A 57,671-nucleotide genomic window follows, 5' to 3' on the forward strand; every position below is an offset into this window, starting at 1 on the left:
GGCATTGTGCTGAGCGGCCTCTTCGACCAGCTCGGCTGGTCCGTTCCCTGGGACCGGAACAGGCTGCACCCCATGGGGGTTTAGTTTTCAGGCCTGCTGCTGGCGCAAATCCACCACGATCCCGGTGGCGGCATTCTCACGCATGGCCTTGATCCCGTCGCGGAGCAGGCTCAGGGACTTGAATGTTGGCGAAACCGCAATGACATTGCCCTCGGCGTCGGTGAGCCGCAACCGGTACGAATCGTTGCCCGCACGGTGTATTTCAAATCTTCCCGCCATGGACGGGGACCTCCCTGGTATGCGTCGTTGCATCAGCGTGTGGACCGGTCTGCTTCGGTCTTCGCTTCGACTGTAACGTCCGTCACCGGGCACGCATAGCTACCGCCGGGTAGATTACTTCGCGTCTCAGAGGCAGGCACTGAAGGCCAACAATGGTGCCGTGCACGCCTGCTACTTGGCGAGGTCGTAGGTGTCGACGACGGCCAGGCTGACCGGGAACTCGACAGGTATCGTGCCGAACAACAGCTCCTTCGCGGCCTTGGCTGATTCCTCGATCGCTGCGATGCAGGCATCAACACCCTCGGACGGCGCATGCACCATCACTTCGTCATGGAGGAAAAAGGCGAGCTCGGCGTGCACACCCCCGCCGCTCCCGCCGGTGCCTGCCGTCCGCAGGGCGCGCAGCCGCCGTCGTAATTCTGCAAGCCAGCACGCCGCCCAGTCCGCTGCCGAGCCCTGGACCACGAAGTTCCGGGTGAAGCGCCCACGGGACCGGGCGATCGACTCTGCCCGCCGCTGCTCCTCCGCAGTGGCCGAGCGCTGGCTCAGGAACCAGTGCCCGGACGGCGGGGGGCTGCTGCGGCCCAGCCTGGTGGTCACCGTCCCGCCGGCTTCGCCCGCCCGCGCGGCCCGCTCCACAAAGTCGACGGCACGCGGATAGGTGCGCGCCAGCTGCGGCATCAGGCGGCCTGCCTCGCCGGAGGTGGCCCCGTACATGGCGCCCAGCAGGGCCATCTTTGCTTTGGCCCGGTCCCCGCCAAACCCCTTTGCGGCGATGCCGGCATAAAGGTCCTGGTCCCGCGCAGCCTCAGCCATCGAAGAGTCCTGCGCGAGGGCCACCAAAACGCGCGGCTCCAGCTGCGAGGCGTCGGCAACGATGAGCTTGTGGCCCGGGTCGGCGTGCACCGCGCCGCGGACCTGGCGCGGTATCTGCAGCGCCCCACCGCCACGGGACGCCCAGCGCCCGGACACCACGCCCCCCACCACGTATTCGGGACGGAACCGGCCGCCGTCCACCCAGGCGTCCAGCCAGGACCAGCCGTTCGCGGTGTGAAGGCGGGACAGCTTCTTGTACTCCAGCAGCGGTTCGATGGCCGGGTGGGTGGACTCACGTAGCTCCCATTTGCGCGTGCTCTTCACCTCGATCCCGTTCCGGTGCAGGGCGCGCATCAGGTCCTGCGGCGAGTCCGGGTTCAGCCCGGGTGAGTTGAGCAGGGTACGCAGGTCCGCGGCCAACGCCTCCAGTTTGTGCGGGCGCTGGCCGGCGGGCGGGCGGGGACCCAGATGGCCGGCCAGGATCTGTTCGTGCAGGTCCTCGCGCCATGGGACGCCAACATGCTGCATCTCGGCGGCCACGATGGCGGCTGCGGATTCCGCCGCGAGCAGCAACTGGAGGCGGTTCCGGCGGTTTTCCTCCGTCCCCACATCAGCCAGCGCCGTTTGTTGGGCCGCGTATTCGGCGCGGACCTCCTCGAGCGTCCAGCCGGGTGCCGGCCCCACACCGGGGTCATCGAACAGTGCGCCCTGGTCGGCCGGCGGACGCGGCGGCAGCAGCGCCTTCGGCGGAAGTACGGGATCCTCCACCGGTACCCTGTCGGTGTTCCGGGCATAGTCAGTGTGGGCGCTGAACTGGGAGAAGGCCAGGATGTTGCCGCACAGAGTGACGTCATAACAGCGCTCCACCTCCACCCCGGATGCGAGCAGCGCCGGGTACCAGTCCTGAGTCCGGTGCCAGATCCAGCGGGGCGGCTGGCCGCCGGGGCGCCGGGCTTCGAGTTCGCTGACGACGGCGGCAAGGTCGCTGAGTGCTACTGTGCGGGGTTCGGGGTTGGAAGGCTGGGCCTGGCCGGCCTGCGTCAGTTCCTGGAGTGCTGCGCCGCGGGGGTGGGCGGCGAGCAGCAGGTACATGCTCCCATTGTGCCCTGTCTGTTGTGTCGCGTCGGCTTGTGCGTTGTCGTCTTGTGCCTTGCCGTCGAAGCCGGGAAGGTTCGGGATGCCCGCTGTCCGGTTTGTCCACATACGCGATGTGCTCCCTTACCTGTTTGTTTGGCCGGCGGCAGAGTGGCTGCATGAGCAGGCACCAGCTGAATGCATCCCCATCCGCGCCGGGGCAGGCCGCCGGCTCCGCTTGGCGGCCAACGGACGCGGCGCCACCATCGCGCGGTGGTCCGTTGCCGGACAGCACGGCAGTGTCCGGTGCCGCCTGGCTGCCGGAGGGCTCAAAACTATCCGGGGCAGCCCCGGATGGTTCACTGCCGGTTGGTTCAGTGCCTGCCGGTTCGGGCGGGGTGCTGCTGGTCACCTCCTCCGCCGTCCTCCGCGCCGAAGTGGAGCGCATTGTGGCAGCCGCCGGCGCGCACCTGCGCGTTGTTCCGGATGCAGTGGAGGCTGGACGCTACTGGGAAGCGGCGTCCGCCGTCCTGGTAGGCAGTGACGTGCGCGAGCTGCCGCCGCGGCGGCGCACCCCCGCCGTCATGGTGGGACTGGACGGCGAGGGCGACAGCCTCTGGCACCTCGCGGCTGCCCTGGGGGCCGAACGTGTTGCCGTGCTGCCGGATGCCGCGGCCTGGCTGGCAGACCATCTGAGCAGCTCGCGCTCGCCGGGCCCGGGCGGAGTGGTCCTCGGCATCACGGGCGGTTGCGGCGGAGCCGGGGCCACTACCGCCGCCATCTGGATAGCACGGGCGGCAGCAGGACTGGGGGCACGGGTCCTGCTGGTTGACGGCGACCCATGGGGAGGAGGCCTGGAGCTGGCGCTCGCGGCCGAGGAAAACCCCGGGCTCCGGTGGCCGGACCTCGCTGAGGCCAGGGGAAGCATCGACCCCCTGCAACTCTCGGATTCTTTGCCCGTTGCGGGAGGTTTTTCCTTCCTGTCCTGGCCTGCCACGCGCGAACAGCCCCTTCCCGTCGCTGCCGCTGCCGCAGCGGGTGTGCTTGATGCTGCCCGCCGCGGCTACGAGCTGGTGGTTGTGGATCTGGGAAGGGGTGCGGAGCCGCTCCGCACGCTGGCATGGGACTGCGACCGGATCATGATGGTGGTGCCGGCGCAGCTGAAGGCAGCAGTAGCTGCGGTGCGCCTGCTGCAGGAGCTTCCGCCAGTGGAGGCCGCCCTGCTGGTGCGGGGGCGGCCCGGGGCGGCGCTGGACAGCTCGCTGATTGCCGATGCTGTAGGGCTGCCGACCCAGGGCCGCATACCTGAACTGCGCGCCGTCGCGGGAGCAATGGAAGCGGGCCGCCTGCTGGACCTCGCCAAGCGCCGGGACATTCGCCGCTTCGCTGCCTCCGTGCTTGATTGGCTGGGAGATGACCTGCTGGCTGGAGATCTGGCATGAGGCGGCCGCCAGGCACTCCGCCCGCCCAGACCCGGGAAAGGGACAGTACAGCGGACGCCGGAGGCTTGGGCGCACGGCGCAGCGCCCGCATCCTGGAAGCGAACCAGGCGGGCCCGCAGGCGCAACGCAGGGAAACCGACGGCATGGGCAGGACTGTTGATGCCGGGCTGCTGGAATCAGTCCGCGAGTCGATGATGGCAGAGGCGGGAGCCGTGACGCCTTCCCGCGTGGCCGCGGCCGTCCAGGCCAGCGGCAGGCTGCTGGGTACCGCTGGAGCGCTTGCCGCCGTGGAGCGGATCAGCGCCGAGATCAATGGACTGGGGCCGCTGCAGGAGCTCACGCGCGATCCTGCCGTAACAGACGTTTTCGTTAATGCTCCCGACTCCGTCTGGGTGGACCGGGGCCGCGGCATCGAACGCGTTCCCGTCCTGTTCGACAGCGAGGCCCAGCTGCGGGCACTGGCCTGCAGGCTTGTCGCTGCTGGCGGGCGCCGCCTGGATGACGGTTCACCCTGTGTCGATGTCAGGCTTGCCGGCGGCTACCGTGTCCATGCCGTGTTGCCGCCGGTTTCCACGTCCGGGACGCTGCTGAGCGTCCGGATCCGCAGGGAAAGGGTCTTCAGCATGGAAGAGCTGCGCTCCGGGGGCATGTTCGGTCCGGCAGTACAGGCGGTGCTCGAGAGAATACTGGACAGGAGGTTGAGCTTCCTGGTCAGCGGTGCCACGGGTTCCGGGAAGACCACACTGCTGTCCACATTGCTGGGCCTGTGTTCGGCGGAGGAACGGCTGGTCCTGATCGAGGATGCCTCCGAACTCAATCCAGTGCACCCCCACGTGGTCGCCCTGGAATCACGCCACGGAAACCTTGAAGGCGGCGGCGCGGTGGACTTGGGGGAACTCGTCCGCCAGGCACTGCGCATGCGCCCGGACAGGCTCGTGGTGGGTGAGTGCCGGGGCGCGGAAGTACGCGAGCTCCTCACCGCGATGAACACCGGGCACAGCGGTGGCGGCGGCACCATCCACGCCAACACGGCGGCGGCAGTGCCCGCCAGGCTCAACGCCCTCGGTGCCCTGGCCGGACTGGGACCCGAGGCCGTGCGGCTTCAGGCTGCCAGCGCCCTCGACGTTATCATTCACGTCGGCAGGACCCGGAGGGGCAGGGAAGTCCTGTGCGTCGGACTCATTGGGGGCGGCCCGGAGGGACTGACCGTGGTGCCGGCCGTCGAAGAATCAGGCGTGCCGGGTCCCGCATGGCCGGCCCTGGCAGCCCGTTTGGGAATGGATCCCGGGGACCTCCTGTGACGCTCCTGCTTACTGCGGTCCTGTCCATCGCGGTGCTCTTACTGTTCAAACCGCCCCTGGACGCTGCTCACAGATTGCGTGCAGCAGCCGGCAAAAACCCGGAAGCACCCGAATCCGGCAAGAACCGGATACTGGCCCGGAGCAGCCCGGCTGGCAGAGGCCCGGCAGGGATGCGGGGACTGCGCCTGACCCTGGTGGTGCAGCAGTTGGCGGCGCTGCTCAGGGGCGGACGGACACCGGGCCGGCTGTGGGACGAGTTGTGGACCGTCTACGGCATCCCGGGTGAAGGAGGGCCGCGGCTTCACGAGGCACTCCCTGGCGGTCCCGCGTTATCAGAAGGATCAACCGCCGTCCTGGCGTCCGCGCGTGCAGCTGCGGCCACCGGAGCCCCGGTTTCGGAGGCCATCCGACGCGCGGTTTGCACGTCGTTCCCGCCCAAAGACAGGGAAGCCAGGACGTGGTCCGAGCTCGCCGCATGCTTTGACATCGCCGAAGCCAGCGGGTGCCCGCTCGCGGACGTGCTGACCAGGTTCGCGGCCCAGCTCGAAGCGGAGGATGACGCAGACGCGGCCCGGCAGACCGCCCTCGCCGGCCCCAAAGCCACAGTCCGGCTCCTGACCTGGCTTCCACTCATGGGTCTTGGCCTCGGCGCTGCCTTGGGGGTTGATCCGCTGGCCACCCTGTTGGGAACACCCCTGGGGCTCGCCGCGTTGCTGGGCGGCGTGGTGCTCACCGCTGCGGGAAGGGCATGGTCCGCCCGGCTTGTTTCGGCGGCAGCAGGGACGGGAGCGCAATGACGCCCGCTTGGGCACCGGTCCTGGCATTGTTCCTGCTGCTTGCCGGGAGTGCCTGGCTTGCCTGTTCGGGCCATGACCGGTCACGCCACCGGCTGCGCCAACTGGTTGCTGCCGGCTCAGGCGAAAAGCAGGACGCCCCCGATGCGGGGCCGGCAGGGAGCCACAGCGGCGGTCTGAAGGATACGGCCATGATGCTCGAACTCGTGGCGGCGATGCTTGATGCCGGAGCCGGAATCGGGCGTTCCCTCGAACTGGTGGCTGCCTCGGCTGCGCCCGGTTACCGGGAGTCACTGCGGCCGGTGGTCTCGGCGCTGGCCATTGGCGCCGACTGGGAAACAGCCTGGCGCAGTTCCGCCATCCGCCTCCCCGAAATCCTGGAGCTCCGGGATGCCCTTGGCTTCGCCGCTCTCACCGGGGCGCCCTCATCCGCGATCCTCTACGCCCAGGCCGCCAGGCTTCGCCGGGAACGGTTCCGGGCCGCGGAAAAGCGCGCCGCTTCGCTCGGTGTGAAGCTGGTGGTTCCGCTGGGCCTGTGCTCACTCCCTGCCTTTATCTGCCTGGGCGTCGTCCCAGTGCTGCTGGCCCTGGTGCCATCCGGATAACCAGCGCCCGGCCTTCGCTCCGTTGAACGCCGATCCCTTCCTCCACAGAGGGTGGAAGGCCCACCTTTTCCACTTAGCGCATCCGCTCCCTTACCGGCTCCAGCGAGGCCGGGAAGAGTCAAGGCAGCCGGGAAAAACCTCCGGCGAACTACCGAAAGGAATCCAATGTCCATCCACCACCGCCGTAACTACTCCGCCGGAGCGTCCGCGCTCGCCGCTTACGGGCGGAAGCCCGCTGACCGGGTCGGCAGCCCGCGCAGCACGCCCTACGCCTCCGCCGCTCCTTTTATCCCGAATGCATCTGTCGCACAGCCCGGCAACGTCGTGGAGCTTTATCCCGCTGCGGGTGGGGCCCGGCGCAAGGCCCGGCGCAGCGGAAGGCTGCTGGGCTCGGAAGCCGGCATGGCAACGGCGGAATACGCGATCGCTACCCTGGCCGCAGTCGGATTCGCCGGGCTGCTCGTGTTCATCCTTCGCAGCGATGAAGTGCGCGGCTTCCTGCTCAACCTGATCCGCACCGCGCTGGCGCTGCCGTGACGCGTTCGCCGGTTGGGCTGCCGTCCCGGCGACCGCATGACGCCGTAACCGGCAGCATGGTCTGCAGCAGAGGGGAGAAGGGAAGCCTGGGTGGAGCTGCGAACACCCGGGGCGCGGTAACGGCCGAGTTTGCCGTGGCACTGCCTGCCGTCCTGGCGTTGCTCGCCATGCTGCTGGCGGGAGCCGCGGCCGGCATGACGCAACTGCGCATCGAAGAGGGAGCCCGGGCCGGTGCCAGGGCGCTGGCCCGGGGCGATGACCCGGCGGCGGTGGAACGCACGGTCAGGACGCTTGCCGGCAGCTCGGCGGCTGCCTCGATTACTGCCGACGGCGAGTGGGTCACCATCACAGTCACAGACCGGGTGCCCGGACCATTGGGATCCTCCATCCCCTGGACCTTAACGGCGCGTGCTTCAACGCGCAGCGAAACAGCGGGCACCGGAACCGCCGTGGGAGCTGGTGCCGCCAGGGGCTTGACGGAAGGCGAGGTCTCCAGATGACGGGGCAGGCCGGACTGCGCCACTCCACCCAGCGACGCTACCCTCTCACCCAGCGACGCCAGCCTGTCGGCCGGCGCCGCCTTGTCGCCGGGAGGTGCCGGCCGGGAACAACTGATGGCCGCGAACGGGGTTCGGGGACGGTCCTGGCCGCAGGGCTGGCGCTTGTGGTGATGACGGCCATGGCCGTCATGCTGCTGCTGGCCCAGTCAGCGGTGCTGGCCAGCAGGGCGGCAGCAGCCGCGGACCTCGCGGCCCTTGCCGCTGCCGACGCTCTCCGCGGCATCACCACGGGCGAGCCCTGTACGGTGGCCGCCGAGGTGGCAGCCCGCCACGCAGCCACAGTCCTCAGCTGCTCCCAGGGCACGGGACAGACGGTTGAGGTGCGGACCGAACTCGGCGAACGCTCGCTGCTGGGCGCCGCAACCGGACATGCCCGGGCAGGACCTCCACCGTAGAGGCGGCGGTATCAGCGGCAGTCAGCTCCTGGCCTCCACATCCAAGCGGATGGGCTCGGAGGCGTCCTTAAGCAGGACGTCCAGCAGGGTCACCGCGGCGGCCTTGTCCAGCGGGTTGTTCTTGTTTCCGCACTTGGGGGACTGCACGCAGGACGGGCAGCCGGAGTCGCACTCGCAGGCCTTGATGGCGTCCCGTGTAGCTGCCAGCCAAACCATGGCCTTGTCGAAACCCCGTTCGGCAAACCCGGCCCCGCCGGGGTGCCCGTCATACACGAAGATGGTGGGCAGCCCGGTGTCCGCGTGCAGTGCCGTGGAGACCCCGCCGATGTCCCAGCGGTCGCTGGAGGCAACCAGCGGCAGGAGCCCGATCGCGGCGTGCTCCGCGGCGTGCAGTGCACCCGGGAACTGCGCTTCGATGAGTCCCGCCCCCGTCAAGGAGCGGTTGTCCACCACGAACCACACTGCCTTGGTGAAGAGCTCGCGCGCGCCCAGTTCAAGCGGCTCCTCGCCCAAAACCTCATTGGAAATCAAGGCCTTGCGCTGGAAGGAGACAACCTGCGTGGTGACCTTCACATCGCCGAAGTGGACGGTCACATCGCCCCACTGCATGGTCCGTGCCGTGTCCAGGACCTCGATCTGCGTCACGTCCCGTGCTGTCGTGTAGTAGTCGGGGTTTGCGCGCCGCACCATGACGCAGTGGTCGTCTTCGTTCAGGTCCTCCACCACGTAGGTGTCGCCCTGGTGGACGTACACCGCTCCCGTGTGTGCCTGGTAGTGGGTCTGGGGCGAGTCCATGGTTCCCAACAGGGAGCCGGTCTCGGCGTCGACAATGCTGACGGGACCTCCGCCGTCGGCCCGCAGGTTGACCATGCCCGCGGCGCTCTGCGAATGGGTCCAGAACCAGCCCGCGGGCCGCCGCCGCAGGTAGCCCTGCGTCACCAGGCGTTCCAGGAGCATTTCGGCGGTCCCGCCAAAGAGGTCCAGCTCGGCGGGCCCAAGCGGAAGTTCCGCTGCCGCCGCGCAGAGGTGCGGTCCGAGCACGTAGGGGTTGGACGGGTCAAAAACTGTGGCCTCCACCGAGATGTCGAAAATTGCCTCGGGGTGGTTCACGAGGTAGGTGTCCAGCGGATCATCACTGGCCACAAAAGCGGCGATGGCATCCTGGCCGGCCCGGCCGGCCCGGCCGATCTGCTGGAACAGGGAGGCCCGCGTTCCGGGCCAGCCGGCCACCAGGACCGCGTCGAGGCCGGAGATGTCGATCCCGAGCTCCAGGGCGGATGTGCTGGAAACGCCCAGCAGCTGGCCGGAACGCAGGGATTTCTCCACCGCCCGGCGTTCCTCCGGCAGGTACCCGGAGCGGTACGCGGCCACCCGCTGCGGGAGGCTGGGATCCACCTCGTCAAGGAGCCGCTTGGTGATGGCGGAGATGGTCTCGGCGCCGCGGCGGGACTTAATGAAGGCAATAGTGCGGATCCTGGCGGACACGAGGTTGGCCAGCAGGTCCGAGGTCTCCGCCACGGCCGTCCGACGTTGTTTGGCCCCGTTCTCGCCCCGGACGTCGGTCAGTGCCGGTTCCCACAGGGCTACGGTCGTGGCCCCGTGGGGCGAACAGTCGTGGGACACCGCCTTCACTGGGGCACCGATAAGGCGTGAGAAGGAGGCATCAGGCTCGGAGGCGGTGGCGGAAGCCGCAATGAAGACCGGTTCCGGGAACGAGGTTCCCGCGCCGTAGTACGCGCAGATCCGGCGCAGCCGCCGCATCAGGTTGGCCACATGCGAGCCGAACACGCCACGGTAGCTGTGCGCCTCGTCCACGATCACGTAGCGCAGCCGGCGGAAGAACCCGGCCCACCAGGCGTGGTTGGGAAGGATGCCGAAGTGCAGCATGTCCGGGTTGGCCAGGATGAAGTTGGCGTGGTCCCGGATCCACCGGCGGGCGGCGGGATCGGTATCGCCGTCGTAGGTTTCCGCCCGGACCGTGGGCAGTTTCAGGGCACGGATGGCGTTCAGCTGGTCGGCGGCCAGTGCTTTGGTGGGGGAGAGGTACAGGGTGACGGCGCCGTCGTCGTGGATCTTTCCCGGGTCCGCGAGCACGCGCAGCTCGGAGCGGTGGATCGCGTCCAGCGCCGGCAGCTGGTAGGCCAGCGACTTTCCGGAGGCGGTTCCGGTGGCCACCACAACATGCCCGCCGGAGTGTGCTGCGCTGGCCGCGTCCACCTGGTGCCGGTATGGCTCACGGATCCCCAGCGATGCGTAGGCCTCGGCGATGTCCGGATGCACCCATTCCGGCCAGGGTGCATGGATTGCTTCCCGCGCCGGTATGGTGCGGACATGACGGAGCTGTTCCGGTTCCGGGCCGCGGCCCAGCAAAGGGATCAGGGAGTCATGGGGGTTCACCCCACCATTCTTTCATCCGGTGCCACGTCCCGGGCCCGCGGTTCGCCAATGGGATAACCGTGAAGCACGTACTTCCCCGGCGGCTCAGCTCAGCGAAAGATCCGATCCGTCATGCGAGGCAGAGAGCATCAGGACCCGGGCGACGACGGACCAGCCGAGATGCGAATACAGCTTCTGCCCGTCCACGGACGCCAGCAGGAGGCCGGTCCGGATGCCACGGCCGGAAGCCTGGGCCGCCAGTGCGCGCATGATCAGGCTCCCCAGGCCCCTGCGCTGGAATGCCGGCTGGGTGATGATCTTGTCGAAGACGGCTGTATCGCCCACCACGAAGGCCCGGCCGCTGGCCGCAACAGCGTCCCCCGACCGAACTTCCGCGTAATACACGCCGTCCTGCTCGAAGGTGGAAAGGCTCATATCGTCGTCCGAAAGCCAGGGGTCCTCCGCGTCCTGGGTTTCCATGTCGACGATCATCATCGCCTGCGAATCAGAGGTGACATTCAGGCCTTGCCGCCCTGCCATAGCCGCATACCGGTAGGGGTCGTTGGTGAGGATGGTCAGGACCCGGGCAGGGGCCTCCGCTGTCCTGCCCGCCAGGGCCGCGAATTCGTCATCAGTGGGTTCGGAGGCAAAGACTTCCCACTCCCCGCTGGTGTCAGCCCGGAGCGCAGACGGAAAGCGGCCTTCGGTGGAGGTCCGGTAGCCGCGGCATCCCGCCCAGCCCGCAACCCACACTTCAAGCAGGCCAGTGATGTCTTCAACCAGGGTTTCCGGACTCATGGCAAGAGATTATTCCAGCCGGATCGCCAGCAACAGGGGGTGGCGAAGTGCTTATGCAATTGTGATCAGTACCAAGCGCCGGCAAAGCAGGGGCGGAAGCCGTCCGGTACCCCAGCCGGTACCCTTAAATGCGTGGCTTTGAACAAGATTGTGCTCTTTTACGGCTTTACCCCCATCGCTGATCCGGATGCCGTCCGGCTCTGGCAGCGCGCCCTCTGCGAGAAGCTGGGCCTCACCGGCCGCATCATCATCTCCGCGGACGGAATCAACGCCACAGTGGGCGGGGAAATCGGCGCCGTTAAGCAGTATGTGAAGACCACCCGCGAGTACCCCGGGTTCCGCGGGATCGACGTCAAATGGTCCGACGGCGGTGCCGCGGACTTCCCCCGGCTCAGCGTAAAGGTCCGGGACGAAATCGTCTCCTTCGGCGCACCCGGAGAACTTAAGGTTGACGCCAACGGCGTGGTGGGCGGCGGAAAGCACCTCAAACCAGAGGAACTCCACGAGCTCGTGGACGCCAGGAAGCGGGACGGCGAGGATGTGGTCTTCTTCGACGGCCGCAATGCGTTCGAAGCGCAGATCGGCCGGTTCAAGGACGCGGTGGTCCCGGATGTCGCCACCACCCACGATTTCATCAAGGAACTGGACTCCGGCAAGTACGACTCCCTGAAAGACAAGCCCGTGGTCACGTACTGCACCGGAGGCATCCGCTGTGAGGTGCTTTCCAGCCTGATGGTGAACCGCGGCTTTAAAGAGGTGTACCAGCTGGACGGCGGCATCGTCCGGTATGGCGAAACCTTCAAGGACCAGGGGCTTTGGGAAGGCTCGCTCTACGTCTTCGACAAGCGTATGCACCTGGAGTTCAGCGAGGACGCCAAGACCATCGGCGAGTGCGCCCGCTGCTCCGCGCCTAGCAGCAAATTCGAGAACTGCTCCAATCCCAGCTGCCGTACATTAACGCTGTACTGCAGCGGGTGCGCCGCGAGCCCGGAGACGCTGCGCTGCCCCGAAGGCTGCGCGGCGGCCTGAGTACGGGCCGCCGTAACGAGTCCCGGCGGCCATCAGAGCCGCTGCACGCGGAACGCATAGTTGGCAGGGGTCCTGGCCTCCACCCTTACTGTCAGTACGCTGTCCGTGGACAGGTAGATGACGTTCTCACGGTTGATTCCGCAGCGCAGGCCCAGGTCCACCAGGGTGAGGGTTTCGCTGCGCACCGTGAAGGTCACCCGGCGCTGGCTCCTGCAGGCGATGGCCAGAACATAGGTTCCGGTCGGCAGGACCGGTGAGGAGACGGTCCGCACCTCCGCGGACGCCAGGAGCCCGGCATCGGCCTGGACCACCGGCCCGGTGTTGTCCGGGAGCGCACGCGACACCCAGTCAGGGAGTTCCGCGTCGCTGACCGGATCCTGCTGCAAAGGGTCGCGGGTGAAGGCCGGCGCCGGAACAACGGTTGCTGTGACCTGCCCGCTGCCGGCCCGGACGTCGTCGTACGTGTATTCACAGCCGGCCAGTGCACCTGCCGCAAGCACAAGTCCAAGGGCGACGGCGGCCGCCGGCTTGGGTGCCAGCGGCGCCCGTGCTGTCCCTTGGAGATGGGGCGCGGAGATTCTCCACACGCTGGGCATAGTCCGACTTTATGCCTGCAGCGGGTGGCGGGCCAGAGCCGGAACGGGGCGTTATTGGGCCGGCACCAGCTGGTAGGCGTAGAGCAGCGGAGCGTCCACGCTGGAGCTGCTGATTTCGACGCGTCCGGCGGCGGGCAGGCTGATTTTGGTGGTCTCCTGCCGGCCGTTGCAGGCTGCCCCGGCTTCCGCCACGGCCTTGCCGTCCAGCGTCACCGCGAAGAAGGCCTTCCCCGTCCCGTCACATACCGCCGTCAGCGTGTAGCTGCCGGCCGGCACCCTCGCGGCCTCCTGCACAATACGGTTCCGGTTCAGGATCTTGCCGGAGTCCTGGAGCACAACACCCGCCGGTGAAGAGGGCAAAGCGGTGGCCCGCCACTTCGGCACATCCGCGTTCTCCACGGAGGTCACGGGCGAACAGCCCGCTACGGCAAGGCCGAGTGCCGCGGCAACCATTGCCGTGCGGGCGCACGGAAGGACGGAAAGGCGGGAAGGCATGGCACCACCGTACCCCGCACGCACGCCGGACTAAACTTGACCGGTGCCTAGATCCCCTTACGAGTTCACCGCCGGCAACACCCCAGACGCGCCCCGCAGCGACCTTCCCGCGCTGCTGGCCGCGCTCGCCACGGACCTGCGCCGCCTGGGCTTCACGCTCGACGGCGTCGCCCAACTGCTGGGCCCCACGGCCTCCGCGGCGCTGAACCGGGACCAGATCATCCCCGCGCTGCTCGCCGCCGACCGGGCAGTGCAGGAGGACGACAGTGTGGCGCCGCTTGCCGCCGTCGTCCGCCTGTGGCTCCTCGCCGAGCCGCAGCAGCGGGAGACGCTCGACGCCGCACTGCCGGGCACCGGCGCGGAGGGCCTCCTGGAACTTGGGCTGGTGCAGCCCGTTCCCGGCTCGGGCCTGCTCACAGCCAGGGCGGACCTGCGGCCGTACGGCTGGGACAAAAATGAGGACGGCAGCGGCGGCGCCGAGCTCTGGGTGGCCAGTGACCTGGCGGCCCACCAGCAAGCGGGGGTGCTGCGGCACGACCACGTCCTGGGCATCGGGCAGGCATCCACCACCTTGGTGCAGACCACCATTCGCCGCCACACCGAGCGTGCCCTGGACCTGGGCACCGGCTGCGGCATCCAGGCCTTCCACCTGCTGCACCACTGCCAGCACGTGACCGCCACCGACATCTCCGCGCGCGCCCTGGCCTACGCCCGGTTCAACATCCTGCTCAATGCAGAGGCGCTCTCAGTTGACCCGGACCGCCTCGAAGACAGGGTGAGCCTGCGCCTGGGTTCCCTGCTGGAGCCCGTGGCCGGTGAGGAATTCGGGCTGGTGGTGTCCAACCCGCCGTTCGTCATCACCCCGCGCAGTGCCGGTGAGGATGCGGCGGACCAGTTCACCTACCGCGACGGCGGCCTGCCGGGCGACGGGATCGTCGCCGCCCTGGTGGCGGAACTGCCCGGCATCCTGGCACCCGGCGGGTCGGCCCAGATGCTCGGGAACTGGGAGGTTCCTGCCGGTACCGGCTGGGACGAACGGCCAAAGTCATGGGTGCGCCCGGGCACTGACGCCTGGTTCATCCAGCGCGAGCAGGTCAGCCCGGAACAATATGCTGAAACCTGGCTGCAGGACGCCTCGGAATCCCGGGACCGGCAGCACTACCGGGACGCCTACGCCGCCTACCTTGCGGACTTTGCGTCCCGCGACGTGGAAGGTATCGGTTTCGGTATGGTGTGGCTGCGGCGCCCTGCTGCCGGCGGGCAGGCCGCCATCAGCCGCTTCGAGGAAATCACCTACCCCATCGAGCAGCCCATCGGGCCCCACCTGGGTGCCGCCGTCGAACGCAGCGACTGGCTGGCCGCGCACGATCTTGCCGGCACACACCTGCTTGTGGCCGACGACGTCGCAGAGGAGCGCCACCAGCGCCCCGGCGCTGAACACCCCGGCGTCATCCTGCTCCGGCAGGGTGCCGGGCTGCGCCGCACCAGCCTGATGAGCACCGAGCTGGCCGGCTTCGTGTCCGCGTGCGACGGCGACCTTACCGCCGGGCAGATCGCCGGCGCTTTGGAGGCCCTCCTGGGTGGCGACGCCGGGTCCTTCCAGGGCGCGCTGCTCGCCGACGTAGCCAACCTGGTCCGCGACGGCTTCCTCATTCCGGCAGCGGTTCCGGCCTGACGGCAAGCCCCCTCAAGCCCTCAACGGAACCCCGTCTTTTCCACATGAATGCGCACGATTCCCCAAAATATGGTGAACTAGGCGAACATGGGCTCATCTGCCCCAGCAACCTTTTTCTGTAGGAGCACCGTGCCAAGCAAGGCCAAAACCGGCAAGAAACTCGTGATTGTGGAGTCTCCGGCCAAGAGCAAGACCATCGCCAAGTACCTCGGCGAGGGCTTCATCGTTGAGGCCTCCATTGGTCACATCCGCGACCTGCCGCAGCCGTCCGAACTCCCCGCGGAGCTGAAGAAGACCTCGGTGGGCAAGTTCGCCGTCGACATTGAGCACGACTTCAAGCCGTACTACGTCGTGTCCCCCGACAAGAAGAAAAAGGTGACCGAGCTCAAGGCCGCGCTCAAGGACGCCGACGAACTCTATCTCGCAACCGATGGGGACCGCGAGGGCGAAGCCATCGCGTGGCACCTGCTGGAAGTGCTCAAGCCCAAGGTCCCGGTGTACCGGATGACATTCGGCGAAATCACCAAGGAAGCCATCCAGCGCGCCATGGGCAACCTGCGCGACGTGGACCAGGACCTCGTGGACGCCCAGGAAACCCGCCGCGTCCTGGACCGCCTCTACGGCTACGAAATTTCCCCGGTGCTGTGGCGCAAGGTGGCACGGGGCCTGTCCGCCGGGCGCGTGCAGTCCGTGGTCACCCGCATGGTGGTGGACCGCGAACGCGAACGCATGGCCTTCAGGGCGGCCTCGTACTGGGACCTGACCGGCCAGTTCGGCGCCGAATCGGGCTCGTTCAAGGCCAAGCTCGCCGCCGTTGACGGCGCCAAGGTGGCCACCGGCCGTGACTTCAACGACAACGGCCAGCTCACCTCGAAAAACGTCGCCCACCTCAATGAGGAGCTGGCTACGTCCCTGGCGGCCGGGCTGCAGGATGCGGACTTCCGCGTCCGCTCGGTGGATACCAAGCCGTACACCCGCCGCCCGGCGGCGCCCTTCACCACCTCCACGCTGCAGCAGGAGGCGGGCCGCAAGCTGCGTTTCTCCTCCAAGAGCACTATGCAAGTGGCCCAGCGGCTGTATGAAAACGGCTACATCACCTATATGCGTACGGATTCCTCCGCTCTGAGCGACGAGGCCGTCACCGCCGCCCGCCGGCAGGCCTCGGAACTGTACGGCCCGGAATACATTCCGCAGACCCCGCGCGTGTACTCGAACAAGGCCGCCAACGCCCAGGAAGCGCACGAGGCCATCCGCCCCGCCGGTGACTCCTTCCGGACGCCGGCGCAGGTCGCCAAGCAGCTTTCCGGGGACGAGTTCCGCCTCTACGAACTCATCTGGAAGCGCACCGTGGCTTCCCAGATGGGCGACGCCAAGGGTTCGACGGCGACCATCCGCCTGGGTGCCATCGCTGCGGACGGGCGGGACGCTGAGTTCTCGGCATCCGGCACCGTGATCACGTTCCCCGGGTTCCTCGCCGCCTATGAGGAAGGCAAGGACGAGACCCGCGGCGATGACGACTCCGACGAAGCGCGCCGCCTGCCCAACGTGGCCAAAGACGATTCCCTCACCGCTGCGGACATCCAGGCCGTGGGCCACGAGACCTCGCCGCCGCCGCGCTACACGGAAGCGTCCCTGACCGCGGAACTGGAGAAGAAGGGCATCGGCCGCCCATCCACCTACGCCTCCACCATTTCCACCATCCAGGACCGCGGCTACGTCCGGAAGCAGGGCTCCGCGCTGGTGCCCAGCTGGATCGCCTTTTCGGTCATCCGGCTCCTGGAGCAGCACTTCTCCGACTACGTGGATTACGAGTTCACCGCCGACATGGAAGGCGACCTGGACAAGATCGCCAACGGCCAGGAAGCCGGCGCCTCCTGGCTGCGGCACTTCTACTTCGGCCAGGACTCCGACCCCGGCCTGCTGAGCATCGTCAACAACCTGGGCGAGATCGATGCCCGGGAGATCAACTCAATCCCCATCACAGACGACATCACCCTCCGGGTAGGCAAGTTCGGCCCGTACCTGGAAAGCTCAGCCGCAGTGGTGGACCCGAAGACCGGCGAGATCGTGGAATCTGCGCGCGCCAATGTGCCCGAGGACCTGGCACCGGACGAGCTGACTGCCGCCAAGGCCATCGAACTGATGGAGACGGCGGCCCCCGAGGAACGCGTGCTGGGCACCGATCCCCATACGGGGCACACCGTCGTGGCCAAGAACGGCCGCTACGGCGCCTACGTCACCGAGATCATCCCCGAGATGACCGAGGAACAGATTGCGGCCCAGCCGGTGGAGTACTACAAGAACGGCAAGCCCAAACCGCCGAAGAAGCCGGTCAAGGCCAAGCCGCGAACGGGTTCGCTCTTCAAGTCCATGACGGTCGAGTCCGTGACCCTGGACGAGGCACTGCAGCTCATGAGCCTGCCCCGCGCTCTGGGCGAGGACGCCGAGGGCAACCTCATCACGGTCCAGAACGGCCGGTTCGGCCCCTACCTCAAGAAGGGGACCGACTCCCGCTCCATCGGCTCCGAAGAGGAAATCTTCACCATCACCCTGGAGCAGGCCCTGGAGATCTACTCCCAGCCGAAGCAGCGCGGCGCCCGTGCCGCGGTGCCGCCGCTGGCCGAGTTCGGCCCGGACCCGGTATCCGAGAAGAACATCGTGGTGAAGGAAGGCCGGTTCGGGCCCTACATCACCGACGGCATCACCAACATCACGGTTCCCCGCGCCACCTCCCTGGAGGAGCTCACGCGTGAGCAGGCCGTGGAGCTGCTGGCCGAAAAACGCGCCAAGGGCCCGGTCAAGCGGACCGCCACCCGCAAGCCGCCGGCCAAGAAGAAGGCAACGGCCCGGAAATAGGGTCCTGGCCGGCGCGTTTGCGCCGGCCACCGGATCGTGATCGGGTAGTCAGTATGACTGAACAGCCTGCGCACACGGATCTCCAGCCGCTCAACGACCTTGAGGAGAAGCTCGCCACCGGCGGACAGCCTGACGCAAACCCCGTGGACGTCATCCTGTCGTTCCTGAACAGCGAGGTCTACATCATCAGCTCGGACACGGTGGAGGGCGTGGACTCCCAGGTGGAACCACTGGTTCTTGCCAACGCCGACGGCGACCCCGTCCTCGCCGTTTTCTCGCACCCGAGCAGGGTGGACCAGCAGTACCTGGAAGCTGCCCCCAACGTGCTGGGCACCCAGGGCGCTGCCATTATCGCCAACCTTGGCGATGAACTTGGCATGGTGATCAACCCCGGAGCCGCCTACGGTTTCGAGATCAACCCCGAAGGCGTGGCCAACATCAGGCGCGACTTCAAGCGCGCTGACGAGCAATAATGTCCCCATGCGTCTAGGCGTCCTCGATATCGGTTCCAATACTGTCCATCTGCTCCTGGTAGATGCCCATCCCGGTGCGCAGCCGGTCCCGTTCGCTTCCCACAAGCGGCCCGTGTCCCTGGTCCAGTACCTTGAGCCGGACGGCAGCATCAGCGACGAGGGCCAGCATGAGCTGACCGAGTTCGTGCTGGAAGCATGGGAATTCGCTGCCCGGCACAAGGCCGAGGACCTGCTGGCCTTCTGTACGTCCGCCATCCGCGAGGCCACCAACGGCCCCGCAGTGCTGGCCCGGGTCAAGCACGAAACCACGGTGACCCTCCAGGAACTGACCGGCAGTGAAGAAGCGTCCATGACGTTCTTCGCGGTGCGGCGCTGGCATGGCTGGGGTGCCGGTCCCATCCTGAACCTGGACATCGGCGGCGGCTCCTTCGAAATGGCGTTTGGCCAGGACGAGCTGCCCGAAGTGGCCACCTCAGTGCCCCTTGGCGCGAGCCGCCTCACCAGGGACTGGCTCGCCGAGGATCCGCCGTCAGCCAGGAGCGTCAAGGAACTCCGCCGGTACATCAGGGCCACGCTTAAGCCTGCCGTCCGCGAATTCGACGGTCTGGGCCGGGCGAACGTGGTGGCCGGGACCTCGAAGACGTTCCGTTCGCTGGCCCGGATCGCCGGTGCTGCCCCGAGCGCCGAGGGCCCCTACGTGAAACGTGAACTGCATGCCTCGGACCTGGGCATCTGGACCCAGCGGATCTCGGCCATGAGCTCAGAGGACCGGCTGCATCTTCCCGGCGTATCCGAGGCACGGGCCCATCAGCTCCTTGCAGGCGCTCTGGTGGCCGAAGCCGCCCTGGAGATGTTCAAGTTCAAGAAGCTCCGCATCTGCCCGTGGGCCCTGCGGGAAGGCCTCATCCTCCGGCGCCTGGACCAGCTGGTGTTTGCGGGCCCGCTGGAGCCCGCGCCCCACGTGGCCGCGCCCCAATCGGTGGAAGCACCGGTCTAGCCGCCCCACCGGTCGGGCTGTTGAAAGCTGGGCTGCCAAGGTCGGAACCACTTCAGCCTTAAATGCGGAAGCACCGGGGCCGGCAACAGGAAAATGGGGGAAAACCTGTTGCCGCGCCGCCGGTGCCCTGGCAGGCATCCCCATGCCTGCCGCATCACTCGCACCCTCAATGAGGTAATAACTACGCTAGGACCCCAAGTTGTGTGCTGCCTGCGCTGAACATGGGAGTTGCCTGTGAATGCCTCCGAACTGCAATGATGGAGGCATGAGCAACCGAATCGCATTCCTTGGCTGTGGATCCATGAACGAAGCCATTCTGGGCGGCCTGCTGGAGGCAGGCACGGATCCCGCGGACGTGGTGGCCACGGTCCGCCGGGCGGGGCGTGCCTCGGAACTGGCCGAGCGGTACCACGGGATCACTGCGATTGCCGGCGAGGAAGAGTCCGACAACAACAGGCAGGCCACCAAGGGATCCGCCGTCGTCATCCTTGGCGTCAAGCCTGTGGGCATCAGGGATCTGGCCCGGGAAATCAGCCCGGCCCTTTCGCCCGGCACCGTGGTGGTCAGCGTGGCCGCTGCCGTGTCCATCGCCCAACTGGAAGCCGCCCTGCCCGCCGGGCAGCCGGTGATCCGGACCATGCCCAACACGCCCGCAAAACTGGGCCGCGGCGTCGTGTCCGTCTCGCCCGGGACCCACTGCACCCCTGAACAGCTCCAGAAGGTCAAGGACATCCTGCAGGGGGCCGGAACGGTTGTTGAGGTCCCCGAGGAGCAGGTGGACGCGCTCTCCGCCATCAGCGGATCCGGCCCCGCCTACGCCTTCTACCTCGCGGAGGCCATGGCATCGGCAGGGGAGGAGCTGGGCCTGGACCGGGAGTTGTCCCTGCTGCTGGCGCGCGAAACGGTGGCCGGTGCCGGGCTGATGCTCGCCGAACCCGGGGCAGACCCCAGTGCACTGCGCAAAGCCGTGACCAGCCCCAATGGCACCACCGAACGGGCCATCGCCACCTTCGACGAACAGGGCATTCCTGCGATCATCGCAGCCGGCGCCCGTGCGGCAGCCGCCCGTGCGGCAGAGATCACCAGGCAGCTCGGCTGAACCTCCGGGGGAGGGTCAGGGCCGGGCGGCGAACCGTTCCAGCAGGTCCACGTGGCCGGAGACGATCAGCATGTCCCGCGAGGACACCTTGGTCTCGGGCCGGGCATAAGTGAAGTCCTCGCCGGGAGACTTGACGCCCACAATGGTTACGCCGTACTTGGAACGGACCTTTGACTCGTCCAGGGTGAAGCCCACCGTTTCGCGCGGCGGGTACATCTTCACGATCGCAAAGTCGTCGTCGAACTCGATGAAGTCCAGCATGCGCCCGGAGACCAGATGCGCGGCGCGGACGCCGGCGTCGGCCTCCGGGTAGATCACGTGGTTGGCGCCGATCCGTGTGAGGATCTTGCCGTGCGACGGGGTGATGGCTTTAACCCACAGGTGCTCGATGCCGAGGTCCACCAGGTTGACCGTGATCAGTACCGAGGACTCAATGGAGGTACCCACGCCCACGACGGCGGAACTGAACTCCTGTGCACCGAGCTGGCGGAGTGCATCGATGTTGGTGGCGTCCGCTTCCACCACGTGGGTCAGGAGGGGCGCCCATTTCTGCACCAGGTTCCGGTCCCGCTCAATGGCGAGGACTTCCCGGCCCTGCTTGACCAGCTGCTCCGCGGTGGAGGATCCGAAGCGGCCCAGCCCGATGACCAGGACGGGGGCGTTGTGCGCGGGGCGCCGTGGGGCGTCTGTGGAACTAGCCAATGATCGGCCTCTCTTCGGGATAGTGGTACAACTGGCTGCGCTGGCGCAGGGCCAAGGCAGCTGCAAGGGTAACGGTACCCACGCGGCCCGCGAACATCAGCGCCGTGAGGACGTAGACGCCGGCCGGCGGCACCTCGGCGCTCAGGTTGGTGCTGAGCCCCACCGTGGCGAACGCGGAAATGGTCTCGAACAGTACCCGGTCAAGTGGCTGGCCGCTGATGGCCAGCAGCAGGAAAGCCGACACGGACACCAAGGTGGCGCCGGCGACGATCACTGAGATGGCCACCCGCATGCTGCCCTGCGGGATCGTCCTGCCGTAGACCTTCACGTCCGCGTCGCCACGGGCTTCGGCGATGATGGCCAGGAACATCACGGCGATGGTGGTCACTTTGATGCCGCCCGCAGTGGACGCGGAGCCGCCGCCTGCGAACATCAGGGCGTCGGTCAGCAGCATGGTGGTTGAGTCCATCTGGTTCTGGTCCACCAGGTTGAATCCGCCCGAACGGGTCATCACGGACGCGAAGAGCGCGTGCGTGATCTTGTCACCCACATTCATGGAGCCAATGGTCCGGACGTTGTCCCACTCCATCAGCGCCCAGAGGAAGGCCCCGGCTGCCAGCAGGATCAGGGAGACCTGGATGGTGAGCTTGGTGTGCAGGTTCCACTTCTTCCAGTTCAGGCCGTTCTGCTGCAGGACCATGACCACGGGGAAGCCCAGGCTGCCCAGGAAGACTCCCACCATCAGGGGGATGAGGATCCAGAGGTCCGTCTCGTAGGGCACGATGCCATCGGAGTGCGGCGTGAAGCCCGCGTTGTTGAACGACGAGATGGCGTAGAACATACCGTGCCAGACAGACTGCCAGAACGGCTCGCCCAGGGTGAGGAACCGCGGGATGAGCGCGAGCGCCAGGATTCCCTCGATCACCACGGACGTGGTGATGACGATCCGCAGCAGGGTGCCCACCTCGCCCAGGCGGCCGGCGTTGTTCATGGACTCTGCCGCGATGATCTTGCCGCGGACACCCAGCCGCTTGCTCACCATCAGTGCCAGCAAGGAAGCCAGCGTCAACGTTCCCAAGCCGCCGATGAAGATGCCCACCAGGATCACCAGCTGGCCGAAGAAGGACCAGTGGACCGCCGTCGACACCACTGTGAGTCCCGTAACGCACACGGCCGAGACGGCCGTAAACAGGGCCTGGTGGATGGGGGTGGGCGTTCCGTCGGCCGACGAGACCGGCAAGGACAGCAGAAACGTGAACACCGTGCATACGGCGGCGAAGGCCGTGAGGGCGAGCCTGGCGGGGGTGGTGTTGGCGATATCGTCAATGAAGTCGCGCAGCCGGGTCAGGATCCAGAGGCCCTCCCGCTCCTGCGCCGGGGGGTGCCAGGTGGCCGGGGTGCGGGGCCTCGACTGGCTCTGCGTCATGTGTGGCTTTTCCTCGGTTGAAACGGCTTCCCCCAGTAGTAAACCACTAAAGCCCGCGTCGTGGCCGGGCGGGCGGCAGCGCGGGCTCGGGTAGCCTGTGATTGATGACATACCTGCCCGGCCTCAGCCAGCCCGCGCCGCCAACGATGGTGGCGTGGAGTCCTGACATGACAGCCTACAACTTTGGCCCGGGCCACCCCATGGCGCCGGAGCGGATGGACCTTACAGCCCGCCTGGCCCGCAGCCTGGGGCTCTTCGACCTGGACCATGTTGACGTGGCGGCACCCGAGGTGGCCTCCGACGCCGACCTGCAGTCCGTTCACTCCGCGGACTATGTGGCGGCAGTCCGCCGGGTCAGTGCGGACCCGTCGCAGCCCGACGAAGCCTGGGGGCTGGGAACGGAGGATGATCCGGCGTTTGCCGGGATGCATGAGGCAGCGGCGCGGCTGGCCGGCGGGTCCCTGCTGGCGGCCCGGCGCGTGCTGGACGGCTCTGCCCTGCACGCGGTCAACTTCGGCGGGGGCATGCACCACGCCTCCCGGGACCGCGCCAGCGGATTCTGCATCTACAACGACGCCGCCATTGCGGTGCAGAAGCTGCTCGACGGCGGTGTGGGCAAGGTGGCCTACATCGACGTCGACGCCCACCACGGGGACGGCACCCAGAACATCTTCTGGGACGATCCCCGGGTCCTCACGCTCTCGCTGCACGAGACCGGGCTGACCCTCTTTCCCGGGACCGGGTTCGCCAACGAGCTGGGCGGGCCTGCAGCCGAGGGAACGGCCGTGAACGTTGCCCTGCCCGCCGGTACGGGGGATGCCGGGTGGCTGCGCGCCTTCTATGCTGTGGTGCCGCAACTGGTGGGCGCCTTCCAGCCGGAGGTGATCGTGAGCCAGCACGGCTGCGATTCACACCGCAGCGATCCCCTGACGCACCTCAACCTCAGCGTGGACGGGCAGCGGGAGGCAGCGAACGCCGTCGGGCATCTCGCCGAGCGCTACTGTGACGGCCGCTGGATCGCCACCGGCGGCGGGGGCTACAACGTGCTGGACGTGGTGCCGCGGTCCTGGAGCCATCTGATTGCCATAGCCGCGGGGCGGCCGGTGCCGCTGCGGACCCCCGTGCCCGGGGACTGGCGCCAGTACGTGGCAGAGAAGTACGGCACTGAAGCGCCGGCCCTCATGGGGGACGACGTGGAGCTGTGGTGGCGGTCCTGGGAAGTGGGCTTCGACCCCAATGACGCCGTGGACCGCACCGTCATGGCCACCCGCAAGGCAGTGTTCCCGCTGCACGGGCTGGACCCCTGGTTCGATTAGGTTCGAGCAGGAAGTCCCGGCCGCCGAAATAGTTGATGCCTTTCGGCGTATATGTCGCTAGGGTGGGAGCATGGTGACAGACGACGTATTTGCCGTCATAGCGGAATCCACCCGGCGGGACATCCTGGTGGCCCTCCGGGCAGGAGACAAAGCCGTGGGGGAGCTGGTGGAGGAACTGGCGGCGAGCCAGCCCACCATTTCCAAGCACCTGAAAGTCCTCCGTGAAGCACAGCTCGTCAGTATGCGTGCGCAGGGGCAGAAACGGTACTACGCCTTGAACCGCGGGCCGTTGGAGGGCATCGCCAGCTGGTTGGAGACGTTCGACGTCGGCCCTGGCGCCAAAGCTGCCGTGTCACCCGGCAGCGCGGCCAACACAGCGCCGGCCCAGGCAGTCCCAGCCCAGGCAGTCCCAACACAGCCGGGTCCGGCCCACCTGAAGGAAGGCGTCGCCGCTGCGGCCGCCTCGCTGCCCCCGGCTGCCGGCACCGCGGAAGCGGTGGCGCCGCATCCAGCCAGGGAGGAAACCCCGGCGGCCGTCCTGGTGCGGGAAGGCGCCGAGCTGAGCCCCGCCGTCGTGATTCCCGGCGGCACGGCCGCCCCGCTGAGCGACGACAGCGTTCCGCAGCAAATCGGCCGTACTGTTGGCCGCGCCGCCACCAAAGCAGCGGACCTGCTGGCCAACCTCCCCACACTGCCCAAGTTTGGCCGCAAGAAGTAGGTTTGCCTCCCTATCTGGTCAACAGCCGCACATGGTCGGGGGTGAGCTCTGAAACCCTGCTGACGCCCAGCAGTGCCATGGTGCGCGCCATGTCCTTCTCAAGGATCTGCAGTGTGCGGTCCACGCCGGCGCGTCCTCCGGCCATCAGGCCGTACAGGTAGGCGCGGCCGATCAGCGTGAAGTCGGCGCCCAGGGCCAGTGCCGCTACGATGTCCGCCCCGCTCATGATCCCGGTGTCCAGCATGATGGCCGCCGTGGTGTTGTCCGCGGTGAAGGCCTGCCTGACTTCGGGGAGCAGGTGGAACGGAATGGGGGCCCGGTCCAGCTGGCGTCCGCCATGGTTGGACAGGATCACGCCGTCGGCGCCATGGTCAACCACGCGGCGGGCGTCCTCAACGGTCTGGATGCCCTTGACCACCAGCTTGCCCTTCCAGGTTTCGCGCAGCCAGTCCAGGTCCTCGAACGTGAGGGTGGGATCGAACATCGAGTTGATCAGGTCCGCCACGGTGCCGGTGTACCGGGACAGCGAGGCGAAGGTGAGCGGCTCGTGGGTGAGGAAGTTGAACCACCAGGCGGGCCGGTAGGAGGCGTCCAACACGGTCTTGACGGTCAGTGCGGGCGGGATGGTCATGCCGTTGCGGACGTCCCGGAGGCGGGCACCGGCGACGGCGGTGTCAACGGTGACCATGAGGGTGTCGTTGCCGGCCTTGGCGGCACGGTCGATAAGTTCCAGCGAGCGGTCGCGGTCCGTCCAGAGGTACAGCTGGAACCAGTTGCGGCCGTTCGGGGCTGCAGCCGCCACATCCTCGATCGAAGCGGTGCCCATGGTGGAAAGGGTGTAGGGGATTCCGGCAGCTTCCGCGGCCTGTGAACCGGCGTATTCGCCCTCGGACTGCATCATCCGGGTGAAACCGGTGGGGGCGATGCCCACCGGAAGGCGGGAAGGCTTGCCCAGGATCTCGGTGCTGAGGTCGATGGCGGAGACATTCCGCAGGATGCCGGGCCGGAACTCGATGTCCAGGAAGGCCTGGCGGGCCCGATTGAGGGTGATTTCCCCTTCGGCAGCACCGTCCGTGTAGTCGAAAGGCGCCTTGGGCGTACGCCGCTTGGCGATGTCGCGGAGCTCCCAGATGGTGCTGGCCCGCTTCAGCCGGGCCTCCCTGCTGAACTCCGGCTTCTTGAACTGCATGAGCGGCGCGAGGTCCGAGTACTTGGGAATGCGGCGCTTGAGTGCCGGAGGCACAGAATCAGGCAGGGCGGACGACGACGGAGCCCCGGCGGGTGCCGGTGCTGCGGGGATGTCCGTGGTGTCCGGCGCCGGGGTGGCCTCCGGGTTGTTGGGCTGGATGGTGTGGGTCATGGCTCCTCCTATGGTCCAACCACACTCTAGTCGTGTGGTCCAACCACATCAACTACTATTGGCCCTATGCGCACCCATCAGCTGGTCCTGTCCTGGATCGAGGACCAACTTTCGGCCGGCCGGCTGGCCGTGGGAGGCAGGCTGCCGGCGGAGCGCAACCTGGCCGAACAGCTCAAGGTCTCCCGGACATCGGTTCGCGAGGCCATCCGGATCCTTGAGGCAATGGGAGTGGTGCGGGCCGGCGTCGGGTCCGGGCCGGAAGCGGGCACGGTGGTGATCTCGGACCCTACGGCTGCACTTGGATCTGCCCTTCGTTTGCACGTGGCCACCCAGCACCTGCCTGTGGCGGACATTGTGGAAACGCGCGTCCTGCTGGAGTCGTGGGCAGCTTTGAAGGCCCGGCAGGACGCGCCCGAACTGGGGGAGGCGGCGGCCCTTCTGGACGCCATGGATGCCCCGGAAGGCCTGGCGGTGGCCGACTTCCTGGCCCTCGACGTCCGCTTCCACCTGGCCCTTGCCAACGCCGCCGGCAATGCGGTGGTCAGCGCCATGATGGGGTCGCTTCGCGAAGCCATCCAGGGGTACGCCGCCGATCTGACGGCAACCCTGCCGGACTGGGACGCCACGGCCTCGCGATTACGCAGCGAGCACCACGCCATCCTTGACGCGGTCAGGAATGGCGACGGCGGCCGGGCGGCCGGTCTGGTGGCCGCCCACATCGAGGGCTACTACAAAGAGGCCGGTCTGGGCCGGGAAGCATCCGGCCCAGACCGGCCATAGGCGGTTAGCGGACCTCGATTTCCAGTACCTGGAAGTCGTCTGCGGCATGCCGGCCCACCAGGATGCGGAACGTGCCGCGCTCCAACTGCCAGCCGCCGTCGTAGTGTGCAAAGGAGCGGGCCGGGATCCGGACCTCCACGCTGGACGTTCCGTTGGGCGCCAGGTGCGTGCCGGCGTAGCCTGCCAGCCAGCGAACCGGACGGTCAACGGATGATCCCGGGTGGTCCAGGTACACCTGCACCACTTCCCGGCCGGCGCGGCCGCCAATGTTGCGGACCGGGACATGGACCACCACGTCCTTGCCCGCCGGGACGGACTGGGGTGCATGGGGCGTGCCCAGCTCGAATGTGGTGTAGCCCAGCCCGAAGCCGAACGGAAGCGCCGGGGCGGCGCCACCGGCGGCCTGCTGCTTGAGCCAGGCGCGGTAGCCCACGTGGATGCCTTCGGAGTACACCACCTTGCCGTCCACAGGCGTGGTGTTCAGCACTGGCACGTCCTCGAGTGCGGCGGGCCACGTGGTGGGCAGGCGTCCGCCCGGTTCCTCGGCGCCGAGCAGGATGTCCGCGATGGCGCGGCCAAACTCCTGGCCGCCAAACCAGCCCAGCAGGACGGCTCCCACCTTGTCCAGCCACGGCATCAGGACCGGCGAGCCGGAGTTCACCACCACGACTGTGCGCGGGTTCGCGGCTGCCACAGCCTCCACCAACTGGTTCTGCAGGCCGGGGAGGTCCAGGTTCTTGCGGTCGAAGCCTTCGGACTCGATGGCGGCGCTGGTTCCCACCACCACAATGGCAACATCGGCTGCCCGGGCGGCTTTCACGGCGGCGTCGATTTCGGCCTGGGGGTCCGCCACCACGGTTTCCTCGCCCAGGAGAATGGCCGTGAACGGGATGGCCTGCTCCTTGGGCAGCTCAAAGACTGCCTCGATCCGGACACTTTCTCCCGCCGCAGTCGCCACAGCATGGACCGTCTTGGGCGGGTCGAAAAGGGCGGCGCCGAGCACGTCGGTGTCATCCTCGATCTCGCCGTAGAACACCTCCTCGCCGCGCAGCGACAGCCGGATCCGGCCAACGGTACCCACGCCCAGGTGGTGGACACCTGCGGTTTCCGCCGTCCAGTCCGCCTCCATGCGGATGGCAGCCGTCCCTTCGGGAATGCCAACGCCGAACCAGATCAGGTGTGAGGCCAGGCGGTCCTCCCCGGAGATTTCGCTGCCGTCTTCAGCGAGGAAGGTCACCCGCAGGCCGGCAATGTTGGACACCGGATTATGCAGCGAGGTGCGCGGAAAGGCCTGAAGCCCCTCGGCTACCTTGGCTCCGCGGGCGTAGCTTACGGTGACGCCTTCCGGCAGCGCCTCACGCAGCCCCTCCAAAGGCGAAATGTTCCGCTTTGGCATAACAGTGGCGCTGCCGCCGCCCTGCGTGCGGGCTTCCTCAGCGTTGTGCCCGCTGACGGCGACGCTCGCCAGGGCATCCGGGTTTAGGGGCAGGAGGCCGTCCGTGTTCCGCACCAGGACGGCGCCGCGGACTGCCACCTCGCGTGCGACGGCGGTCGCGTTAATTGGTGCCGGAAGCTCGGTCACGGCGGGGGAGATCCCCTCCAGCGAACCAACACGGGCAGCGAGCCGGAGGATGCGGACGACTTTTTCGAGAATGGCGTCCCTGCTGACGCGGCCGTCATTGACGGCGGCCAGCAGTTTGGGGCCCCAGTGGCCCACCGGGCCGGGCATCTCCAGGTCCTGGTTTGCATTGGCGGCCTCGACCGAGCGGACCCCGGTCCAGTCCGAGACAACAACGCCGTCGAACCCCCATTCCGTTGACAGGGGTGTCTTGAGGAGATCGTTCTCGCTTGCGGTGGTGCCATTGATGGAGTTGTAGGAGCTCATGACCAGCCACGCGCGGGCCTCGGTGATGGCGTCCTCGAAGGCGGCCAGATAAAGCTCGCGCAGCGGGCGCTCATCCACCACGGAGTTTGAGGTAAAACGTTCGGTTTCGGATTCGTTGGCCAGGTAGTGCTTGGGCGTGGCGCCCACGCCCATCGACTGCACGCCGGCCACGTAGCCGGCCGCCATGGTTGCTGTCAGCCGCGGGTCCTCGCTCATGCACTCGAAGTGCCGGCCACCCAGTGGGGAGCGGTGCAGGTTGATGGTGGGGCCGAGGACCGCGTGGACGCCCTTGCGGCGCGCCTCCTGGCCCAGGACCTGGCCATAGCGGCGGGCGGTTTCCACGCTCCACGTGGCGGACAGGGCGGACGACGACGGCAGGGAGACGGAATCGTGCCGCTCATCAAAGTCTTCGCCCCTCACGCCGGACGGGCCATCGGACATCACCACGCGGGACAGGCCGATGGACGGCAGAGCGTGGGTGGCCCAGACGTCGGCCCCCGTCAGCAGTTGGATTTGCTCTTCGATGGAGAGGCTTGCGGCCAGGTCGCGGATGCGGGCCTCGGCGTCCGGCGAACCGGCAGCCGGTGCCGTAACGGCCGGTGAGAGTGCGGGATTCATCTATTTGACTCCTTTGATGCGGGTGACGAGGACTGCGCCGAGGATGCCGACGACGGCGCCGCCGATGAACAGGGCGGGGTAGCCACCCAGGGTGATGACGGGGAATGCCAGGGCGGGCACAAGGGACTGGGGCAGTGCCTGTGCGATGTTGAAGACGCCGAAGGTCTTGGCGTTCTCGCTTTGGCTGCCGGGCAGGAGGTCGGCAATCAGTGCGACATCAACTGCTCCAAAGCAGCCCAGGCCGAGCCCGGCCAGGGCCTGTCCCACCAGGACCTGGTCAGTGGTGCTGCTGGTGGCGATAATGATCAGGCCGGCCATCATGATGATGGCGGAGGCGATGACCAGGGCCTTGCGCTTGCCGATCCGGTCGCTGATCCAACCCCCGGCGAGGCTGGTGAGCACGGTTCCGGCGGAACTCACCAGTGTTGCCTGGAAGACGAGCCCGGGAACTGCGGTTTCGGCCACGTGGAGATGGTCCGTGAAGAAGTAGGGCAGGTAGAGCAGCCCGGCGCAATAGCCGACGTACACCAGGAACTTGGTGAACCACGCCCAGCCCAGGCCGGGATAGATGCGGGGGTTGAAGTAGAAGGACCCGGCAATCTCCTTCAGGTTGAGTGGGGCCGGCTTTTCAGTCAGGACGCGGTCCTTGAAGGTGAAAGCGAAGGCGAGGGTGACGGCGGTACCGACGGCGCCGGGCACCACTGCCATCTGGAAGGCATTGTCGAACAGTTGGGCAAAGTATGCGGCGCAAACGAGGCCCACCGGCAGGGTCATTCCGATCAGTCCGGAGAGGCGGCCGCGCTCCGAGGGCGCCGTCTGGTCCGGCAGCGTGGCCACCAGGGCGGCCAAGGCTGCGTTGAAGCTGAGCTGGGCGATGACCCAGGCGGCCAGTACGCCCGCCACATCGGTGGCGGTGCCCAGCAGGACCAGGGATGCCAGGCCCACCAGGGAGCCGCCCACGATCCAGGGCTTGCGCATGCCGAAGCGGGATGTTGTCCGGTCGCTCAACCGGCCGAAGAAGGGATTGGCCAGGAGGGCGATCAGGGCGCCGACGCCGGCCACCAGGCTCAGTGCCCCGGCGCGCGTCTCCGGGGTGGTGATTTCTGAAACTTTGATGGCCAGTACCACCAGGGCCGGGGCCAGGACAGCCATCCAGAGGCCGGCACTGGCGATCGGCATGCCGATCACATAGGCCCGGGGTGTCCTGGCGGCTGCTCCTGCGGCGGGAGCGGGTGGAACAGTGCTGGTGGGGGAAGATCCTCGGGCAGGCAGTCCTGCGGAATCCTCGGTGATGGTCTTGACGGCCACGGTGCCTCCTGACAAAAAGTGACCCTCCGTTGGGTCTGCCTACGATGCTAGCGATAAAAACCGAGTGAGACTAGGTTTTGTGTCGAAAGAGTGAAATACACTGACTGGGTGCCTTCATCAAACCCGCGCGGGCAGTACGCCAAAGGAGCGGAACGCCGCAGCCAGATCATCCAGACAGCAACCGACGTTTTTGCCACTGAAGGCTTCGAAGGCACTGCCCTCAAGCGCGTGGCGGAACTGGTGGGGGTGAAGGAAGCCACTCTTTTCCACTATTTCCGGGGCAAGCAGGAATTGCTGACGGCAGTGCTGGCCGAAAGGGACCGGCGCAGCCTGGCAGCCATGCAGGAGGAGGAAGCCGGCCTGCCGTTGATGGTGCGCTCCGCCGAGCGGAACCGCCACGAACCCGGACTTACCACGCTGTATGCAGTGGCATCAGCCACAGCAAATGACCCCGGACACGATTCGCACGGGTACTTCCGGGAACGGTACGCCGAGGTGGTGGACGTACTGGCCGTGGACATCGGCCGGCGCCAGGCGGCGGGGGAAGTGCGCGCGGACGTGCCTGCCCAAGATCTCGCCAGGCTGGTAGTGGCACTCTCCGACGGCCTGCAGCTGCAGTGGCTCTACGACAAGGAAGTGGACGTTGCGGACGGCCTGACGCAGTTCATCGATGTACTGCTGAAGCCGCCCGCGCAGGCCTGATTCCGGGCCGGGCTGGTGCCCTGCGCCGCCCGGGCCGGGAGTTTTTGGGCAGGTATGGGGGTCTGGATGCCCTTAAAGTCGGCATATGTGCCCAAAAACTCCAGGTGGTTCAGCCGTGGACCGTGCTGCGCGGCGCCTTGGCCGGGCCCGTGCTGGCCCGCACTTCCAGCCGTGGCTGGTAGCGGCTGCCGGCGGTTTCGTTCCCTTCCTTCCGGATCAGCGCCCGGAGCTGATGCCAGGCCTGCTCGCCCAGTTCGGTGATGGGGACCGCGCCAGTGGTGAGGGCCGGCGTCGTATACCTGGCAAAGGGGATGTCATCGAATCCGGTCACGGAGATGTCGCCGGGGACGTCCAGCCCGCGCTCGTGAAGGCCGCTCATCAGGCCCATGGCCACAAGGTCGTTGAAGGCAAGGATGCCGGTGGCCCCGCTCGCCAGCACGGCGTCCACTGCCTCATGCCCGGTGTCGAAGTCCGAGCCGCCCTCCAGCATGGTTACTTCCACCTCGGGGTGGGCGGCCTTGAACGTCTCCAGGCCCTTGAGCCGCATGCCGTTGGAGGCGCTGCGGGGCGGTCCTGCAAGGAAGGCCAGTCGGGTGTGGCCCAGTTCCACCAGGTGCCCCGCGATGTCCTGGACGCCCTGGCCGTAGTCCACCACCAGGCTGGGCACGTTCGGGGCGGCGGTGGTGCGGTTGATCAGCACCAGCGGATGCAGGGAGGGTGCGATCTCCTCCAGTTCCGCATCCGACATGCGCGGGGCGCACAGGACCAGCCCGTCGCAGCGCCGGCGCGCCTCGCCCGCGAGGATGGACTCCTCGCTAGACACTTCGAATGAGTCTGCGATAAGCACCCGGTAGCCGTCCTGGGCGGCCGCCCGGCTCAAGCCGCGGAGGATCGCCTGGAAGGTGGGGTTGGCCAGGTCCGGCACCACAATGCCGATGGTGTCCGTCTTTCCCAGCGCCAGGCTGCGGCCCACTGGGTTTGGCTGGTACTTCAGCTCTGCAGCGGCTGCGCGGACCCTTGCCGCGATGTCCGGGTCCACGGTGAAGTTCCCGTTCATGACGCGCGAAACGGTGGCATGGGAAACTCCCGCCTTCACGGCGACGTCCGCGATGCCGATCCGGTCCGCTTGCCGATTTCCTGGCCATGGGGAACCCTTCTTTTGCGCCAAAAGCCGGCACTTCCGGAACCCGTGTTGTCCGGGGCGGGCCGGCCATGATGGCAGGTGCTTTGGAAGACAGCATATACGGGAGCTGGAAAGCGATTTCTATCCTTTTCCCACGCCTTTTCCCGCGCAGCCGGGCCAGGCAGGGCGCTACGTTCAGGAAACCGTTTTCTATCAGGGCGGGAAGTGGTTGACGGATCGCATTGCGGGTTGATAAAACTGCTATAGACAACCGAGAAAACGCTTTCTCAGCAATTTCCTGCCCCCCTGGTGCGCATTGCCGCCGCCGGACCACAGCCGCCGTTCCCACGGCCGGTAATGAGCTTTCGAAAGGGACCCCCATGGTCAACACAGCCGAGACGACGTCAGCCGCCGCTGCTGCAGTCACTTCCCCCCAGGACGGCGGAAAGGCACGCATCGCCCTGATCGGCACCGGCGGGCGTTCCGAGATGTACATCCGCGCCATCTTCGGCAAGCACGCCGACACCGCCGAGCTGGTGGCTTTCTCCGACGTGAACCCCGGACGCGTGGAGTTCTACCAGAAGCTCATCCAGGAACTGGGCGCGCCGGGACCAGTGGCATCCTTCGATCCCGCAGACCTCACCGCCTTCATCCAGGCCAACAACATCGACCGCATCGTCGTCACCACGCCGGACTACACCCATGCCGACTACATTGTGGAGGGCCTGCGCGCCGGTGCCGACGTCGTCGTCGAAAAGCCCCTGACCATCGACGCCGAAGGCTGCCGCCGCATCACCCAGGCGGTGCACGAGACCGGCCGGAATGTGGTGGTCACTTTCAACTACCGCTACTCGCCGCGAAACAGTGCCCTCAAGGAGATCATCCAAAGCGGCGTCATTGGCAAGGTCACCTCCGTCGACTTCAGCTGGGTGCTGGACACCGTCCACGGCGCGGACTACTTCCGCCGCTGGCACCGCGAGAAGAAGAACTCCGGCGGCCTGCTGATCCACAAGGCGTCCCACCACTTCGACCTGGTCAACTGGTGGATCGACGATGTCCCGGAGCGCGTCTTCGCCTCGGGTGGACTGAAGTTCTACGGCGACAAAAATGCTGCCGAGCGCGGCCTTGGCCCACGGCCGGAGCGGGGAACACCCGACGCCGATGCCCCGGCAACCGCAGAGAAGGACCCGTTCGCGCTTGACCTGAGGGAGGACGAGCGGCTCAAGGCCCTCTTCCTGGACAACGAGCACTACGACGGCTACCGCCGCGACCAGGACGTGTTCACCGCCGGCATCACCATCGAGGACAACCTGGCGCTGGTGGTGGAGTACCAGGGCGGCCCGCGCCTGAGCTACAGCCTGAACGCCCACAGCCCCTGGGAAGGCTACCGGGTGGCGGTCAACGGCACCGAGGGACGGGCGGAGCTGGAAGTGGTGGAACGCGCCGCCGTCCTGCACAGCACCGACCAGAAGACTGTGGTGGACCCGAGCGCCACGCCCATTGAGGAAGAAGACGCCGTTCGCCGCAACGGTGAGCGCCTGGTGGTCCAGCGCCACTGGGAGGCCGCCTACGAGGTGCCCATCGTCAACGGCGAAGGCGGCCACGGCGGCGGTGACGAGCTGCTCCTCTCGGACCTCTTCAACGGACCGGGCGAGGACCCGCTGGGCCGTCCCTCCGGCTACCTGGACGGGCTGCGGTCGGTGTCCGTGGGCATCGCCGGCAACCGCTCCCTTGAGACGTCCCTGCCCGTCCGGGTCGAGGAACTGGACCTCGGCGTCGACCTTCGCCGCGGCAAGTAGAGGAAAGAACATGAGCAGGATATTCGTTACCGGCGGATCCGGCCGCCTGGGCCGCAGCGTGGTGGCAGGGCTGGCGCAGGCAGGCCATGAGGTGGTTTCGGTGGACCGAGACGCCGTGCCCGCTGATCAGCTGCCGGACGGCGTCGTGCAGGAAACCGCGGACCTCCTGGCACCGGGCGAGGCCCTGCGCCTCCTTAAGGCAGCAAAGCCCGACGCCGTCATCCACCTTGCGGCGATCGCGGTGCCGTTCAGCGCGCCGGAGGATGTCATTTTCGGCACCAACACCCGGCTCGCCTTCGCGGTGATCAGCGCGGCGACGGAGCTGGGGGTCCGTAAGATCGTCACCGCCAGCAGTCCGACGGTCCTGGGTTACGGCTGCCCGGCGGGATGGCTGCCGCCGTCGTTCCCGCTCGATGAGCGCACGCCGCCGAAGCCCTGGAACGCGTATGCGCTGTCCAAGCTCATCGCCGAACAGACCGTGCAGATGTTCGCCGCGGCACAGGGGGAGAAGATCCGGTACGCGGCTTTCCGCCCGTGCTTTGTCATCTCGCCTGAGGAGTGGGAAGGTGCCCCCACGCAGCAGGGGCACACCCTCGCCGAGCGCCTGGCCGATCCCGCCCTCTCCGCGCCGGCATTGTTCAACTACGTGGACGCCCGGGATGTGGCGGACTTCCTGGACCTGCTGCTGCGGAAGATGGAAGACATTCCGAACGGGGAAACCTTCTTCGTTGGGGCGGCCGACGCACTGGCCGCGGCGCCCCTGGCGGAGCTGATGCCAAAGTTCCTGCCGGGAAGCCAAGCGCTCAGCGCCGGCCTGACCGGAACCAGCCCCGCGTTCTCCATTGCCAAAGCCCAGGAACTGCTGGGGTGGCAGCCCAAGCGCACCTGGCGCACCGAGCTCAAGTCCCAACCAACCCTCAACGACGAGGCCTCCACGCTGGTTACCGCCGGCGGAGGCAAGGAGACATCATGAAATTCGACGGCGTACTCTTCTTCCCCGTCACCCCGTTCACGGCCGAAGGCTCCGTTGACGTGGAGCTGCTCAAGGAACACATCAGCTCCCGGCTGCCGTTTGGACCGGGTGGCGTCTTCCCTGCCTGTGGCACCGGCGAATTCCATGCCCTCAGCATCGAGGAGGTCCGCACCGTGGTGGCGGCCGCCGTCGAGGTTGTAGCGGGGAAGGTTCCCGTGGTGGCAGGCGCAGGCGGCCCCCTGGGGCATGCCTTTGCCGCCGCCCGCGCCGCTGAGGAAGCCGGCGCCGACGCCCTCCTGGTGCTGCCGCCGTATCTGGTCACCGGCCCCACGGACGGGCTGGTGGCCTACATCGAGGCCGTGGCCAATGCCAGCAGCCTGCCGGTCATCGTGTACCACCGCGGTAACGCGAAGTTCACTGCCGCCTCCATGGCCAAGCTCGCGGCCAACCCGAAGGTCATTGGCTTCAAGGACGGCCTGGGCGATGTGGGCCTGGCCCAGGAAATCGTCACCGCCGTCAAGGCCACGGGACGGCAGGACTTCGCCTTCTTCAACGGCCTGCTCACCGCGGAACTGACGCAGGGCGCCTATCGCGGCCTGGGCATCCCGCTCTACTCGTCGGCGGCTTTCGCCATGGCCCCGGAGATCGCCAAAGCCTACTACGACGCCTACACCGCCGGAGACGAGGAACGACGCAACGCGCTGCTCGAGGGCTTCTACGCACCCCTGGTCCGCCTGCGCGACCAGACCCCTGGCTTCGGCGTTTCCCTGGTCAAGGCCGGCCTGCGGCTGGGCGGCCTGCCGGTCGGTTCCGTGCGTCCGCCGCTGGTGGACCCCTCGGAGGAACAGCTCGTGGAGCTCAAGGCCATCCTCGCCAGGGGCTACGAGCTGGCTGGGCGCTGATGAGCGCACCGGCGGCCGAAACCGTCCGCACTGTTCCTTGCATCACCGGCCTGTCAACGCGGCTCCTCACCGTTCCGCTGCGGCGCAGCTGGGGCGTGGAGGCGCCGGAGAACCACGTGATTGCCACGGAGATCCACACGGACGACGGCGGCACGGGCTTCGGTTTCTCCTGGACACCCACCATCGGCCCCCAGGCAGTCAAGGCGCTGCTGGATTACGACATCGCACCTTTCGTCACCGGGCTGCCCGCCACCCCCGAGGCGGTGTGGGATGTGCTCTGGAAGCGGCTGCACGAGGCCGGCAGTGGAGGGCTCACCACCATCGCCATGGCGGGCGTGGACCTGGCCCTGTGGGACCTGCAGGCCCGCCGCGCCGGAACCTCTGTCACCGGCCTGCTGGGCCAACGGCAGGAATCGGCCGAGGTGTACGGCTCCGGGGTGAACCTGCACTACAGCCTGGACGAACTGGTGGCGCAGGTTGAGCGCTGGGTTGCCGCCGGCCACCAGGCGGTGAAGATCAAGGTGGGCAAACCCGACATCCGCGAGGACTACGAACGCGTTGGCGCCGTCCGCTCCGTCCTGGGCCCGGACCGCAGGCTCATGATCGACGCCAACCAGAGGTGGGACCTGCCCACCACCTTCCGGGCCCTCGACGTCCTGTCCGAGTTCGGGCTGGAGTGGCTGGAGGAACCCATCCGGGCGGACGATCTCTGGGCCTACCGCCGGCTCCGGAAGCATTCACCCGTGCCAATCGCCCTTGGCGAAAACCTGCACACCATCTACCGGTTCCGCGATTTCATTGAGGCGGAGGCGGTGGACATCATCCAACCCAACATCATCCGGGTGGGCGGCATTACTCCGTTCCGGCGGATCGTTGAGCTGGCACGGACCAACAGCATCAAGGTCATGCCCCACCTGCTGCCGGAACTGTCCGGGCAGCTGGCCCTGACCCTGGCGGAGCCCACCATGGTGGAGGACGTCGAAGAGGCGTCCTTCGAACAGCTGGGTATCCTGGCCGGGCCGTCGCCGGTGCGGTTCAGCAACAGCAGGGTGGCGCTGACGGACCAGCCCGGACTGGGCTTCCGTTTCCGGGACAGGCTGTAAACATCAATCCCATACGACGAACAGGTACCTGACGTGACAACTGCAACGCTTTCCCTGACAGAGCTCACCGCTGCGGCCACAGCAGCAGCCAAAATCTCTGCGGCCGCCTCCGACGCCGAGCGCGCCGGCTGGTTGAACGCGGTAGCGGACGCCCTGGACGCCAATGCCGCCGAACTGGTGGACATCGCGGATGCCGAGACCAGCCTGGGTGCCCCGCGCCTGACCGGTGAAGTGGCCCGCACCACCGGCCAGCTGCGCCTGTTCGCCCGCGTGATCACCGAGGGCTCCTACATTGAGGCCATCATTGACCATGCGGATCCGGCGGCCACCCCGCCCAGGCCGGACCTTCGCAGGATCCTCAAACCCATTGGTCCCGTTGCCGTCTTTTCCGCGTCCAACTTCCCGTTTGCCTTCTCCGTGGCCGGCGGCGACACCGCCTCAGCCCTCGCCGTGGGCTGCCCGGTGATTGTCAAGGCGCACTCGGGCCACCTGCGGCTTTCCGAGCGGACGGCGGAGATTGTGGCGGAGGGACTCCGGGGCGCGGGTGCACCGGACGGGTTGTTTGCCCTGGTGAGCGGACGCGAGGTGGGAACGGCCCTGGTCCAGGACCCTGCCATCAAGGCCGTTGGCTTCACCGGGTCCATCCCCGGCGGCCGGGCCCTGTTCGACCTTGCCACCTCCCGTCCCGATCCCATTCCGTTCTATGGGGAACTGGGGAGCCTGAACCCTGTGGTCATCACCGCGGCGGCACTGCAGGCCCGCTCCGCGGAACTCGCAGCGGGACTGGCCGGCTCCTACACCCTTGGTGCGGGCCAGTTCTGCACCAAGCCCGGACTGGTGTTCATCCCCGCGGGCACGCAGTTTGCCAAGGAAGTGGCTGAAGCCAGCAAGGACAAGCCGGCCCTGGGCATGCTGACCACCCGGATCGCGGAAGCCTACCCTGACGGGTTGCGCACCTTCGCATCAGTCGAGGGCGTGGACATCGTCAGCGGCAGCGTGGACCAGGATGCGGTGGCAAACGGCGCCGCTCCGGTGGTTTTCTCCACCAGCGCGGCCAAGGTTTTGGAACGCCCGGAGCAGCTGCTGGAAGAATGCTTCGGCCCCACCACCATCCTCATCGAATACACGGACCAGGACCAACTGGCAGCTGTGCTGGCCAAGGTCCCGGGCAGCCTGACTGCCACCCTGCATGCCCAGCCCGATGAGGACATCGCGGACCTGGCGGAGCAGCTGTCCGGGCTCGCCGGACGCGTCCTGTTCGAAGGCTGGCCCACGGGCGTGGCCGTCAACTGGGCCCAGCAGCACGGCGGCCCGTACCCGGCCACCACCTCGCTCTTCACCTCGGTCGGCGCGACGGCGGTCCGCAGGTTCCAGCGTCCGGTGGCCTACCAGGACGCCCCCGAGGCAGTGCTGCACCCGGCATTGCGCGAGGACAACCCGCTGGGCATCCCGCGCCGCGTGGACGGGGAACTGCAGCTTCCGTAACCAGCCACAGACGCAGAAGACCCCGGGACCGATGAACTGGTCCCGGGGTCTTCTGCGTCCTGGACGCGCTCCCTACAACTGCAGCGTCACCGGCCGGTCCAGCCCGTTCACGGTAGCCACAGGCCAGCGCGGGTCCACGGTGAGGATGCGAAGTCCGGACTCCGTGAGCTGCACCGTGTCCTCGATCTTGACGCCGGGGCCGGAGGGGTTCCACGTGAAGGCCTGGTCCAGGACTACAGTGTCTGTGGCCTCGGACGTCACCCTTGGATCCCGGCCCGCATAACCGGCCGGACCACCCTGGTGGTGCTGTTCCCACTGGTCCGCCCCGAAACCGTGCCGGCCGTAAGCGGCCTGGATCTCGGCAAAGATCCTGTCCAGCCGGGTGCCGGGAACGGTGGCATCGAAGATATCCGCTTCCACTGCCGCAATGCGGGCCTCGGCGTCGCGCTCTTCCGGTGTGCCGGCGTCGAACCTTACCCAGCGGGTGATGTTGGCAACCAGTCCGTCGCGGCGTGCACACGCCACAGCCATGGCCCGCCTGCCGAGGGGGGCGTGGGTTGCCAGCGGGTGCCGGAAGGTGCTGCGGGAGCTGCCGTTGCACAGGAGCACCAGCGGTTCCGCGCCGGCGGCCACCACGCGGGCGGCCAGCGCCGCAACCAGCTCGAACTCGGTGGTGTGGGGGCGGGCAGCGGACAGGACGTCGGTCATGAGGCCGGCCAGCTCCGCGCTGAGCAGGGAATAGCGGGCACTTTCCGCCGGGAGGAGCTGCTGGCGGGCGGCGCGCAGCTGCACGGCGACGTCCGCTTCCGCCAGCGGCGGCCGGGAGCTGTTCCCGACGGCGGCGGCGGCCTGGTGCAGGTTGCCGTACCAGGGCACCGTGTGCAGGTTGACCCCGGCGGGCAGCTCTTCGGCTGCGATCCTGCCGGCTTCATTGTTGAACGTCACCAGGTGGTCGCCGTCGCGGTCCACCAGCAGGGCGGCGATGGGGTCGCCGGCCAGGCTGATGTGGACGCGGCTGCCGTCCAGGTACCAGGTCAGGGCGGTGTTCGTGGTCAGGAGCAGGGAGTCCTGCCCGGCAGCGTCGAGGATGTCCAGGACGCGCTGGCGCTTGATGGTCCGGTCCGTCCTTGACCCTGGAGCCAGGCGCGCGTCCCGCGGGGGGACGGCTGTAGTTGTTGTTTGGCTCATGAGGGGTCCCCCTGCTGGTTGATCAGTGCTTCGATGTCGGGGGTGGCCAGGATTCCGTCGGCCACCAAAACGGTGATGCTGCGTCGCACCGGTCTGCCGGATTCGGCGATCACGGGGGTATCCCACGCCAGCGACTGGCCCACGCCGGGGTAGCCGTCCACCCGGACAAACCATGGGTCCGAGGATTCCTCCGGGGCGACGAACACCAGGGTGGCGGGGCCGCCGTCGAACAGTCCTGACCAGGCGAGCCAGCGCGCGATGCTGCCGTGGGTCTCCGCCTCGCCGGCGCCGGCCGGCGTCCACACGGCCGCGTCCACGCATCCGGGCAACCGCCAGAAGAAACCGCCATACCCGCCCTCGAACCGTCCGTTGGATCCGGGGCTGCCCAGGCTGACCGGCCTGTCACCGGCAGGGGACAGCGCGAAGTCCAGGGACAGGCGCCAGATGGAGGGCGCGACGCCGGACCAGGCCCAGGAGCGCTCCTCCAGAAGGATGGGGGCACCGTCGGGGCCGTTCCAGCTCAGGGTTTCCTGGAGCCGGCCAACATGTCCGCCGCCGGCGTCCGTCCGCTCCGAGGTGGTGCCGGTGCTGGTGATGCTGCCGTGGTCGGGGCGCCAGATGTACTGCCCTGCCTCCCGGGTGTAGGTGCGGCCGCCCCAGAAGTTGACCCCGTCCACATCCTGCAGTGCCACGCCCACGCCCAGGTGCCATACGTGGTCCAGCGGCTGGTGGTCCGTCACCACGGTTCCGGCCAGCGTCCGGACCGGGTGCAGGTAGGGGCGCGGGGAGGAGACTGGCCGGATGCGGCTGCCGTCCTGGTAGTCCGCCACCGGGTGGCCGTCCAGGGTCAGCGTGCGTTTGGGTGGCAGGGCCCGGGCCCAGGGGACGCCGAGTTCGGCGAACGTGGCCTGCGCCTTGATCGCTCGCGCGATCAGGTCGCTGATGCCCCCGACCACGGGATGCGCGTCGTCGCCGTCGCCTTCCCAGGAGACGTATTCTGCGCCGATCGGGGCTGGCGCGGGAGACGTGCGGATGGCTTCCAGGACGGCAGTGAACGCGCCGGTGTCCTGCAGCGCGCAGAGCAGGGGAGCCCCCGTGGCCCGGGCAGCCAGCAGGTTCTCCAGCAGGTCCGTGCGGCCGTATGATTCCCGGCGCTCGCCGTCGGCGGTGGTGATGACAACCTGGTCCTGGGTGTAGGAGAGGGTTATGTCGCCCAGGGTTCCATGTACCGTGACGGTGGGGTCCAGCTGTTCGGGGGCGCAGAGTGTGAGGGCGCACAGCAGCGTGGTTCCCTGAGTGGTGCGGACCCGGAGTACAGAGGTGTCGTCGCTTTCAGTCTGGTTGGCCCGGTACAGGTCCGTTTCCACGGAGGCTACGTCGGCGAGGGTCCGTGCGCCGGCAAGGTACAGGCCCGTAGCGACGGCGTGGGCCAGCGCATTCGTTGCCACGCCATCCACCACGTCGACGCCGTCCAGGCTGCGCTTCCCGGCCCAGCGTGAGCGCTTGAAGTATGCCTTGGTCCGGAGCCACTGGCCGGTGGCGCTGATGCCCAGGACGGTGCCGATCTCCCCAGCGGCCACCGCGGCCCTTATGGCGGGCAGGGCCTGGGATCCCAGGCTCTGGAAGCCCACCTGGACCAGCTGCCCCTTGTCCCGTGCCACGCCGATGACCTGTTCGAACTGCGCCATGGAAGCCACTGGAGGCTTTTCCACGAAGACGTCCATCCCGGCGGACAAGGCTTTGATGGCCAGCGGGGCATGCGTTTGGATGGGCGTGGCAAGAATGACGACGTCGATGCCCGGCTGTGCGGCCAGCAGCCCGTCCAGGTCGGGGAACACGGCGACCGAACCGGCGAGGCTGTCCGGCTGCGGCGGGTTGGGATCGGCGACGGCCACCAGTTCCAGGGCGCCGCTCCGTTCAAGCCGCGCCAGGTTGGCAAGATGCCGCTCGCCGAAGCCGTGCACGCCTACCAGTGCCACTCGCGGGATGGCCGTGGGTGCGGGGTGCTGGTGCGTGGTGTCCGCTGAATGCTGTGTGGTCACGTGGGTCCCTTGGAAGCTGTTGGGAAAGGGAGTCAGGAGGCCAGCGTTTGGGCCAGGAAATCAAGGGCTTCGTCCTGCATGGCCGCGGTGAAGACGTGGCCGCCGGGGGAGAAGCTGCCGGTATACCGGTCCGTGCCGCCGTGCAGGGATTCCAGTAACCGGTGCGCCTGGCGCATCCCGTCCTCGGGAAAGAGTTCGTCGGCCAGGGCGTACTGCACCAGGAAGCGCGCGGCTGCTGCGCGGGCGGTGAGCTCGGGCCAGTCACCCAGCTTCCACAGCCCGGGGGTCTGCAGGAGCCAGGAGTGCGCGTCCAGGTAGGCGGGAAAGAGGGATCCGAAGGTGGTCATCATGCACGTCACCACCGCGGCCCGGATACGGGGGCTGAGGACTGCGAGGGCAAGGGAGCGGCTGCCGCCTCCGGAGAAACCGATGCAGCCCAGCCTGTCCTCGTCGACGTCCGGCAGGGCCGCCAGGATTTCGAGCGCGGAGAGATCGTCGTGCGCCACCATGCCGGCCAGGCTGGTGCCCAGCAGGCCGGCCGCTTTGGCAACCGTGTCCTCGTGGCAGCCGGCAGCGGCGTTGTATTCGTCTGCGACGGAAGGCACGACGCCGTCCTCCCGCCACTGCGCCTGCCTCGCCGCTGCCGCTGCGGCGGTCCGCCACGGGGGATCGGAAAGGTCGAATTTGCGGCTGCCCCAGGCGAACGCGTCGTGGGCCAGGACCGCGAAGCCGCGGCGGGCGGTGTCCGTCGCTAGGGCGCGACCGTCGTAATGGCCGGCGCGGGCGGCTGCCGCGGACGGGTGGCTGTCCGGTAGCTCCACCAGGCGGTCGGCCCCGCCGAACTTGTTTCCGCCATGGCAGTGCAGGGCCAGGACCCCCGGCAGGGGCCCGGAACGTCCGGCCGGCCTGATCAGCCAGCCCGTGGTCCGCGGTCCGAAGCCCAACTGCCAGCTGAGCTGGGAGGTGGTGACGCCGTCGTCCGTTGCCTCCCAGTGCACCGTCGCCGCAGGTGGTGCACCTGCGCCGGGGACACCCAAGGCGTCCGAAAACTCCTGCGCCGGCCGGGTGGAGGCCTGGTGACGTGGATGTTGCCGCACGTAGGCAGGCCAGTCGTCGTAGCCGGCGATGGCGCTGGGCCGCGCTGTTTGGATCATCTTGCCTGCCTCCTTTCGGTGGTGGTTCTGGCTTGTCAGGTGCTGGCGCTGCGGTCAGGCGAGGTTTTGGTTGACCTCGGAGATCATGCCTTTGGCTGCGTCCCGCGGGGAGATCTTGCCGAAGAGTACATCTGTGTTGTAACGGTTCAGAACCTCCATGGTTGCCGATGATCCTGCTGGGAACGGCTTGGGGGCCTGGACCTTCAGGGCGGCAATGCGGTCCAGGTATGCTGCCTCCTTCTGCTGGGTTTCCTTCAGCAGGGGAGTGATTCCGGCCTTCAGCTCGGTGTTGGCAGGCATGCCCCGGTCACTCTTGATCTTGGAAGCTGCGTCCATGTTGTTGACCAGGTAGTTGATGAACAGGGCCGCTTCCTTGGGCTGGGACGACTTGGAGGAGATGGCGTATTCCATGGAGGAGCGCAGCCAGGAGCCGGCCTGCTTGCTTTCGCCAGGCAGCTTGGCCATGACCAGGGGCGCGCCGGAGTAGGACGTCATCTGGTTGCTCCAGGAGATTTTCATGCCCTGCTTTCCCTGTCCCATCAGGGTCATTTCCGGTTGCGCGGAACCGTCTTCAACGGTCTGCGATGCGGAGGGCGCGCCACCGGTATCCATCAGCTTCTTGTTGAGCTCGAACCAGCGGCTCAGGGTTTCCTCGCTGATGCCCATCTTCTTTCCGTCGTCCGCGTAGAGGGCTTCCCCGTTCTGGCGGGCCCACACTGCAAGGAAGGAGTCGTTGGCCATGGGCGTGGTGCCGAAGGTTCCGGCCGGCGACTTTTGGGTGATCCCGGCCGCGATCCTGGCGTAATCGTCCCAGGTCCACGTCTCGTCATCCGGCATGGGGACGCCTGCGGCCTCGAAAACCTTGGGGTCAAGGACCATGGACATGGAATTAACTCCTGCCGTGACGGTGTACTGCTTGCCGTCGATCTTGCCCAGGTCAACGGTTCCTTCGGCGAACTTGGAGGTGTCGATCTGGTCCTTGACTTTGTCCAGGTCCAGCAGGACGCCGCGGCTGGCGTACTCGCTGGGGTAGGCGCCGCTCATGGCGATGACGTCCGGCGTGGTTCCGCCGGCGATCTGGGTGGCCATCTTGTCCCAGTAGGAGCTGAATTCGGTGTTTTCGCCCTGGACCCTGATGGTGGGGTTTGCGGCTTCGAAGGCTTTGATGACCTCCATGGTGGTTTTCGCCCTGGAGTCATTGCCCCACCACGCGAACCGGATGGTTACAGGGTCTTCCGCCGTCCCCACTTTTCCCGCCTGCGGGCTGCTGCCGCAGCCGGAGAGCATCATGGCAAGGGCGGCGGCAGCGCCGGTGACGCCCATGACGGATTTCTTGAGACCAAACTTCATTGGTTGTGCCCCTCGGCTTGTCATCTAGGGTGGAGTGAGGCGGGTAACAGAAAACGTTTTCTCAAAAACTAACAAAGGGCTATACAGGAGTCAAGAAACCGTTTACTTTGGTACGGAGCCGCATTTCGACGGCGCTCCCGGCGACGGACGATCGCAGCCCCGCAAGGTGGCAGCAGGCCGTACCGGGAAGCGCCCCTTCCCATCGCTTCGCGATGACCGCAACGTGGAGGCCACGATGACCAAAGGAGACCACATGGCCGCAAAACACATCTCCAGGACACTGCGTCCGGCCCGGGTGCCAGCCGCAGTTTGCCTGGCGTCCCGGACAGGGCAGCTCCTGTGAGCGCCATCAGCGAGCTCAGCTCGATTAGCCGGCGGAAGGGCAAAGCCACACCTGAGGAGAAGAAGGCGAACAGGCGGGACAACAAGGCCGCTTACATCTTCCTGCTGCCGTGGCTGGTAGGCCTGGTGGCAATCACCATCGGCCCCATGCTGATGTCCCTGTACTTGTCCTTTACGGACTACAACCTGCTCCAGCCGCCGGAATGGACAGGGCTGGACAACTTCACCCGGATGCTCAGTGATGCCCGGCTGCACAATTCGCTGCGGGTGACGTTTACGTATGTCTTTATCGGGGTGCCGCTGCAGCTCGCTGTGGCTCTGTTGATTGCGCTCGTGCTGGACAAGGGGCTCCGCGGGCTCCCGTTCTACCGTTCGGTGTTTTACCTGCCGTCCCTGCTGGGCGGTTCGGTTGCCGTGGCCATTCTGTGGAAGCAGATTTTCGGCACTACGGGCCTGGTCAACCAGGTCCTGGCCATGTTCGGGATCCAGGGCCCGGGGTGGATCTCGGACCCCAGCACGGCTTTGGGTTCGATCATTCTGCTGCACGTCTGGACTTTTGGTGCCCCGATGATTATCTTCCTGGCAGGCCTGCGGCAGATCCCCAACATGTACTACGAGGCCGCCAGGGTGGATGGCGCCACCACGCTCCAGCAGTTCGGGCGGATCACCCTGCCGATGCTGAGCCCGATCATCTTCTTCAACCTGGTGCTGCAGATCATCGGTTCCTTCCAGTCGTTCACCCAGGCGTTCATCGTCTCCGGTGGCAACGGCGGGCCTTCGGACTCCACGATGTTCTTCACCCTGTACCTCTACCAAAAGGGCTTCGGCCAGTTCGACATGGGCTACGCATCAGCCATGGCCTGGGTGCTGCTGCTCATCATCGGCGTGTTCACCGCCATCAACTTCATCGCTTCTAAGTATTGGGTTTTCTATGACGACTAAGCTTGAGACGCTGCCCACCCCGGACGAGAAGTCAGCGGGCGCCGGCAAGCCTACGAACCGCAAGCGCAGGGTCCGCGAGTCCCGGGGAACGCTGGCCTTCAGCCGTGCCCAGCGCGGTAAATCGCTGATGAAGCATGGCATCCTGATCCTGGCCGGCGGCCTGATGATCTATCCGCTCCTGTGGATGGTGGTGTCTTCACTGCGTCCGAACGAGCTGATTTTCCGGGAGCCCGGCCTGTGGCTGAACAGCCTGGAGATGAGCAATTACACCTCCGGCTGGTCGGCCCTGACGCACCCCTTTGGCCACTACATGCTGAACTCGGCCATTGTGGTAATCGGCTCAATTCTAGGGAACCTGGTGTCCTGCTCCATGGCCGCCTACGCCTTTGCCCGCCTGCAGTTCACGGGCAAGAAACTGTTCTTCGGGATCATGCTGCTGACCATCATGCTGCCGTTCCACGTGGTCATCGTTCCGCAGTACATCCTGTTCTCCCAGATCGGCTGGGTGAACACCTTCTGGCCGCTGCTGGTGCCCAAACTGCTGGCCACGGACGCGTTCTTCGTCTTCCTCATGGTGCAGTTCATCCGCGGCATTCCCCGCGAACTTGATGAAGCGGCGCGGATTGACGGTGCCGGCCATCCGCGGATCTTCCTGCAGGTGATTCTGCCGCTGATGGTGCCCGCACTGGCCACCACCACCATCTTCACCTTCATCTGGACCTGGAACGACTTCTTCGGCGCCCTCATCTACCTCACGGACCCTGACATGTTCACCGTCCCGGTGGCGCTGCGGGCCTTTGTGGATTCGCAGTCCGCCACCAGCTGGGGCTCGCTGTTCGCCATGTCCATCGTCTCCCTGCTGCCCGTCTTCCTGGTGTTCCTCTTCGGCCAGCGATTCCTCATCAAGGGCATCGCCACCACCGGTATCAAGTAAGCTGGCGCACCGCCCGGCAGCTCGAACGGCCCGTCCCGGTGACGGGCCGTTTGTCTGCCGGGGATGGTTTATCTCCCGGGCTCCGCTGGCAGCAATACCTTGTATTACAAGTGCAGAACTTGTAGCATTAGTGCAAGAAAGCGCTTTCACTGAGTTGCGGCCAGTTCTTCTGCTGCCGGCCCGCAACACATTCCCCATCAGAACAAACCCTTGGATCAAAGAAGATCGGAGTACACAGTGCCGCTTTTTCCCCGTCCTGCGTCTGCTGCCAGGCAGCACGCAGGGGCACCCGCTTCAGGCGCCTTGCGCCGAACCCGTAAAGCCGGCGCGGTTGCCGCCGCCGTCGCCGCCGTCATGGCCCTTAGTGCCTGCGGAGGGGGAGCTGCCCCGCAGAATGCTGATGGCACCGTCGAGCTCCGTTTCTCCTGGTGGGGCGGCGACAAGCGCGCCCAGCTGACCCAGGAGGCAATCAAGCAGTTCGAAGCCGAAAACCCCAAGATTAAGGTCAAGCCCGAGTTTGGTGACTGGAGCGGCTACTGGGACAAGCTGGCCACGCAGGTGGCCGCCAACGATGCCCCCGACATCATCCAGATGGACGAGAAGTACATCACGGAGTACTCCAGCCGTGGCGCCCTTCTTGACCTGTCCAAGTACGAGATCGACACCTCCAAGCTGGACGAAGCGGCACTGAACGCAGGAAAGAGCGAGAAGGGCCTGACGGGAATCGCCGCAGGCATCAACGCCGCCACCATCCTGGCCAACCCGGCCGTCTTCCAGGCCGCCGGAGTCCCGCTCCCGGACGACACCAAGTGGACGTGGGACGACTTTGGCCGCATTGCAGCAGAGATCACGGCCAAGTCGCCCAAGGGAACCTATGGGGCAGCCGCCTATGGAACTGACGAGGCTTCCCTGGGGGTCTGGCTCCGGCAGAATGGCAAGTCACTGTACACCTCCGACGGCAAGCTGGGCTTCGAGCCGGGCGATATCGCCGAGTGGTGGGCCAACCTGAAACAGCTGAGCCAAAAGAAGGCGGTGCCATCCGCGTCCGAGGTGGTGGAAGCCGAAGCTGCTCCGCTTGACCAGAGCGGACTGGCGACGGGCAAGAACGGCATGGCCTTCTGGTGGTCCAACCAGGCTCCGGCCCTGGAAAAGGCCAGTGGCGGCGACCTGAAGATCCTGCGGTTCCCCACCAAGACAGGCTCTGCCGATGAAGCGGGCCTTTGGTACAAGGCCTCGCAGTTCTGGTCCGCCTCCTCGCGCACCAAGCACCCGCAGGAAACTGCCAAGTTTATCGACTTCCTGACCAACAACGTCAAAGCCGGCGAGGCCCTCCTTGCCGACCGCGGTGTCTACCCCAACTCGGAGGTCCGGGCTGCGATCCAGCCGAAACTGACCCCGGCCGACGTCAAGGTGGTCAACTTCATCGACCAGATCAAGGATGAGCTCGGCGAGGCCCCGGCGCCGCCGCCGAAGGGTGCGGGCGCCATCCAGGAAATCATCAAGCGGTACACCTCGGAAGTGCTGTTCGAACGGCTCTCTCCAGAGGACGCGGGCAAGAAAGCGACCGACGAGATGAAGTCCGCCATCGGCAGCTAGTCCTCACCCCGCCAACACGGCTCCGGGCAGTCTGGATGGTGCCTCCCCATCCAGGCGTCCGACGGCGGGTGGCAGCTCCGCCCCGGCGGGAACCAGTGGTTCCTCCCGGGGCGGAGCTGTTTAACGGAGCGTGCTGCTTTCACGGGCAGTGGTCAAGGAACGCCGCTCTCCCATAATTCAGCACGCTGGCGGAGCTGCCGCGGCCCGTGGATGCGCGGCGGTAAGGCCGTCCCCAAGAAGTGGAATCGTGTACCCGGTAGTGGTGGGGCGGTGGAGTGGTAGGTGTGGCCGGTTGGGGTGGTGGTTGCCACGGTATGGCGTGGGCCGGGGACGGGTTTTGCGGTCCAGCCGGGTGTTTCTTTGGTGTGGTTGCAGGCTTCGCAGAGGCCCTGGCCGTTACCGGCGCTGGTGGGTCCGGCGTTGTGCCAGGCGGTGATGTGGTCGTGGTGGCGGATCGGGGCGTCGCAGTACGGTGTGCGGCAGGTATCGTCCCGGATGTAAAGGAAGCGCTTCAAGCCCGCGGGGAAGAGCCGGGCTTTGGAGTCCACCGCCAGCAGTTCCCCGCTGCCGGGGGCGGTGTAGAGCCGCCGGACCCACAGGCTGGGTTCGTTGTGGCCGGCGCTGTTGAGGGCGATGTCCCGGGCCAGGGCTGCCGGTAGTACGCCGTAGCCGGGGAGCCGGGCGGGTTCGGCGTCGGCCTGGAGGAGGGTGCGGTCGGTCATGACGAGTTGGATCTGCACCCCGCTGATCCTGCCGGGTGTGCCGGTGAGGCGTTCGACGAGGGTGTCGGCCATGACCTGGCCCCGGGACCGGTCATCCCCGGCCGAGCGTGCCGTGTCGGCGTCGCGGGTCAGGGCTGCGTAGGCGGCGACGCCCTGGGCGGCGGGCAGCAGGGCGGTCAGGCAGGTCATGGTGTCCGGTGCCGGGCGCAGACTCGCGGTCCGTTCCGTGACCGCGCGGGCCGCCCGCTTCGCCACTGAGGCAGGGTCCCGCCGGTACGCGGCGGCCCGGACAGCGGCGATTACGGCCTTATCTCCCATCCCTTCGAGGGTGCCGGTGTCCGCGGCGAGTTCCTGATCCACCCCGGCCCGGTCCCCGGCACTGAGGCAGATGGTTTCCTTCACGATCAGGGTGGCCCGCCACTCATTCAACAGCCCAGCCCGGAACGCGGCGAACGTGTGCGGCATCCCGGTCAGGGTTCTGGCCAGCCCCAGCAAGCGTGAACCCCGGGCCGGTGACTCCCGCCGCGCCAACGCGATCTGCGCGCCGACCCCGGCGCCCTGCTCATCGACGGGCACCCCGGCGGCGGCCTGCTCCCGCCGCTGCTGCAGGTCGAAGGCCACCGCGGTATCGGCCTGCCGGGCGCCGACCGCAGATTTCAGATCCTCCAACTCCCGCAGCTGACCAATCTTCCCCGCCCCATCAGCAGCCAACGGAACGGAACCCAGCAAGGCCAGGACGTCAGCAAGGGAAGGCGCATCAGAAGGAACAGCCGAGGACTGGGGCGCATCAACAACAAGGTGTGTCCGATGCTCCGCCCCCAGCCCTACCGCCACCGTCCCCAAAACTGCTTCCATAACCAAAGCTTTGCACCCGGGTCCGAGAAAGACAGCCGCCCACAAGCCCTATGTGGAAAACCGGGAAGCCGCCCGTCCCAAGCCGCCCTGAACCCAAACACAACGGCGGTGCCGAAAGGAGGCACCGCCGTCGTACCCTGTTCGACGCGGCTGCCTATCCTTCGGAAACCACCACAACACCGCCGGCCGGTACAGTGCCGGCAAACGCCTCGCCTGTCAGCAGGTCAGTGCCAGAAACGGAGACTGCGGCATCCGAACGCGTGTGGTTGATGGCGAACAGGAAGCTGCGTCCATCTTCGGCGAACCGGCGCACCAGCTCCACACCGGGGTCGGCAGCGGCAACGGGGGAGACTCCTGACTCGGCCAGCAGCTTGTCCAAAACGGCTTCGATCCCGTCAGGGTTGGGGAAGGTGGCCAGGTACCAGGCCGCCCCCGCACCAACGGCGCGGCGCGTGAGGGAAGGGACGCCCTCCAGCGGGTACTCGGTAAAGTTCAGCACCGTCTCCGCGCCGGCCAGATGGACGTGCTCGCTCCAGACCGAAGACAGCGTCCCGTCGCTCAGCTTCAGCTCGGAACCGGCGAGGAGGGGATGGAACTCCTCCACCCGCACCCCCAGAAGCTCCCGGAACGCGCCAGGATAGCCGCCCAGCCGCACGTGGTCCTGCTTGTCCACAATGCCGCTGAAGTAACTGATCAGGACAGTGGCGCCGGCGGAGGCGGCAGCAGCAATATTCGCCGCGTCCTCATCCGAAACCGTGTACAGCGTGCACACCAGGACCAGGTCATACCCCTCCAGCGAAGCAGAGGGATGCACCAGGTCCACGGAAATTCCACGGAGGAACAAGGCGCGGTGGAAAGCCCTCAGCAGGTCCAGGTACTTCACGTCGATGCTCGGCTTGGAGTCGATCTCGCTGGCCCACCAAGCCTCGTAGTCAAAGACAATGGCGGCGCGGGACTGGACCCGGGAACCGCGCACGGGTTCAAGCTTCTTCAGCGTTGCGCCAAGCTCCACCACCTCCCGCCACACGCGGGTGTCCCGGCCGCCGTGCGGCACCATGGCCGAGTGGAATTTCTCCGACCCGGCAAAGCTCTGGCGCCACTGGAAGAACATCACGGCGTCTGCCCCGCGGGCCACGTGCGCCAATGAATTGCGCAGCATCTCGCCGGGCATCTTGGGCTGGTTGCGCGGCTGCCAGTTCACGGCCGACGTCGAATGTTCCATCAGGATCCACGGGTCACCGCCCGCAATGCCCCGGGTGAGGTCCGCGCTGAACGCGAGTTCGATGTGCCGTTCGGGGTCGGCGGCCACCAGGTAGTGGTCGTTGGCGATGACGTCCAGGTCCTTGGCCCAGTCGAAGTAGTCCATGGACTTGGTGGCACTCGAGGCCATCAGGTTGGTGGTGCAGGGGATGCCCGGTGTTACCTCGCGCAGGACGGCGACGAGTTCCCGGTAGTAGTCCATCAGCGCCCAGGAGTTGAACCGCTGGAAGTCCAGCTGCTGGCCCGGGTTCAGGGTGGAGGGGGCATCGGAAGGCGGCAGGACCTCATCGAAGGAGCCGTAGTTCTGGGACCAGAAGGCCGTCCCCCAGGAAGCATTGAGCGCATCGATGCTCCCGTACCTGTGCTCCAGCCAGGCGCGGAAGGCGGCGGCGTCCTCTTCGCCGTAGAACTCCGAGACGTGGCAGCCGAGTTCATTGTCCACGTGCCACAGCGCCAGGGCGGGGTGGTCCTTGTAGCGTTCAGCGAGCTTGCGGGTAATTCCGGCGGCATAGCGGCGATAGACGGCCGACGACGGCGTGTAGTGCCGCCGCGAGCCCGGCCCCAGTACGGTTCCGTCAGCAGTGACCGGCAGGATTTCCGGATGCTTGCGCGCCAGCCAGGCAGGAGGTGCGGCGGTGGCAGTGGCCAGGGCCACCTTGACGCCGATGCCGGCGAGGTTGTCCATGACCTCGTCCAGCCAGCCGAAGTCGTAGTGACCCTCGGCGGGCTCCAGCAGCGCCCAGGAGAAGATCCCCACGCTGAGGAAGTTCACCCCGGCTTCCTGCATGAGCTCCAGGTCCTCCAGCCGGACACTGGCCGGCCACTGTTCGGGGTTGTAATCCCCGCCGAAGGCGATGCCCTCAACCTTGTTCCAAACGCTGGTTGGGCCGGCGGTTTCCTGCTGTGCCATGCGACTCCTATGTCTGTTCCGGGCGGAAACTGGATCTGACATCAGACCTTTGGAAAACGCTTGCCCAAATCCCTGATAGCGGATATTGTATCGTTTCAGAAGCCGTGTTAGCCAGCTCACTGCGCTCGTTGTAGGCCGAGAAATGGCGAAGCACCCATCGAGCAAGGAGGCTCCCGTGATTAACAGAAGGCATTTCCTCACAACCGTTGCCGTCGGCACCGCATCTGCCGCCGCCCTGGCGGCTTGTGGCAACGGATCCAGCTCTTCCGGCCAGACCGGATCCGCGCAGAACCCCGTCACCATCAACTACACCTGGTGGGGCAACGATGACCGCGCCACCCGCACCCGCAAGGCCATCGAGCTGTTCGAATCCAAGAACCCGGATATCAAGGTCAACGGCAACTTCACCGACTTCGCCGGCTACTGGCAGAAGCGCGCCACCGAGGCTGCCGGCGGCGGCCTGCCGGACGTCATGCAGTGGGACCTGTCCTACCTGCGCGACTACGGCCAGCGCAACCAGCTCCTGGACCTCAGCACCGTGAAGATCGATACCTCCACCTTTGAAAAGTCCCTCCTGCCCTCCGGGCAGATCAAGGGCAAGACCTACGGCATCCCCACCAGCACCAATGCCTTCGCTGTCTACTACGACCCCGCAAAGCTGGCCTCCCTGGGCGTCGCCGAGCCGACCGGCAAGTGGAACTACAAGGAATTCAATGACTTCCTGACCCAGGTTGGCACCAAGAGCAATGGTGCCCTCTTCGGCGGCACCGACTACACGGGCGTTTGGTGGATGTTCAACGTCTGGCTCCGCCAGAACAACATCGAAGCGTTCACTGAAGACGGCAAGCTCGGTTTCACCAAGGACGACATGAAGAAATGGTGGAACACGACGGCCGGCCTGCGCGGCACTCCCGCCATCGTCTCCGAAGAGCGCGTCACGCAGCTGGCACCCAAGTCGCCGTTCGGCTCGAACGTTACCGCCACCGAAGTCACCTGGGACAACTTCATGGCCGGCTACCTTGCAGACAGCGGGGCGAAGGAACTGAAGCTTGTTCCCGTCCCGTCGGATGCCCCGGACAACCTGGGCCTGTTCCTGAAGCCGTCCATGCTGATGGTGGCCAGCGCCAAGACCAAGTACAAGGACGCTGCCGCCCGCTTCATCGATTTCATGGTCAACGATCCCGAGGTGGGCCAGATCTTCAAGACCTCCCGTGGTGTCCCGGCCTCCAAGACCCAGCGTGACGGCACCACCTTCGAAGGTACGGACAAGCTCGTGGTGGACTACGAAAAGTCCATCGAGAAGTACCTCAAGGACGCTCCCCAGCCGCCCATCGTCGGCTTCGGCACCCTCGAAGCTTCGTTCAAGCGTGTCTCCTCGGACCTGAACTACGGGAAGCTGACCGTCGATGGCGCAGCCGACGCTTGGTTCAAGGAAGCCGAAGACCTCATCAAGCAGAATGCCTGATCAGGCAGACTGTCTGACCAAGATGTTCACAACTGACGGAATGAACTCGTGACACAAAGCCCAACTCTGAGCAGGCGTTCGGCGCAATCCGCTCCCACGCTGCCGCGCAAGTCGCGGCAGCGTGGTGTGGACGCCCGCGCCGGCTACACCTTCCTGCTGCCCTGGCTGCTGGGATTCATCGCCCTCACGGTTGGGCCCATGATTTCCTCGCTGTACTTGTCGTTCACCAATTACAACCTGTTCGATCCGCCCAAGTGGATCGGCCTGGACAACTACACCACCCTCTTCCAGGACGAACGGTTCCTGCAGTCAGTGGGCGTGACCGTGGGCTATGTGGTCTTCGGTACCCCGCTGAAGCTCGCCGCAGCGCTGGCGGTTGCGATGCTCTTGAACAGCAAGCGCCGCGGCCAGGGTTTCTACCGGTCCGCGTTCTACGCCCCGTCCCTGATCGGCGCGTCCGTGTCCATCGCGATCGTCTGGAAGGCCATGTTCGGCGATTCCGGTCCGGTGGACCAGGGCCTGTCCTTCTTCGGGATCAACCTGGGCGGGTGGGTGGGCAACCCGGCCATGACCATGCCGATGTTCATCCTGCTGACCGTCTGGCAGTTCGGTGCCCCGATGGTGATCTTCCTCGCCGGCCTGAAGCAGATCCCCACCGATCTCTACGAGGCGGCGTCCATGGACGGAGCCGGCCCGGTGCGGAAGTTCTTGAACATCACCTGGCCCATGCTCTCCCCGGTGATCTTCTTCAACCTGCTGATGGAAACCATCCATGCGTTCCAGATTTTCGCGTCGGCCTACATCATTTCCAACGGTGAAGGCGGCCCGGCCGGCTCCACTCTCTTCTACACCCTTTACCTGTACCTGCGGGGCTTCAGCGATTTCCGGATGGGATATGCCTCCGCAATGGCATGGCTGCTGGTCATCGTGGTCGGCATCATCACGCTGATCTTCTTCCGCACGTCCAAATCCTGGGTCCACTACAGCGGTGATGCAAAATGACAACCACGGCAACCCCTACCCAGTCCACCCCGGACGCCAGCGCCCAGGCCTACGACCCGAAATCCGAATCTGTGGGGACCAAGCGGGCCAAGAGCGCCGTCTTCCACCTCGTGGCCCTCATCCTTACCGGCATCGTGCTCTACCCCGGCCTGTGGATGATCGCCTCGTCCTTCAAGCCCAACTCCGAGATCGGCGGCGGCAACACGTCGCTGTGGTCCAACAACTTCAGCTTCGACAACTTCGTCACGGCGATGGACGGGATCGGCGGGGTATCCACCCTGCAGTTCTTCACCAACTCACTGATCCTGGCCATCGGCGCCGTCGTGGGGACAGTCCTTTCGGCCAGCGTCTCTGCCTACGCCTTCGCCCGGATCAACTTCCCCGGCCGCAGTATCTTCTTCGGCATGATGATCGCCACGCTGCTGCTGCCCTTCCATGTGGTGATCATCCCGCAGTACATCGTGTTCCAGCAGCTGGGCCTGGTGGACACCTACGTCCCGTTGCTGATCGGCAAGTTCCTGGCCGCGGACGCGTTCTTCGTCTTCCTCATGGTCCAGTTCATGCGCGGCCTGCCAGCTGAGCTGGATGAGGCGGCAAGGATCGACGGGGCCGGACATGTCCGGATCTTCGGTTCCATCATGCTGCCGCTGATGAAGCCGGCCCTGATCTCCACCTCGATCTTCTCCTTCATCTGGAGCTGGAACGACTTCCTGGGCCCGCTGCTCTACCTGAACACCCCGGACAAGTACCCGCTGCCGCTGGCACTGCGGCTCTTCGTGGACCAGACGCAGTCCTCGGACTACGGCGCCATGATCGCGATGTCCGTCCTGGCCCTGCTGCCGGTGCTGATCTTCTTCCTGATCTTCCAGCGGTACATTGTTGAAGGCGTCTCCACCCAGGGCCTCAAGGGCTGACGGAAAGGCGAGACAGAAAATGAGCGTCATGGGCAGCACCACACCCGCATCCGGCCACGAGCCCATTCCGGTGAACCGGTTCGCCCTGTTCTCCGAAACCCTCCTGGCAGGGGTGCTGGTGCTGGTGCTGTCCATCCCGCTTGTCACCATCCCCGCCGCCTACGCGGCCGGGACCGCCCACCTCGAGCGGCACCTGAACGGCAAGGATGATTCCGTCCGCGGCCTCTGGGGCCTGTTCAAGGCTGCCCTGCCGGGCAGTTGGAAACTTGGGATCACCACTGCGGCAGCCGCCGTCGTCATTGTCCTCAACCTTTTGCTTGCATGGGTGGGGCAGCTTCCGGGCCGCGGCGTGGTGCTGCCAGCCACCCTGCTCCTCGGCGCCGGCGCTGCCGTCCTGCTGCTCCGCACGGCGTCCTTATGGTCGGACTTTTCCGGCTCAGCCACCACGGGGAAGGACGCCTGGCGCCAGGCGTTCGACGCCGGCCAGACGGTATCCCTGCGTGACTGGACGGGGTCCCTGCTGCTCGCTTCCGCCCTGTTTTGCGCCGTGGTGTTCGTCTGGATGCTTGCCGCGCTCTTCGTAGTGGTTCCCGGCACCCTGATCCTGGCCGCGGCCGCGGTGAAACTGCGATCCAACCGCCGCCGGCACTGACGGTGCCCTCCCGCCGCACCCGTTCCGCACCGGCGGCGGCCCTTCCGCACCTCAGCCAGCCCCGCTGGTACCACCCTCTAAAGCAGCACAACTACCGGCTGTTCCTGGCCATGCAGTTGGCCGGAAGCCTTGGCGTGTGGATGCAGCGCCTGGCCCAGGACTGGCTGGTGCTGCAGCTGACCGGAAGCCCTGCCGCGGTGGGGGCCGCCGTCGCCCTGCAATTCCTGCCCATGCTGGTGGTGGGGCCGCTCGCGGGCCTGGTGGTGGATATCTTCCCTAAGCGCCGGATCATGATGGTGTGCCAGTCCGTTATCGTGCTGCTCGGCCTGGGGCTGGCGGCGTGGGCCGCAAGCGGCACCATCACTGTGGCGGTCGTTTACGCGAGCTGCATTGCCCTGGGTATCACCGCAGCGGTGGACCAGCCCACCCGGCAGGTCTTCGTCAACGAGGTGGTGGGCGACGCCGCCCTGCGTCCCGCCATCGGACTGAACAATGCGCTGTCCCAACTTGGCGCCATGGCCGGACCTGCACTAAGCGGGGTCCTTATTGCCCAGGCCGGACCGGCAGCCGCCTTCGCCTCAAACGCGCTGATCGGCGTGGTGGTGCTGGGCTTGATTGCCGCCATTCGCAACCATGAGCTGCACCCCAGTACTCCGGCCGCGCGGGGGCGCGGGCAGGTGCTCGCTGGTTTCCGGTATGTCCGGGAACGGCCGCGGCTGCTCCTCGTCATCCTGCTGGCGGGCCTGCTGGGAGCCTTTGGCATGAACGGTCCCGTGGTCCTTGCCGCCTTCGCCGAGCGGGTGTGGCACAACGGCGTGGAGGGCTTTGGCCTGTTCAATACCGTGAGCGCCGTCGGTGCCCTGGCCGGGGCACTCCTGGCTGCCCGGCTGGGGAACATGGGCCGCAGGGGCATCGTGGCTGCGGCGGGTCTCTTCGGGCTGTTCCAGTTGGTGGCCGCCCTCATGCCCACCCTGCTGCTGTTCGTCGCCATGCTGGTGGTGGTGGGCATGATGACGCTGTTGTTCCTGACCAGCGCCGCCACCGCCGTCCAGCTTGAGGCGGGGCCAGCCATCCGCGGCCGCGTCATGGCCCTGTACCTTCCGCTCCTGCTGGGTGGCCATGCGTGCGGCGGCCTCCTGGCGGGCTGGCTGACCGAACAGTTCGGCGTCCGCGCCGGCCTGGTAGTCACCGGCGGCCTGGGCATGCTCTCCGCGGTTGTGGTGGGCCTGCTGCTGTGGTGGCACAGGCGGCGCCAGCGGTTCGCTACGCGGGGGTGAACGACCAGGTTCCGGTGTGCACCCGGAAGCCGCGCGTGGCCGGGTGGGCTTCATCGTGGCCATTAGCAACGGACAGCACGACGGCGGCATCTGCACCGGGCCCCTTGACCCCGTAAGTGCCGGCGGGCAGCCGGACGGTGGCCGTGGTTCCGGGCGGAACGCTGCACTCCAGTTCCACCTGCCCGCCGCTCCGGCGCCAGCTGGCGTGCACATACCCGTTGCCCACCGGAACACTGCCGCGGGCATATTCCAGTCGGCAGAGGGGCGGTTCGATCAGCACCTGGTCACCGCCGGGAGCGCTGTAGCGGACGCCGAGCAGGTATTCCAGGATCTCCTTGAGCACGGAAGCGGACCAGGCATGGGACTGGCTGTAGTCGCTGCCGTCCGCGAGGTCCCACGCCTCCCAGGTAAAGGTGGCCCCGTGGTCCAGGAGCCGCGCCCACCCCGGCTGCTCCTTGTTCGTGAGCAGATCAAGCACCGCGTCCGTCATCCCCTGGGTCAACAATGCCCGGACCAGCCGGTGGACCGTCATGGGCCCCTGGCGCATTCCCATTCCGGCAATCCGGGCGGCATCAGCGGCAGCGTACGCAGGCCCGGTAATGCCCAGGGACAACGGGAAAGACGTTGCATGCTGGGAAGCGTGGGCGCTCGGTGTCCCGTCTGCGTACA

50 protein-coding genes (2 of these 50 cut by a window edge) are annotated in these 57,671 nt (G+C 66.9%); 31 read left to right on the plus strand and 19 right to left on the minus strand.

The genetic code is table 11. From position 1 onward, the window contains the following. On the plus strand, positions 1-84 hold the 3' portion of the coding sequence (locus QFZ57_RS08435; protein WP_306899468.1) for an NUDIX hydrolase. It extends 594 nt beyond the left edge of the window; the window shows 84 of its 678 coding nt (coding positions 595-678); its start codon lies off the left edge, out of view; the stop codon is at positions 82-84. Between the two features lie 3 nt (positions 85-87). Here QFZ57_RS08435 and QFZ57_RS08440 read toward each other — a convergent pair whose 3' ends face one another. Next, complete coding sequence (locus QFZ57_RS08440) at positions 88-279, minus strand: YegP family protein (protein ID WP_306629988.1); 192 nt, start codon at positions 277-279, stop codon at positions 88-90. A 171-nt stretch (positions 280-450) separates the two neighbouring features. Next, the gene (locus QFZ57_RS08445) at positions 451-2,187 is read right to left on the minus strand and encodes a bifunctional 3'-5' exonuclease/DNA polymerase (RefSeq protein WP_306901556.1); all 1,737 of its coding nucleotides are present in this window, start codon (positions 2,185-2,187) and stop codon (positions 451-453) included. 383 nt (positions 2,188-2,570) lie between these two features. On the opposite strand from QFZ57_RS08445, the gene ssd reads away from it, so the two are divergent. From ssd to QFZ57_RS08480, 7 genes are all read left to right on the plus strand, one after another. Beyond that, complete coding sequence (gene ssd, locus QFZ57_RS08450) at positions 2,571-3,611, plus strand: septum site-determining protein Ssd (protein WP_306901557.1); 1,041 nt, start codon at positions 2,571-2,573, stop codon at positions 3,609-3,611. Then, complete coding sequence (locus QFZ57_RS08455; protein WP_373461217.1) at positions 3,608-4,912, plus strand: TadA family conjugal transfer-associated ATPase; 1,305 nt, start codon at positions 3,608-3,610, stop codon at positions 4,910-4,912. The genes ssd and QFZ57_RS08455 overlap by 4 nt, the downstream gene beginning before the upstream one ends. Further along, positions 4,909-5,709, plus strand: a complete 801-nt coding sequence (locus QFZ57_RS08460) for a type II secretion system F family protein (protein ID WP_306629989.1) — start codon at positions 4,909-4,911, stop codon at positions 5,707-5,709. Before QFZ57_RS08455 ends, QFZ57_RS08460 begins: the two co-directional genes overlap by 4 nt. Next, positions 5,706-6,311, plus strand: coding sequence for a type II secretion system F family protein (locus QFZ57_RS08465; RefSeq protein ID WP_306899471.1), 606 nt, complete (start codon positions 5,706-5,708; stop codon positions 6,309-6,311). The genes QFZ57_RS08460 and QFZ57_RS08465 overlap by 4 nt, the downstream gene beginning before the upstream one ends. A gap of 165 nt (positions 6,312-6,476) precedes the next feature. Beyond that, on the plus strand, positions 6,477-6,848 hold the full coding sequence (locus QFZ57_RS08470) for a DUF4244 domain-containing protein (RefSeq protein ID WP_306899473.1): 372 nt from the start codon (positions 6,477-6,479) through the stop codon (positions 6,846-6,848). Beyond that, positions 6,845-7,348, plus strand: a complete 504-nt coding sequence (locus QFZ57_RS08475) for a TadE family type IV pilus minor pilin (protein ID WP_306899475.1) — start codon at positions 6,845-6,847, stop codon at positions 7,346-7,348. Before QFZ57_RS08470 ends, QFZ57_RS08475 begins: the two co-directional genes overlap by 4 nt. Continuing rightward, entirely contained in the window at positions 7,345-7,803 is a 459-nt protein-coding gene (locus tag QFZ57_RS08480; protein ID WP_306899478.1) for an Rv3654c family TadE-like protein, read from the plus strand. Before QFZ57_RS08475 ends, QFZ57_RS08480 begins: the two co-directional genes overlap by 4 nt. Positions 7,804-7,824: 21 nt before the next feature. Here the strand turns inward: QFZ57_RS08480 and QFZ57_RS08485 are convergent, their stop codons facing one another. Both QFZ57_RS08485 and QFZ57_RS08490 read right to left on the minus strand, forming a co-directional pair. Then, positions 7,825-10,200, minus strand: coding sequence for a DEAD/DEAH box helicase (locus QFZ57_RS08485; protein WP_306899480.1), 2,376 nt, complete (start codon positions 10,198-10,200; stop codon positions 7,825-7,827). A gap of 84 nt (positions 10,201-10,284) precedes the next feature. Next, entirely contained in the window at positions 10,285-10,977 is a 693-nt protein-coding gene (locus tag QFZ57_RS08490) for a GNAT family N-acetyltransferase (RefSeq protein WP_306899483.1), read from the minus strand. Positions 10,978-11,109: 132 nt separating this feature from the next. Between QFZ57_RS08490 and trhO the strand changes: the two genes are divergently transcribed. Beyond that, positions 11,110-12,006, plus strand: coding sequence for an oxygen-dependent tRNA uridine(34) hydroxylase TrhO (gene trhO, locus QFZ57_RS08495; protein WP_306899485.1), 897 nt, complete (start codon positions 11,110-11,112; stop codon positions 12,004-12,006). 32 nt (positions 12,007-12,038) lie between these two features. Here trhO and QFZ57_RS08500 read toward each other — a convergent pair whose 3' ends face one another. Together QFZ57_RS08500 and QFZ57_RS08505 are read right to left on the minus strand one after the other, a co-directional pair. Then, positions 12,039-12,602 carry a hypothetical protein gene (locus QFZ57_RS08500; RefSeq protein WP_306899487.1) on the minus strand — a complete coding sequence of 188 codons (564 nt, stop codon included), beginning with the start codon at positions 12,600-12,602 and terminating at the stop codon, positions 12,039-12,041. 51 nt (positions 12,603-12,653) lie between these two features. Further along, positions 12,654-13,097, minus strand: coding sequence for a hypothetical protein (locus tag QFZ57_RS08505; protein WP_306629998.1), 444 nt, complete (start codon positions 13,095-13,097; stop codon positions 12,654-12,656). A 43-nt stretch (positions 13,098-13,140) separates the two neighbouring features. On the opposite strand from QFZ57_RS08505, the gene QFZ57_RS08510 reads away from it, so the two are divergent. The 5 genes from QFZ57_RS08510 (at position 13,141) to proC (ending at position 20,197) form a co-directional block, all read left to right on the plus strand. Next, positions 13,141-14,772, plus strand: a complete 1,632-nt coding sequence (locus QFZ57_RS08510; protein WP_306899489.1) for a DUF7059 domain-containing protein — start codon at positions 13,141-13,143, stop codon at positions 14,770-14,772. Positions 14,773-14,901: 129 nt separating this feature from the next. Next, a complete protein-coding gene (gene topA, locus QFZ57_RS08515) occupies positions 14,902-17,628 on the plus strand; it encodes a type I DNA topoisomerase (RefSeq protein ID WP_306899491.1) in 2,727 nt (908 codons plus the stop codon). A 53-nt stretch (positions 17,629-17,681) separates the two neighbouring features. Beyond that, positions 17,682-18,101 carry an SseB family protein gene (locus QFZ57_RS08520; protein WP_306899494.1) on the plus strand — a complete coding sequence of 140 codons (420 nt, stop codon included), beginning with the start codon at positions 17,682-17,684 and terminating at the stop codon, positions 18,099-18,101. Between the two features lie 7 nt (positions 18,102-18,108). Continuing rightward, positions 18,109-19,098 (plus strand): Ppx/GppA phosphatase family protein, encoded by a 990-nt coding sequence (locus QFZ57_RS08525; protein ID WP_306899496.1) that lies wholly within the window; start codon positions 18,109-18,111, stop codon positions 19,096-19,098. 265 nt (positions 19,099-19,363) lie between these two features. Continuing rightward, the gene (gene proC, locus QFZ57_RS08530) at positions 19,364-20,197 is read left to right on the plus strand and encodes a pyrroline-5-carboxylate reductase (protein ID WP_306899499.1); all 834 of its coding nucleotides are present in this window, start codon (positions 19,364-19,366) and stop codon (positions 20,195-20,197) included. 15 nt (positions 20,198-20,212) lie between these two features. On the opposite strand, the gene QFZ57_RS08535 is transcribed toward proC, so the two are convergent. Together QFZ57_RS08535 and QFZ57_RS08540 are read right to left on the minus strand one after the other, a co-directional pair. Then, on the minus strand, positions 20,213-20,899 hold the full coding sequence (locus QFZ57_RS08535) for a potassium channel family protein (protein ID WP_026265713.1): 687 nt from the start codon (positions 20,897-20,899) through the stop codon (positions 20,213-20,215). Beyond that, positions 20,892-22,325 carry a TrkH family potassium uptake protein gene (locus QFZ57_RS08540; protein ID WP_306630004.1) on the minus strand — a complete coding sequence of 478 codons (1,434 nt, stop codon included), beginning with the start codon at positions 22,323-22,325 and terminating at the stop codon, positions 20,892-20,894. Before QFZ57_RS08540 ends, QFZ57_RS08535 begins: the two co-directional genes overlap by 8 nt. A 104-nt stretch (positions 22,326-22,429) precedes the next feature. On the opposite strand from QFZ57_RS08540, the gene QFZ57_RS08545 reads away from it, so the two are divergent. Then, complete coding sequence (locus QFZ57_RS08545; protein WP_306899504.1) at positions 22,430-23,641, plus strand: acetoin utilization protein AcuC; 1,212 nt, start codon at positions 22,430-22,432, stop codon at positions 23,639-23,641. Positions 23,642-23,711: 70 nt separating this feature from the next. After that, positions 23,712-24,359 (plus strand): ArsR/SmtB family transcription factor, encoded by a 648-nt coding sequence (locus tag QFZ57_RS08550; RefSeq protein WP_306899505.1) that lies wholly within the window; start codon positions 23,712-23,714, stop codon positions 24,357-24,359. Positions 24,360-24,369: 10 nt separating this feature from the next. Here the strand turns inward: QFZ57_RS08550 and QFZ57_RS08555 are convergent, their stop codons facing one another. Next, positions 24,370-25,719, minus strand: a complete 1,350-nt coding sequence (locus tag QFZ57_RS08555) for an alpha-hydroxy acid oxidase (protein ID WP_306899507.1) — start codon at positions 25,717-25,719, stop codon at positions 24,370-24,372. Positions 25,720-25,785: 66 nt separating this feature from the next. On the opposite strand from QFZ57_RS08555, the gene QFZ57_RS08560 reads away from it, so the two are divergent. Next, positions 25,786-26,499, plus strand: coding sequence for a FadR/GntR family transcriptional regulator (locus QFZ57_RS08560; protein ID WP_306899509.1), 714 nt, complete (start codon positions 25,786-25,788; stop codon positions 26,497-26,499). A 4-nt stretch (positions 26,500-26,503) separates the two neighbouring features. On the opposite strand, the gene QFZ57_RS08565 is transcribed toward QFZ57_RS08560, so the two are convergent. Further along, positions 26,504-29,002: a beta-glucosidase family protein gene (locus QFZ57_RS08565; RefSeq protein WP_306899512.1), complete on the minus strand. Its 2,499-nt coding sequence runs from the start codon at positions 29,000-29,002 to the stop codon at positions 26,504-26,506. Beyond that, positions 29,003-30,310 carry an MFS transporter gene (locus QFZ57_RS08570; RefSeq protein WP_306899514.1) on the minus strand — a complete coding sequence of 436 codons (1,308 nt, stop codon included), beginning with the start codon at positions 30,308-30,310 and terminating at the stop codon, positions 29,003-29,005. A gap of 108 nt (positions 30,311-30,418) precedes the next feature. Here QFZ57_RS08570 and QFZ57_RS08575 point away from each other — a divergent pair, with 108 nt between their 5' ends. Next, positions 30,419-31,012, plus strand: coding sequence for a TetR/AcrR family transcriptional regulator (locus QFZ57_RS08575; protein ID WP_306630011.1), 594 nt, complete (start codon positions 30,419-30,421; stop codon positions 31,010-31,012). 109 nt (positions 31,013-31,121) lie between these two features. On the opposite strand, the gene QFZ57_RS08580 is transcribed toward QFZ57_RS08575, so the two are convergent. Next, the gene (locus QFZ57_RS08580) at positions 31,122-32,108 is read right to left on the minus strand and encodes a LacI family DNA-binding transcriptional regulator (RefSeq protein ID WP_373461219.1); all 987 of its coding nucleotides are present in this window, start codon (positions 32,106-32,108) and stop codon (positions 31,122-31,124) included. Positions 32,109-32,515: 407 nt separating this feature from the next. On the opposite strand from QFZ57_RS08580, the gene QFZ57_RS08585 reads away from it, so the two are divergent. The 5 genes from QFZ57_RS08585 to QFZ57_RS08605 are packed head-to-tail and all read left to right on the plus strand — an operon-like array spanning position 32,516 to position 38,397. Beyond that, positions 32,516-33,934, plus strand: coding sequence for a Gfo/Idh/MocA family protein (locus tag QFZ57_RS08585; RefSeq protein ID WP_306630013.1), 1,419 nt, complete (start codon positions 32,516-32,518; stop codon positions 33,932-33,934). Positions 33,935-33,944: 10 nt separating this feature from the next. Further along, positions 33,945-34,907, plus strand: coding sequence for an NAD-dependent epimerase/dehydratase family protein (locus tag QFZ57_RS08590; protein ID WP_306899517.1), 963 nt, complete (start codon positions 33,945-33,947; stop codon positions 34,905-34,907). After that, entirely contained in the window at positions 34,904-35,809 is a 906-nt protein-coding gene (locus QFZ57_RS08595; protein WP_306630015.1) for a 5-dehydro-4-deoxyglucarate dehydratase, read from the plus strand. Before QFZ57_RS08590 ends, QFZ57_RS08595 begins: the two co-directional genes overlap by 4 nt. Further along, positions 35,809-36,912, plus strand: a complete 1,104-nt coding sequence (locus QFZ57_RS08600) for a mandelate racemase/muconate lactonizing enzyme family protein (RefSeq protein WP_306630016.1) — start codon at positions 35,809-35,811, stop codon at positions 36,910-36,912. The genes QFZ57_RS08595 and QFZ57_RS08600 overlap by 1 nt, the downstream gene beginning before the upstream one ends. A 33-nt stretch (positions 36,913-36,945) precedes the next feature. Beyond that, the gene (locus QFZ57_RS08605) at positions 36,946-38,397 is read left to right on the plus strand and encodes an aldehyde dehydrogenase (NADP(+)) (RefSeq protein WP_306899520.1); all 1,452 of its coding nucleotides are present in this window, start codon (positions 36,946-36,948) and stop codon (positions 38,395-38,397) included. Between the two features lie 72 nt (positions 38,398-38,469). Here the strand turns inward: QFZ57_RS08605 and QFZ57_RS08610 are convergent, their stop codons facing one another. From QFZ57_RS08610 to QFZ57_RS08625, 4 genes are read right to left on the minus strand one after another with little or no spacing between them, the layout of a single operon-like run. Then, positions 38,470-39,585 (minus strand): M24 family metallopeptidase, encoded by a 1,116-nt coding sequence (locus QFZ57_RS08610; protein ID WP_306630018.1) that lies wholly within the window; start codon positions 39,583-39,585, stop codon positions 38,470-38,472. Then, positions 39,582-41,627: a DUF6807 family protein gene (locus QFZ57_RS08615; protein ID WP_306899522.1), complete on the minus strand. Its 2,046-nt coding sequence runs from the start codon at positions 41,625-41,627 to the stop codon at positions 39,582-39,584. The genes QFZ57_RS08610 and QFZ57_RS08615 overlap by 4 nt, the downstream gene beginning before the upstream one ends. Before the next feature lie 32 nt (positions 41,628-41,659). Next, on the minus strand, positions 41,660-42,781 hold the full coding sequence (locus tag QFZ57_RS08620; protein WP_306899523.1) for a dienelactone hydrolase family protein: 1,122 nt from the start codon (positions 42,779-42,781) through the stop codon (positions 41,660-41,662). Positions 42,782-42,835: 54 nt separating this feature from the next. Then, positions 42,836-44,131 carry an ABC transporter substrate-binding protein gene (locus QFZ57_RS08625; protein ID WP_306899525.1) on the minus strand — a complete coding sequence of 432 codons (1,296 nt, stop codon included), beginning with the start codon at positions 44,129-44,131 and terminating at the stop codon, positions 42,836-42,838. A 339-nt stretch (positions 44,132-44,470) separates the two neighbouring features. On the opposite strand from QFZ57_RS08625, the gene QFZ57_RS08630 reads away from it, so the two are divergent. From QFZ57_RS08630 to QFZ57_RS08640, 3 genes are all read left to right on the plus strand, one after another. After that, entirely contained in the window at positions 44,471-45,415 is a 945-nt protein-coding gene (locus tag QFZ57_RS08630; protein ID WP_306630022.1) for a carbohydrate ABC transporter permease, read from the plus strand. Continuing rightward, positions 45,405-46,349, plus strand: coding sequence for a carbohydrate ABC transporter permease (locus QFZ57_RS08635; RefSeq protein ID WP_306630023.1), 945 nt, complete (start codon positions 45,405-45,407; stop codon positions 46,347-46,349). The genes QFZ57_RS08630 and QFZ57_RS08635 overlap by 11 nt, the downstream gene beginning before the upstream one ends. Before the next feature lie 237 nt (positions 46,350-46,586). Then, on the plus strand, positions 46,587-47,945 hold the full coding sequence (locus tag QFZ57_RS08640; RefSeq protein WP_306630024.1) for an ABC transporter substrate-binding protein: 1,359 nt from the start codon (positions 46,587-46,589) through the stop codon (positions 47,943-47,945). A 152-nt stretch (positions 47,946-48,097) separates the two neighbouring features. Here the strand turns inward: QFZ57_RS08640 and QFZ57_RS08645 are convergent, their stop codons facing one another. After that, a complete protein-coding gene (locus tag QFZ57_RS08645) occupies positions 48,098-49,522 on the minus strand; it encodes an HNH endonuclease (protein ID WP_306899526.1) in 1,425 nt (474 codons plus the stop codon). A gap of 154 nt (positions 49,523-49,676) precedes the next feature. Beyond that, entirely contained in the window at positions 49,677-51,692 is a 2,016-nt protein-coding gene (locus QFZ57_RS08650) for a beta-galactosidase (protein ID WP_306899527.1), read from the minus strand. 175 nt (positions 51,693-51,867) lie between these two features. Here QFZ57_RS08650 and QFZ57_RS08655 point away from each other — a divergent pair, with 175 nt between their 5' ends. From QFZ57_RS08655 to QFZ57_RS08675, 5 genes are read left to right on the plus strand one after another with little or no spacing between them, the layout of a single operon-like run. After that, a complete protein-coding gene (locus tag QFZ57_RS08655) occupies positions 51,868-53,157 on the plus strand; it encodes an ABC transporter substrate-binding protein (protein ID WP_306630027.1) in 1,290 nt (429 codons plus the stop codon). A 48-nt stretch (positions 53,158-53,205) separates the two neighbouring features. Next, positions 53,206-54,159: a carbohydrate ABC transporter permease gene (locus tag QFZ57_RS08660; RefSeq protein WP_306630028.1), complete on the plus strand. Its 954-nt coding sequence runs from the start codon at positions 53,206-53,208 to the stop codon at positions 54,157-54,159. Then, complete coding sequence (locus QFZ57_RS08665) at positions 54,156-55,073, plus strand: carbohydrate ABC transporter permease (RefSeq protein ID WP_306630029.1); 918 nt, start codon at positions 54,156-54,158, stop codon at positions 55,071-55,073. Before QFZ57_RS08660 ends, QFZ57_RS08665 begins: the two co-directional genes overlap by 4 nt. A gap of 19 nt (positions 55,074-55,092) precedes the next feature. Further along, positions 55,093-55,725 (plus strand): Poxvirus protein I5, encoded by a 633-nt coding sequence (locus QFZ57_RS08670; RefSeq protein ID WP_306899531.1) that lies wholly within the window; start codon positions 55,093-55,095, stop codon positions 55,723-55,725. Positions 55,726-55,727: 2 nt separating this feature from the next. Then, positions 55,728-57,002 carry an MFS transporter gene (locus QFZ57_RS08675; protein ID WP_306899533.1) on the plus strand — a complete coding sequence of 425 codons (1,275 nt, stop codon included), beginning with the start codon at positions 55,728-55,730 and terminating at the stop codon, positions 57,000-57,002. Here QFZ57_RS08675 and QFZ57_RS08680 read toward each other — a convergent pair. Then, positions 56,989-57,671, minus strand: partial view of a family 78 glycoside hydrolase catalytic domain gene (locus QFZ57_RS08680; protein ID WP_306899535.1) — the final stretch only. The gene runs 2,596 nt beyond the window's last position; the window shows 683 of its 3,279 coding nt (coding positions 2,597-3,279); its start codon lies beyond the right edge, outside the window; it ends in the stop codon at positions 56,989-56,991. The genes QFZ57_RS08675 and QFZ57_RS08680 overlap by 14 nt on opposite strands.

The organism is Arthrobacter sp. B1I2 (assembly GCF_030816485.1).
GTDB lineage: Bacteria > Actinomycetota > Actinomycetes > Actinomycetales > Micrococcaceae > Arthrobacter.

Bases quoted from the DNA above. Each gene is read 5' to 3' on its own strand.
- QFZ57_RS08635 (WP_306630023.1), top strand. From the start codon at position 45,405: ATGACGACTAAGCTTGAGACGCTGCCCACCCCGGACGAGAAGTCAGCG.
- QFZ57_RS08625 (WP_306899525.1), bottom strand. From the start codon at position 44,131: ATGAAGTTTGGTCTCAAGAAATCCGTCATGGGCGTCACCGGCGCTGCC.
- QFZ57_RS08645 (WP_306899526.1), bottom strand. From the start codon at position 49,522: ATGGAAGCAGTTTTGGGGACGGTGGCGGTAGGGCTGGGGGCGGAGCAT.
- QFZ57_RS08540 (WP_306630004.1), bottom strand. From the start codon at position 22,325: ATGACGCAGAGCCAGTCGAGGCCCCGCACCCCGGCCACCTGGCACCCC.
- QFZ57_RS08480 (WP_306899478.1), top strand. From the start codon at position 7,345: ATGACGGGGCAGGCCGGACTGCGCCACTCCACCCAGCGACGCTACCCT.
- QFZ57_RS08470 (WP_306899473.1), top strand. From the start codon at position 6,477: ATGTCCATCCACCACCGCCGTAACTACTCCGCCGGAGCGTCCGCGCTC.
- QFZ57_RS08565 (WP_306899512.1), bottom strand. From the start codon at position 29,002: ATGAATCCCGCACTCTCACCGGCCGTTACGGCACCGGCTGCCGGTTCG.
- QFZ57_RS08545 (WP_306899504.1), top strand. From the start codon at position 22,430: ATGACATACCTGCCCGGCCTCAGCCAGCCCGCGCCGCCAACGATGGTG.
- proC (WP_306899499.1), top strand. From the start codon at position 19,364: ATGAGCAACCGAATCGCATTCCTTGGCTGTGGATCCATGAACGAAGCC.
- QFZ57_RS08525 (WP_306899496.1), top strand. From the start codon at position 18,109: ATGCGTCTAGGCGTCCTCGATATCGGTTCCAATACTGTCCATCTGCTC.
- QFZ57_RS08555 (WP_306899507.1), bottom strand. From the start codon at position 25,719: ATGACCCACACCATCCAGCCCAACAACCCGGAGGCCACCCCGGCGCCG.
- QFZ57_RS08600 (WP_306630016.1), top strand. From the start codon at position 35,809: ATGAGCGCACCGGCGGCCGAAACCGTCCGCACTGTTCCTTGCATCACC.
- QFZ57_RS08590 (WP_306899517.1), top strand. From the start codon at position 33,945: ATGAGCAGGATATTCGTTACCGGCGGATCCGGCCGCCTGGGCCGCAGC.
- QFZ57_RS08445 (WP_306901556.1), bottom strand. From the start codon at position 2,187: ATGTACCTGCTGCTCGCCGCCCACCCCCGCGGCGCAGCACTCCAGGAA.
- QFZ57_RS08665 (WP_306630029.1), top strand. From the start codon at position 54,156: ATGACAACCACGGCAACCCCTACCCAGTCCACCCCGGACGCCAGCGCC.
- QFZ57_RS08440 (WP_306629988.1), bottom strand. From the start codon at position 279: ATGGCGGGAAGATTTGAAATACACCGTGCGGGCAACGATTCGTACCGG.
- QFZ57_RS08455 (WP_373461217.1), top strand. From the start codon at position 3,608: ATGAGGCGGCCGCCAGGCACTCCGCCCGCCCAGACCCGGGAAAGGGAC.
- QFZ57_RS08585 (WP_306630013.1), top strand. From the start codon at position 32,516: ATGGTCAACACAGCCGAGACGACGTCAGCCGCCGCTGCTGCAGTCACT.
- QFZ57_RS08560 (WP_306899509.1), top strand. From the start codon at position 25,786: ATGCGCACCCATCAGCTGGTCCTGTCCTGGATCGAGGACCAACTTTCG.
- QFZ57_RS08595 (WP_306630015.1), top strand. From the start codon at position 34,904: ATGAAATTCGACGGCGTACTCTTCTTCCCCGTCACCCCGTTCACGGCC.
- QFZ57_RS08670 (WP_306899531.1), top strand. From the start codon at position 55,093: ATGAGCGTCATGGGCAGCACCACACCCGCATCCGGCCACGAGCCCATT.
- QFZ57_RS08650 (WP_306899527.1), bottom strand. From the start codon at position 51,692: ATGGCACAGCAGGAAACCGCCGGCCCAACCAGCGTTTGGAACAAGGTT.
- QFZ57_RS08505 (WP_306629998.1), bottom strand. From the start codon at position 13,097: ATGCCTTCCCGCCTTTCCGTCCTTCCGTGCGCCCGCACGGCAATGGTT.
- QFZ57_RS08500 (WP_306899487.1), bottom strand. From the start codon at position 12,602: ATGCCCAGCGTGTGGAGAATCTCCGCGCCCCATCTCCAAGGGACAGCA.
- QFZ57_RS08610 (WP_306630018.1), bottom strand. From the start codon at position 39,585: ATGAGCCAAACAACAACTACAGCCGTCCCCCCGCGGGACGCGCGCCTG.
- QFZ57_RS08620 (WP_306899523.1), bottom strand. From the start codon at position 42,781: ATGATCCAAACAGCGCGGCCCAGCGCCATCGCCGGCTACGACGACTGG.
- QFZ57_RS08550 (WP_306899505.1), top strand. From the start codon at position 23,712: ATGGTGACAGACGACGTATTTGCCGTCATAGCGGAATCCACCCGGCGG.
- QFZ57_RS08490 (WP_306899483.1), bottom strand. From the start codon at position 10,977: ATGAGTCCGGAAACCCTGGTTGAAGACATCACTGGCCTGCTTGAAGTG.
- QFZ57_RS08465 (WP_306899471.1), top strand. From the start codon at position 5,706: ATGACGCCCGCTTGGGCACCGGTCCTGGCATTGTTCCTGCTGCTTGCC.
- QFZ57_RS08520 (WP_306899494.1), top strand. From the start codon at position 17,682: ATGACTGAACAGCCTGCGCACACGGATCTCCAGCCGCTCAACGACCTT.